The sequence below is a fragment of the Pyxidicoccus trucidator genome, from assembly GCF_010894435.1.
Classification (GTDB): Bacteria; Myxococcota; Myxococcia; order Myxococcales; family Myxococcaceae; genus Myxococcus; species Myxococcus trucidator.
This window is the reverse complement of record NZ_JAAIXZ010000027.1, coordinates 1-57,671: the sequence shown is the minus strand read 5'-3', so window position 1 is coordinate 57,671 and position 57,671 is coordinate 1. Positions and strand designations below refer to the sequence as shown.

General features: G+C 69.6%; 17 protein-coding genes (1 of these 17 running past the window's edge). 11 read left to right on the top strand and 6 right to left on the bottom strand.

The window, feature by feature from the left end; genetic code table 11:
• From G4D85_RS44270 to G4D85_RS44250, 5 genes are all read left to right on the top strand, one after another.
• Positions 1-10,674: the 3' portion of a tetratricopeptide repeat protein gene (locus G4D85_RS44270; protein WP_164020379.1), read on the top strand. The gene continues 1,605 nt to the left of window position 1, outside the view; the window shows 10,674 of its 12,279 coding nt (coding positions 1,606-12,279); the start codon falls outside the window, past its left edge; it ends in the stop codon at positions 10,672-10,674.
• A 134-nt stretch (positions 10,675-10,808) separates the two neighbouring features.
• A complete protein-coding gene (gene gltJ, locus G4D85_RS44265; RefSeq protein ID WP_164020377.1) occupies positions 10,809-12,893 on the top strand; it encodes an adventurous gliding motility protein GltJ in 2,085 nt (694 codons plus the stop codon).
• A gap of 245 nt (positions 12,894-13,138) precedes the next feature.
• Entirely contained in the window at positions 13,139-14,041 is a 903-nt protein-coding gene (locus tag G4D85_RS44260; protein ID WP_240359871.1) for a hypothetical protein, read from the top strand.
• Between the two features lie 198 nt (positions 14,042-14,239).
• Positions 14,240-14,722 carry a toxin-antitoxin system YwqK family antitoxin gene (locus G4D85_RS44255; protein ID WP_164020375.1) on the top strand — a complete coding sequence of 161 codons (483 nt, stop codon included), beginning with the start codon at positions 14,240-14,242 and terminating at the stop codon, positions 14,720-14,722.
• A 110-nt stretch (positions 14,723-14,832) separates the two neighbouring features.
• The gene (locus G4D85_RS44250; RefSeq protein WP_205525979.1) at positions 14,833-15,933 is read left to right on the top strand and encodes a TIGR04552 family protein; all 1,101 of its coding nucleotides are present in this window, start codon (positions 14,833-14,835) and stop codon (positions 15,931-15,933) included.
• A 52-nt stretch (positions 15,934-15,985) separates the two neighbouring features.
• Here G4D85_RS44250 and G4D85_RS44245 read toward each other — a convergent pair whose 3' ends face one another.
• Both G4D85_RS44245 and ffh read right to left on the bottom strand, forming a co-directional pair.
• Positions 15,986-17,383 (bottom strand): Ig-like domain-containing domain, encoded by a 1,398-nt coding sequence (locus G4D85_RS44245; protein ID WP_275900395.1) that lies wholly within the window; start codon positions 17,381-17,383, stop codon positions 15,986-15,988.
• A 279-nt stretch (positions 17,384-17,662) separates the two neighbouring features.
• Positions 17,663-19,309, bottom strand: a complete 1,647-nt coding sequence (gene ffh, locus G4D85_RS44240; protein WP_164020371.1) for a signal recognition particle protein — start codon at positions 19,307-19,309, stop codon at positions 17,663-17,665.
• Between the two features lie 969 nt (positions 19,310-20,278).
• Between ffh and G4D85_RS44235 the strand changes: the two genes are divergently transcribed.
• The 6 genes from G4D85_RS44235 to G4D85_RS44210 all read left to right on the top strand — a co-directional run bounded on the left by G4D85_RS44235 (position 20,279) and on the right by G4D85_RS44210 (position 27,722).
• Complete coding sequence (locus G4D85_RS44235; protein WP_164020370.1) at positions 20,279-21,241, top strand: hypothetical protein; 963 nt, start codon at positions 20,279-20,281, stop codon at positions 21,239-21,241.
• 84 nt (positions 21,242-21,325) lie between these two features.
• Positions 21,326-22,885: a hypothetical protein gene (locus G4D85_RS44230; RefSeq protein ID WP_164020367.1), complete on the top strand. Its 1,560-nt coding sequence runs from the start codon at positions 21,326-21,328 to the stop codon at positions 22,883-22,885.
• 41 nt (positions 22,886-22,926) lie between these two features.
• Entirely contained in the window at positions 22,927-25,335 is a 2,409-nt protein-coding gene (locus tag G4D85_RS44225) for a hypothetical protein (RefSeq protein WP_164020365.1), read from the top strand.
• A gap of 60 nt (positions 25,336-25,395) precedes the next feature.
• The gene (locus G4D85_RS44220) at positions 25,396-26,361 is read left to right on the top strand and encodes a WD40 repeat domain-containing protein (protein ID WP_205525978.1); all 966 of its coding nucleotides are present in this window, start codon (positions 25,396-25,398) and stop codon (positions 26,359-26,361) included.
• A gap of 270 nt (positions 26,362-26,631) precedes the next feature.
• The gene (locus tag G4D85_RS44215; RefSeq protein ID WP_164020361.1) at positions 26,632-27,372 is read left to right on the top strand and encodes a hypothetical protein; all 741 of its coding nucleotides are present in this window, start codon (positions 26,632-26,634) and stop codon (positions 27,370-27,372) included.
• Between the two features lie 17 nt (positions 27,373-27,389).
• Complete coding sequence (locus G4D85_RS44210; RefSeq protein ID WP_164020359.1) at positions 27,390-27,722, top strand: hypothetical protein; 333 nt, start codon at positions 27,390-27,392, stop codon at positions 27,720-27,722.
• Positions 27,723-28,070: 348 nt separating this feature from the next.
• Here G4D85_RS44210 and G4D85_RS44205 read toward each other — a convergent pair whose 3' ends face one another.
• The 4 genes from G4D85_RS44205 to G4D85_RS44190 all read right to left on the bottom strand — a co-directional run.
• A complete protein-coding gene (locus tag G4D85_RS44205; RefSeq protein ID WP_164020357.1) occupies positions 28,071-29,066 on the bottom strand; it encodes an MBL fold metallo-hydrolase in 996 nt (331 codons plus the stop codon).
• Between the two features lie 77 nt (positions 29,067-29,143).
• Complete coding sequence (locus tag G4D85_RS44200; protein ID WP_164020355.1) at positions 29,144-49,255, bottom strand: non-ribosomal peptide synthase/polyketide synthase; 20,112 nt, start codon at positions 49,253-49,255, stop codon at positions 29,144-29,146.
• A 34-nt stretch (positions 49,256-49,289) separates the two neighbouring features.
• Positions 49,290-50,663 carry a cytochrome P450 gene (locus G4D85_RS44195; RefSeq protein WP_205525977.1) on the bottom strand — a complete coding sequence of 458 codons (1,374 nt, stop codon included), beginning with the start codon at positions 50,661-50,663 and terminating at the stop codon, positions 49,290-49,292.
• 13 nt (positions 50,664-50,676) lie between these two features.
• A partial coding sequence (locus G4D85_RS44190; protein ID WP_164020351.1) for a non-ribosomal peptide synthetase occupies positions 50,677-57,671 on the bottom strand: 6,995 nt, incomplete at its 5' end.

Sequence of the window (57,671 nt, the reverse complement as noted above, 5' to 3'; positions counted from 1 at the left end):
CTGGCCCTGGCGCTGCAACGCGCGGCGCAGGCGGCCCCGCTGCCCGAGGTGGCGGCGCAGCTGTGGCGCCAGCTGGCGCAGCTCCTCCAGGGGCCACTGGCGGACCCGTCGCGCGCGGAGGCCGCGTGGCGCGAGGTGCTGGCGCGTGCGCCCGGTGACGCGGCGGCGGCGGAGGCGGTGAAGTCGCTGCAGTCGGCGGCGGCGCTCGCGGACGACCCGCAGGCCCGCCTGGAAGCGGACGTGTCCCGCCGCGAGGCGGCCGGCGCGGCGCCCGAGGAGCTGGAGCCGCTGGTGCGCCAGCTGGTGCAGCTGGCGCCGGAGGACCCGTCGGCGGTGCAGCGGCTGCAGGCGCTGTGCGTGGCGCTGTCGAAGTTCGACGAGGCGGCGGCGCTGGCAGGCCGGCTGGCGGGGCTGGCGGAGACGCAGCTCGAGCGCAACGAGTGGATGGCCCGGCAGGGCAAGCTGTACGCGGAGCGGCTGGGCCGGCAGGAGGACGCGTCGGACCTGTTCCTCGGCCTGCTGGCGGAGAACGTCTCCACCGGCGTGGTGGTGGGCGGGCTGGAGCGGCTGGCGGCGGCGGGCGTGCGCACGCTGGAAATCGCCGAGGCGCTGGCGGCCCACTACGGCCGCACCGGTGACCACCAGCGGCAGGTGGCGGCGCTCCAGCAGCAGCTGGAGTCCACGACGGAGGCGGCTGAGCGCAAGCGTCTGTTCGCGCTGCTGGCCAGCATCCATGAGAAGCAGCTCGCCGACAGCCGCGCCGCCTTCGACGTCCGGATGCGCGCCCTGCGCGAGGACCCGAAGGACGAGAGCGGCCGCGCGGAGGCGCTGCGGCTGGCGCGCGACCTGTCGGCTCATGCGGAGCTCGGCCGCGTGCTGCGCACGCTGGCCTCCGAGTCGGAGGACCTGGCGCTGGCGGTGCCGCTGCTCACCGAGGCCGCGACGCTGACGGAGGAGGGCGGGCTGGCGGCGGAGGCGATTGCCGCGCTGGAGGCGGCGGTGGGCCGCGCGCCCGAGTCGAACGCGGTACTTCAGCGGCTGGTGAAGCTGTACGGCCGCGCGGGTCGGGCGGCGGACGCCGAGGGGCTGCTGCGCAAGCGCATCCAGGGCGCGCGCGGGCCGGAGCGCCTGCAGCTGCTGCTCCAACTGGTGGACCTCAACACGGAGCTGGGGCGTCCCGCGCAGGCCGCCGAGGCGCTGCAGGGCGCGCTGTCGCACGGCGCCGAGGAAGGGCGGCACCTGCCGCGCCTGGCGGAGCTGTACGAGAAGGCCGGCCGCACGCGCGAGCTGGGCGACACGCTGGCGCGGATGATTGCCCTGGCCGAGTCGGCCGGTGAGGCGGACAAGGTGTCGCGCCTGAAGCTGCGCCGTGCGCAGCTGCTCCAGGGCTCGCAGGACGGCAGCGCGGAGGCGGTGCAGAGCTACGCGGACATCCTCACCCAGCGCCCCACGGACCCGGACGCGCTGGCCGCGCTGGAGGCCATGCTCGCCTCCGGCCCCGCGCGTGAGGCCGCGGCGCGGGTGCTGGTGCCCGCCTTCGAGCGCACCAAGGACCACCGCAAGCTGGTGGCCACGCTGGACGTGCTGGCCGAGGTGGCGAAGGACGACTCCGCGCGCGTGCAGGCGCTGCGGCACGCGGCGCAGGTGCATCTGGCGCACCTGCGTCAGCCGGAGCTGGCCTTCGCGTCCCTGGCGCGCGCCCTGCGGCTGGCCCCGGGTGACGCGGGCCTGCGCTCCACGGCCCGGCAGGCGGCGGAGGACGCGGACTCGCTGGACAGCTACGCCGAGATTCTGGCCGAGCTGGCGGAGGAGGGCGACGTGGGCCCGGCGCGGCTGGCGCTGCTGCGCGAGCTGGCCGAGGTGCAGGAGAAGAAGCTGGACGACAAGGCCGGTGCGGTGAAGGCCCTCCGCGCGCTGCTGGCTCTGGAGCCCGGCAACCTGGACAGCCTCCGCGCCCTTCAGCGCCTGCACCGCGCGGGCGAGGAGTGGGCCGCGCTGGCCGAGGTGCTGGAGAAGCTGGCCGCCGTGACGGTGGAGCCCACCGAGCAGCTGGTGTTCCTGCGCGAGGCCGCGCTGCTGCACGAGACGCGGCTCACCGACAAGGAAAGCGCCGCCGCGGCGTGGCGCGCGATTGCCGAGCGGGACACGGCGAACCGCGAGGCCGCGGCCACGCTGGACCGCCTCTACACCGAGGGCGGGAAGAACGAGGACCTCGCCTGGGTGCTGGCGCTGCGCCGCAACCAGGAGGGGCAGAGCCCGCAGGGCCGCGAGGTGTCGTTCCGCTTGGCGGAGCTGCAGCGCACGGTGCTGGACGACCCGAACGCCGCGCTGGGCCTCTACAAGCGCATCCTCGCCGAGGACCCGGGACACCCGGGCGCGCGGGCCGCGCTGGAGGCGTGGGTGAAGGCGGCCGTGCCCGCGAGCGGCGCGGCGCTGGAAGTGCTGGACCCGGTGCTGGCGCAGGTGGGCGACCATGCCCGCCGCGTGGCGCTGCGCGAGGCGCGGATGGAGTCCGCCCTCACCGTGGAGAAGATCCTCCTCGCGGGAGAGGTGCGCCGCATCTACGAGCGCGACATGCACCAGCCGTCGCTGGCCTTCATGTCGGCGGTGAAGTCCTTCGCGCAGGGGTTGGATCGGGACGGCGTGCGGCCGGACCTGGAGCGGCTCGGGCGCGAGACGGGCTCGCACGAGGTGCTGGCGGAGATCTACGAGACGGCGGCGGTGGAGCTGACGTCCGGTGACCCGGCCGCGCTGGACCTGCTCCGGCGGGCGGCCGAGGTGCGCGAGTCGCTGGACCAGCCCGAGGAGGCCACGCGCCTCTGGAAGAACCTGCTGGCCGACGCGCCGCAGGACCGGCAGGCGCTGGAGGCCCTCTCGCGACTGTACGAGAAGGGCCAGAACGCCAAGAGCCTCTCCGAGGTGTATGCGCGCCAGGCGCAGCTGTCCGCGGACCCCGAGGAGCGCGTGGGCCTGATGCTCAAGGCCGGCGAGGCGTACGCCAACTCGGGTGAGGACGCGAAGGCGATTGAGACCTACCGCTCGGCGCTGGCGCTGCGGAAGCTGCCCGAGGGGCTGCTCGCGCTGGAGAAGCTGTACGCGAAGACGCGGCGCTTCGCGGAGCAGGCGGACGTGCTGGACCAGCTCGCGGACGGGGCGGCGGACGACAACGCGCGCCGGGGCTGGCTGCTGAAGCGCGCGCAGCTCCTGGAGAAGGAAGTGGGCCCCGCCGAGTCGCTGCCGGTGTACCGTCGGCTGCTGGAGTTGGCGCCCGGTGACGGCCAGGTGGTGGCCGGCCTGGAGCGACTGATGGCGCACGACGGCCCGCGCGTGGAAGCGGCGCGCCTGCTCGAGGCCGTCTACCGCGGCATCAACGACTCGCGGAAGCTGGTGGAGGTGCTGGAGGTGCTGCTGCCCGGCGTGGCTCCGGAGCGCCGGCTGGAGCACGTCCAGGAGATTGCCACCCTGCGAGAGGCGCTGGGGCAGACGTCGCTCGCCTTCGTCGCGCGCCTGCGGGCCTTCAACGAGTTCCCCCAGGAAGCCGCGGTCCGGGACGAGCTGGAGCGGCTGGCGGCGGACTCGGGCTCCTTCGAGGAGGTGGCCGGGGCGTACGAGGACCAGTTGGAGCGCGACACGCAGGAGCCGCTGGCCGGCGACCTGTGGCGGCGGCTGGCGGCCATCTACGACAACCGCCTCAAGCGCTACGACCTCGCGGTCCGTGCGCTGGAGGAGGTGAGCCGGAGGGATCCGAAGAACAAGGGTGTGCTGGAGTCCATCGCCCGCGTGCACCGCCGCACCGGCGCGCACCGTGAGCTGGCGCTCATCATGCGCCGGCAGGTGGCGGCGGAGCCCAACGCGGCCACGCAGGTGAATCTGCTCTTCGAGCTGGCCCACCTGGCGGAGGAGACGCTGGCGGACAAGTCGCTGGCGGCGCAGGCGTACCGGGAAGTCCTCGTCCTGCGGCCGGAGAACGGCAACGCGCTGAAGCTGCTGGGCCGGGTGCTCGCGGAGACGGAGCGCTGGCCGGAACTGGCGCAGCACATCGAGCGTGAAATCCAGCTCGCGGACGCGCGCGGCGCCCAGGAAGAGGCGTCCGACCTGCGGGTGCGGCTGGGCCGTCTCAAGGTGTCCCGCCTGGATGACCCGCGCGGCGCGCTGGAGCTGTACCAGGCGGTGCTGGCGCGCCGGGCCGGGCATGCCGGCGCGGTGGGCGCGCTGGAGGAGATGGCGCGCTCGGACAGCCCGTTGCGTGGCGCCGCGGCCAGCCAGCTGGAGCCCATCTTCGCCTCGGTGGGCAACCACCTGAAGCAGGTGGAGATGCTGGAGTCGCGCTCCTCGGCGGAGGCGGTACCCCAGGAGCGCGCCGCGCTCCTGCGTCGCATCGCCGAAATCTACGCCGGCCCGCTGGAGAACCCGGAGATGGGCTTCGTTTCGGCGACTCGCGCGCTGCGCGAGCTGCCGGACGACCTGCGCTCGCTGGAGCTGTGCGTCTCGCTGGTGGACAAGGCGGAGGCGCCCGAGGAGCTCGCCTCGGTGCTGGTTGAAGTGGCCATGAAGGCGGCGGACGCGTCCCGCGCCGAGCTGTACCGCGCGCTGGCCCGCCTCCAGACGGACCTGGGCGAGCAGGCCGAGGCGCTGACCGCCTGGAAGCGCGTGCTGGAGCTGCGGCCCTCGGACACCGAGGCGCTGGACGGCACGGTGCGCCTGGTGGCCTCACAGGGCAAGCCCACGGAGCTGCTGGAGGTGCTGCGCCGCCAGCTCGCCGTGGCGGAGGAGCCGTCGCGCCGCGCCGCGGTGCTCTTCCAGATTGGCACGCTGCAGGAGGAGCAGCTCAAGGACTCGCTGGGCGCGCTGGCCACCTTCCGGCGCCTGCTGGAGCTGAAGCCGGACGACGTGCCGACGCTGGAGCGCATGGAGGCGCTCTGCCAGAAGCAGGAGCGCTGGCCCGAGCTGGCGGACGCGCTGGCGAAGCGCATTGCCCTCCTCCCGCCCGAGTCCGGCCTGGAGCTGAAGTTCCGCCTGGCCTCGGTGCGCGAGACGCGGCTGATGGACAAGACGGGCGCGCTGGCGCTGTACGGCGAGGTGCTCGCGGTGCAGCCCAACCACCCGGGCGCCGTGGGCCGCATGGAGGCCATCGTCACCCGCGAGCCGCAGAACCTGCTCGCGGTGGAGACGCTGCTGCGCGCCTTCCGCGCCAGCGGGGACGTGCCGCGCCTGGCGCAGGTGATTGAGACCCGCGTGGGTGTGTCCACCGACGCCTCCGAGCGCAAGGCGCTCCTGGGCGAGCTGGCCACGCTGCGCGAGTCGCAGGGCGAGTCGGAGCTGGCCTTCCTGGCCCTCTTCCGCGCCTTCAAGGAGGACCCCAACGACGGCGAGGTGCGCCGCCGGCTGGAGAACGCCACCGACGCCTCCGACAGCTACGACGAGCTGGTGGCGGCGTACGAGGAAGCACTGCCGCGCGTGGCCGAGGCCGCGGACGCTGCGCAGGTGTGCCTCAAGCTGGGGCAGTTGCTGGAGACGAAGCTGCGGGACTCGGACCGCGCGGTCTCCTACTACGAGCGCGCGCGCACGCTGCACCCGGCGGTGCAGGACAAGGCGCTGGTGGCGCTGGACAGGCTGTACCTCCACCTGGAGGCGTGGCCGGAGCTGGCCGGCATCCTCGAGGCGCTGGTGACGGGGGCCACCGAGCCCGCGGACCGGCTGGGCTACCTCTTCCGCCTGGGGCAGCTCTACCAGGAGCGGCTGGACAGTCCGGACCGCGCGGCCGGGGCGTACGAGGCCATCCTCAAGCAGGAGCCGGCGCACCTGGCGTCCGCGAGGCTGCTGGAGGGCATCTACGAGAGCGCCGGCGCGTCCGAGAAGCTCTACGCCATCCTGAAGCTGCAGGCGGACAAGGTGGTGGGCGCCGAGCGCGACCGCGTGCTGGGGAAGATGGCGCAGGTGTCCTCCGAGGGCCTGTCGGACCTGGGCCGCTCCATCGACCTGTACCGCGAGCTGCTGGCGAAGAACTCGCGCAACGAGCAGGCCTTCTCCGCGCTGGAGTCGCTGTACGAGCGCGCCGACCGTCCGCAGGACCTTCGCGAGCTGCTGGAGGGCCGGCTGGCCGTGACGCTGGACCCGCGCGAGGTGGTGCGCCTCAACGAGCGGCTGGGCCGGGTGGTGTACCGCCTGCTGAAGCAGCCGGAAGACGCGGTGCCGTACTTCAAGGCCGCGCTGGACAGGGACCCTCGCCACCGCGGCGTGCTGGACACGCTGCGCGAGCTGTATGACGAGACGGGCCAGCGCGAGGAGCTGGTGGGCGTGCTGCGCCGGCTCGTGCCCCTGCAGGAGAACAGCGAGGGCGTGAAGGCGCTGCGCCTGCGGCTGGCCGAGGTGCTGGCCGGCATGGGCCGCCGCGAGGAGGCGCTGGACGCGGCACGCCGCGCGCTGGAGGTGGAGCCGCACCACGTGCCGGACCTGGAGCGCGTGTATGCGCTCTTCGAGTCCCTGCGCGCCTGGAACGACGCGGTGCGCGCGCTGGAGCTCAAGGTGCAGGTGCACCTGGCGGCCGAGGAGCGTGAGCGCGCGGTGGCCGCGTACTTCGCGGTGGCGGACCTGTGGGAAGGGCAGGGCGGCAAGCCCGAGCAGGCCGCGGGCGCGCTGGAGAAGGTGCTGGAGCTGGACCCGGCCAACCGCACCTCCTACGAGCGCGTGCGCGGGCTGTACAAGACGCACAACGACTGGCGCGCGTACGCCACGGTGATGGACCGCTACATGCCCAACCTCGTCACCGACGAGGAGAAGCTGGCCTCGCTGCGCGAGCTGGCGCGGGTGCAGGAGGAGCGGCTGGGCCAGAAGGACGTGGCCTTCCTCGCGCTGTGCCGCGCGCTGCAGCTGGACGCCTCGGACGACACGCTCCGCGAGGAGGTGGAGCGGCTGGCGGACGAGACGGGCAGCCACGAGGAGCTGGCCGCGGTCTACGAGGAGGTGGCGGACGAGCTGCCTCGTGGCGCGCTGGCCGAGCGCCTCTACGCCACGCTGGCGCGCGTGCACGACACGCGGCTGGACGACCCGCAGGCCGCGGAGGGCGCGTTTCGGAAGATTCTCGAGTTCGACCCGACCAACGCCACCGCGCTGGACGGGCTGGCCGCGGTGTTCCAGCGGCGCGGGCGCGACAAGGAGTACGTCGTCGCGCTGGAGCAGAAGCTGGAGGCCGCCGGCTCGATTGAGCAGCGCAAGGGCATCCTCAAGGAGATTGCCCGCGTCTGGGACGAGAAGCTGGAGGACCCGGCGGAGGCCGCGAGCGCCCTGCTGCGCGCGCTGGAGCTGGAGCCGGACGCGGAGACGCTGGGCGTGCTCACCACGCTGTACCGGCGGCAGCGCTCCTGGCCGGACGTGGCGTCCTCGCTGCTGCGTGCGCGAGACCTGGCCGACACGGCCGAGGAGCGGGCCCGCATCCAGGTGGAGGTGGCCGGCGTCTACGAGCGAGACCTCGGGGACGACGAGGCCGCGGTGTCCGCCTACCGGCAGGCGCTGGAGCTGGACCCCGTCAACCGCACCGCGCTGGAGGCCCTGGAGCAACTGCACACGAAGCTGGACCAGCCGGCGGACCTGCTCGCCGTCTACGAGAGGATGCTGGAGCTGAGCGAGGACTGGCGCGAGAAGGTCCGCGTCCTCTTCCGCAGCGCCACCATCTGGGAGGACAAGTACCAGAACCCGGCCAACGCGGACGTCTGCGTGGAGGGGGTGCTCTCCATCGACCCGCAGAACGTCCAGGCCATCAAGGCACTCATCCGCCTGCGCCGGACGCAGGGCCGCTGGGAGGACCTCATCTCCGCGTACGAGCGGCAGCTCTCGCTGGCCACCAGCGTGCAGGAGCAGGCCGAACTCTACGTGGACATCGGCAACGTCCAGTACCAGCAGCTCAAGGCGCTCGACAAGGCCGTGAACAGCTACCACGCGGCGCTCGCGGCTGACCCCGCGTGCCGTCCGGCGCTGCACGCGCTGGGCAACCTGTACGAGCGCAGCGGCAACTGGCCCTTCGCGCTGGAGATGCTGGCGAAGGAGGCGGAGCTCGCCGGCCAGACACCGAACGCGGTGGAGCTGTACTACCGCCTCGGGAAGATCAACGAGGACATGCTGATGGACTCCGGCAGCGCGCGGAGCGCCTACCAGCAAGCCCTCGCGATTGACGCGGGCCACCTGCCCAGCATCCGCGCCCTCAAGGGCATCCAGGAGCAGGAGAAGGACTGGAGCGGCTACGAGCAGACGCTGCGCCAGGAGGCGGAGCAGACGGAGGACCCGGCCGCCAAGGGCCGCGCGCTGCTGGACGTGGCGCGCTACCACGCGGAGACGCGCGAGGACCGCGACACCGCCACCGGCTACTGGCAGGAGGCCCTCAAGCACATTCCGGACAGCCTGGAGGCCGCGCGCCCGCTGGCGGACGTCTACATCGCCCGCGAGGACTGGGCCTCCGGCGAGCGGATGCTGGACATCGTCACGCGGAAGATGGCGGAGAAGGCGATGGCGGAGAAGGACGCCGTCACCGCCGCGGACCTCTGCCGCCAGCTCTACCGCCTGGGCTACGTGGCGGAGAAGCTGGGCCGTCGCGACAAGGCCCTGAGCTGCTACGAGAAGGCCTACGAGCTGGATGCCACGTACCTGCCCGCGCTGGAGGGCTACGGCAACCTCCTGGTGCAGACGCGCCGCTACGAGGGCGCGCTCAAGGTCTTCCAGACCATCCTCATCCACCACCGCGAGGAGCTGACGGACCTGGAGGTGGTGGAGGTCTACTGGCAGATTGGCGACATCCACGCCGCGCTCGGCCAGGCGGACCGCGCGCAGAACCACTTCGAGAAGGCGCTGGCCATCGACCCGGGCCACGAGCCGACGCTGCGCGCGCTGGTGGTGCTGATGGACAAGGCGGGCCAGTACGAGAAGTCCGCCGAGCTGCGTCAGCAACTGGTGAGCGAGCTGGAAGGGGAGGCGAAGGCGAAGGTGGCGCTGGACCTGGGCCGCATCGCTCGAGACCACCTGCACGACCCGTACATGGCCATCGACGCCTTCACCACGGCCCTCAAGGCGCAGCCCGACGCGCCCGAGGTGATGGACCAGCTCTACGTGCTGCTGCGCGAGACGCGTCAGGGCCAGAAGGCCGCGGACGTGCTGGCGCGGATGCTGGCGCTGCCCGCGCTGGGCATGGAGCCGCACAAGGCCAAGCGCGTCTGGTTCGCGCTGGGCGAGCTGCGCCGGGATGACCTGAAGGACGTGGAGGGTGCCACCCAGGCCTTCAACGCGGCCCTGGACCTGGACCCGCGCTTCGTGGAGGCCTTCAGCGCGCTGGAGGCGATGCTCGGCGCGGCGCGCCAGTGGAAGCCGCTGGAGGAGAACTACACGAAGATGCTGGGCCGGCTGCCCAAGACGCCGGAGACGCACGTGGCGCGCATGGCGCTGTGGCGCGCGCTCGGCGACCTGTACCTCCAGGTGCTCAAGCATCCGGAGGGCGCGGTGGCCGCCTACGGCGTGGCCGCCAAGGGCCTGCCCGACGACGCGACGGTGCAGGAGGCCTTCGCCGACATCGCCGGGCAGCTTCCGGGCCGCGAGGACGAGGCCATCGCGGCGCTGCGCCGCGCGCTGCCGAACACCACGGACCCGCGCAAGGTGTGCGGCCAGCTGGTGCGGCTGTGCGCGGTGCGCAAGGACTACGACGGGGCGTGGCTGGCCGCGCAGGCGGTGGCGGGCCTGCTGGGCGAGGCGGGTGAGGACGAGCAGGAAATCCTCACCAAGCTGGGGCCCTACGCGAAGAAGAAGGAAGCGCTCGAGCCGCGGCCGCTGAACGACCAGCTCTGGCACAACCACCTCTTCCACCCGAAGACGCGCGGCCCGCTGGCCGAGCTGATGGGGCTGCTCTTCGCGAAGACGGGCCACCTGTACGCGGTGCCCTACCAGCAGTACCAGCTGGTGCCGAAGAAGCACCGCATCGACGTGGCCAGCGCGCAGGAGTACCACGTGCACCACTACCGGTACGTGGCGCGCATGCTGGGCATGGACGCGGTGGAACTGTACTCGCCCTTCCTCGTGGCCACGCGCGAGCGCATGGCCAAGCGCTCCAACGAGCCGGCTCCCGAGCCGCTCATCAACACGGAGCTCCTGCAGACGCACCCGGCCTGCGTGCGCGTGGGTGGCAAGTACTTCGCGGAGCAGGGACAGAAGGAGGTGTACTACCTCCTGGGCCGCACCCTGGCGCTGGCCCGTCCGGAGCTGGCCTTCAGCCAGCGCGTGGCGGTGGAGCGGCTGGAGGCCATCCTCCAGGCGGCCCTCAGCCTCGTGGTGGGCAATGTGCGCATCGCCGAGGCGCAGCACCTGGTGGAGCCCGAGCGGCGCCTGCTGGAGAAGAGCCTCAACGAGCCGGACCGCGCGGCGCTGGCCAAGGCGGCCCGGGCCTGGCTGCCCACGGCCACCCCCCAGGCCGTCCGCCAGTACCTGGAGGGCGCTGAGCTGACGGCCGCTCGCGCGGGACTCTTCGCCGCGGGGGAGATGGAGCCGGTGCGCCGCATGGTGCAGGGTGAGACGGGGTCCGCCTTCCGCGTCCCCGTGCGCACCAAGCTCCGGGAGCTGCTCGTGTTCGCCACCTCCGAAGACCTGCACGAACTGCGCGTCGCTGTCGGCACCCACGTGGAGGTGCAGGTGCGCAAGTAGCGACAGAACCCGGGGAAGGGTTCACGCGTTGATTAGCAGCCGGGCGGGCGTGGTACCCATTCTTGACCCCTCCGGTGGGCACTTCTACGATTCATGCGGGATTTCTCCCGTCATTTCCGAGGCTTACGGAAAAGATGCGTTTCGTCTGCGACAGCTGCCGCGCGCAGTACATGATTAGCGACGACAAAGTTGGCCCCAAGGGGGTCAAGGTTCGTTGCAAGAAGTGCGGCCACACCATCACCGTGCGCCCCGCGGGCGCATCGGCCGCGAAGGACTCCGCGCCGGAGTCCGCGACTTCTTCACCTCCCACCCAGAATGGCGCCGGCAAGGAGGCGGAGTCGTCGGCCGCCACCATGCCCGCATCGCTCGGCACTCCGCCCGAGGGCGGCCTCTTCACGGACTGGGAAGAGGACGAGATTGGCGCCGTCTTCGACCAGGTGCTCAGCTCGGGCACGCACAAGATTCCGGCGGGCGAGGCGGCCGGCGAGGCCGCGGCCCGTGACGCCACCACGGAGAGCGTGCGCAAGCTGGCCGAGGCCGAGGCCGAGCCGGCGAAGGAGGACGCGAAGTCCAACGCCGCCGCGCACGAGTGGTACGTCGCCATCGACGAGAAGCAGGTGGGCCCGTTCACCGTCGAGAAGGTGAAGGACCTGTGGGACCGCGGCGAGGTGGGGCCGGACAGCCTGTGCTGGCGCTCGGGCTTCAGTGACTGGATTCCGCTGTCCGAGACTTCCGAACTGGCCTCCGTGCTGGCGCCGCGTCCGTCCAAGCCCGTCATCGTTGCGCCCGAGCCGGTGTCCGGCTCGTCGCCCACGGTGTCCTCGGGCCCGGTGCAGTCCGCCTTCAGCGCGGGCAAGGCGTCGCGTGCTGACGGCGTGCTGGCCGCTTCCTCCGAAGAGCCGGTGGGCTGGAAGCCGTCCGCGGCCAGTGTGCTGGCCTCGCTGGTGAAGGAGGAGAACGACGCGCTCGCCAAGCCGCCGCCGACGCCCGCGCCTCCGCTGGGCCGGGAGCCCGTCTCCCAGTCCCGGCTGCTCGACGTTCCCATGCCTCCGCCGGAGCCGGTGTCCTCGCCGTCCCTGCGCGGCGCGGACGCCATGGGCGCGCAGATGTCTCCCGGGGCCGGGCCCATGCCCTACGGGCAGCAGCAGGCGCCGTACGGGCAGCAGCCCATGCAGCAGCAGCACTACGCGCAGCCCGCGCCCTATGCGCAGCAGCCCATGGCCGCGCAGTATCCGCAGCAGGGCTATTCGCCCGCGTATCCGCCTCCTGGCGGCGCGCAGGGCGGGGGCAAGAACAAGATGGGCGCCCTGGTGGGCGCCCTGGTGGGCCTGCTCATCGTCGCCGGTGGCGCGGTGGTCTTCTTCATGAACAACGGCAACCGCACCGAGGTGCCCGCGGGCACTCCAGTGGCGGCGGCCCAGCCCACCCCCGCGACGGCGAACCCGAGCCTGCCGCCCATGCCTCCGCCTCCCGCGGGCGTGGCACAGGCGGCGCCGGCTGCCGCGACTCCGGCTCCGGCCACCCCCGCGCCGGCTCCTGTTGCGGGCGGTACGGTGGCGGTGGCTCCGGCCACGGGCACCGCGGCGCCCACGGGCACCGTGCCTGCGGCGGCCCCGGCGGTGGTGGCGGCGGCTCCGGCCGCGGCGACTCCGCCTCCCGCGGCGGCTCCAGTCGCTGCGACTCCGCCCGCGGAGACGGTGGTGGCGAAGGCGGAGCGCGTCGGGACGGCCCGCAAGCCTTCCACCTCGACGGCCTCCGCGCGTCGTGAGGAGCCCGAGGAGCGACAGCCCACGCGCGCGGAGCGTCCGTCCTCCTCGAGCGACGGTGACGACGACTTCGACGAGCTGTTCGGCACGAAGAAGTCGAAGCCGGAGCCGAAGCAGCCCGAGGCGCGGCCCACCGCGTACGTGCCGCCCGAGCCCGGCGGCTCCACGCCGGAGCGCCTGCAGACGTCCGACGTCATGGCGGTGGTGCTGGCCAACAAGCCGGCCATCATCAAGTGCGTGAACGAGCAGAAGAAGAAGGACCCGGCGCTGAGCGGGAAGCTGGTGATGCGCTGGTCCATCCAGACCAGCGGCAAGACGACGGCCGTCTCCTGCCGGACGGACGAGTTCCGCTCCACCTACATGGCGAGCTGCATCTCCGGGCTCATCAAGAGCTGGACGTTCCCCCGCCACAAGAAGCAGGGCGATCCCATCGACTTCCCTTTCACCTTCTGAGTTGCTGGGAAGCGGTAGGTGTGTGTGACGGGCGTGACGTGTGCGTCACGCCCGTTTCCGTTTGGACTGTCCGCTATCGGGAGTGCTGAATTTCCTCTGGGCGGGTGCGTCGAGAGCCTTGTCGACACTCGTTGACACGTCAGGACAGGCAGGACTAAAGCCTGCCCGCTTCCATTGGACGTCGGGGCCTGATGTCAGTGGCCGGAGGCCCCGAGCGACGTTCCCACTCAGAAGGAAGGCTCAACATGCAGCTTCGCAAGATGATGCTGGTGCTCACGGCGCTCGGCGCGATGAGCGGTTTCATGGTTGGTTGCGGTGACGAGGAGGGCGGTTCCGACACCTGCACCACCAACGACGATTGCGCTGGCACGGAGATCTGCCACCCCACCGCCAACGTCTGTGTGACGACGTGCGAGAGCGGCTCCGACTGTCCCGACACGGCGAAGACCTGCGCCGCGCTCGGTGGCACGGGCCCGGACGCCACCACCCGTATCTGCCAGTGCTCCACGGACGTCCTCTGCAATGGCGGCACGGACTCTGACAGCACCGACATGGTCTGCTCCGACCTGGACAACGTGTGCGTGACCAAGTGCGCCGACGACTCTGACTGCGGCACCGGCCGCGTCTGCGACACGGCTTCCGGCCAGTGCGAGGAGGACGACACCACGGGCGGCACCTGCACGGGCGAGGGGCGCTCCACCTGCACCTACGGCCAGATTTGCACGAACAGCGTCTGCTCGGCGCCTCCGGCCCCGACCTGCCAGAACTACACCGCGTTCCCCAATAAATCCGACCTGGGCACGACGGGCCCGATCATCTTCAAGACCGAGCTCGTGTCCGCGCAGACCGACGGCTTCTGTGCCGCCAGCGCGCCCAAGCGCCTTCGCATCCGCGTCTCCGCGTACTCCAACACGGCGTTCCCCCAGACTTCGGCGGAGCTCAGCCAGTTCTTCTATGTCCAAACGGATGGTGGCCGTTCGAACGCGCCCATCAGCAGCTCCGCGGGCAATTACACCGTGACGGGGACCAACCGTGACCGGGCGGACATCATCGTCAGCCTGTGCGTCGGGGCCAGCAGCACCACGAATTCGGCCGGCTTCTACTTCTCGGGTGGCAATTTCGTCTGCCAGCAGTCCAACTACCAGTAGACGGCTGAGCAGCTGAGGAGCCGAGCCTCGCCCTGTCAATAGGGGCGGGGCTCGGCTGTTGTGGAGGTACCGCGCGTGCCCAGTCCCAGCGCAGAGCAGGAGACGCTGGACTGCCTGGGCCGAACCGGTGAATTTCGCTAACGCCCCACCGTCTGAAGGGTGCGCGCGGGAAACCCGGCGTCTGTAAAAGGAGAGTCCATGCTGTCTACCAAACTGATTCGAATGCTGACCCTGGGTCTGGCCCTTGCTGCTCCCGCGGCGATGGCAGGCGACACCGCTTCGAAGCTGAACTGCCCGGCGGGCACGGCACAGGCCGGCACCAAGGACGAGGGCTTCACCTGCGTCAAGGCGAACGCCAAGGCGGGGACCCAGCTCGCGCACGGCGCGTACGTCGAGTACCACCCCAATGGGAAGCTTGCGACCCAGGGCCAGTTCTCGGACGGCCTCAAGGTGGGTGTCTGGACGTTCTACGATGAGTCGGGCAACAAGCGGAGCACGGCGGAGTTCAAGTCCGGTGGCTGGGATGGCCAGCGGGTGATGTACTTCCCGAGCGGCAAGCCCCGCCTCATCGAGGAGTACCAGAACGGCCGCAAGAACGGCCTCGTGAAGGAACTGGCCGAGGATGGCCGGGTCGTCAGCCAGGTTCGGTACGAGAACAACCGCGCGGTGGCAAACGAGTAGTCGTCCGGCTGCTCGGCAGTGACGAGGGCCCTTTCCTCCCATGGGAAAGGGCCTTCGTGCTTTCCGGAGGGCTTTCCCGACTGGGGCGGCTCGGCTAGGAAGCCTCTAACGTGAAGCCCCCCTCGCTCACCCCCGTCCTGCCCGACATCCCCATCCGCTCGGTGGAGGAGATGGGCCTGCGCGAGCTTGAGCGCATCCGCCTCATCCTCCGTGGTGGCTCGGTCATCGACTGGCGGCGGATGCACTTCCAGACGCGGGACGAGGTGGACCGCTTCCTGCGCCTCGTCCAACTCGACGTGTCCCGGCCCTACGACGACGCCTGGGCCCGTGGGGTGCTGGCGGAGGCGGTGGAGTACCTGCGCAAGACGTACAACTACCGCGTCGCGGACGCGGTGGCGCAGCCGGGGGAGATTCACGACCTGTTCCTCCTGGCCTCCGGCGCGAAGGGCTCCCCCCGTCACCGCCGCATCGCCTGCGTGGTGCTGAAGGTGATGCACGTCATCCAGCACATCGAAGGGCGTGATCTGCTCTTCCGCCTGGCGGTGTCCGAGGCGGAGCTGGCGGAGCTGGTGACGGAGAAGGTGCTGAGCGTCGCCGAGGAGATGCAGGCCAAGGGGCTGCCGGTGGTGGAGTTCGCGCACTCCATCAAGACGCGGGACTCGCTCGTCACCAAGCTGCTGGCCAAGAAGGAGACGGTGGCCGCGCAGGTGTACGACAGGACGCGCTTCCGGGTAGTGACGCGGAAGCGGGAAGACCTGTTGCCGGTGCTCTACTACCTCACGCAGCGGCTGTTTCCCTTCCACCTCGTGGTGCCGGGCCAGACAGAGAACACGCTCATCCCGTTCAAGTCCGTGCTGGCGGAGTACCCCCACTTCGAGGCGCACACGCCACAGCTCCATCTGGACCGCGACTACGAAGACCGGGAGGACCGCAACGGCAACACCTTCTCCGGGAACACGTACCGGGCGCTCAACTTCGTCGTGGACATCCCGGTGCGGATGGACGCGTACCTGCCCCTGCCGGAGGAGGACACGCGCCAGCGCAAGGGCCGCATTGTCATCTCGCTGGTAGAGTTCCAGATCGTCGACGAGGAGACGGCGCGCCTCAACGAACTGGGAGAGAATGCCCACGAGGCCTACAAGCGGCGCCAGAAGCAGCGGGTACTCAAGCGGCTCAGCCAGGGCCTCGTGGTGCCTAAGCGACAGGGTTGAGAAGTTCCCCGAAACTACAGGCGCAATCGTCGCTGTGCGACGGAGAAGAGGCTCAGGGGTATTCGTAGACAACCTGAAGTTCCGCCAAGGTGGGATGAACCTCGGCGTCAGAACGCAATACGTCAGCAATACTGTCATTGGTGACGGCCTGCTCGAAGCGTAAGCGGTATTGCGTTCTCTTGTTGCGGACGATCCGGTTTGACCAGTCCTGCGCCACCCAGGAGGTGACGTCAAGGCTTCCGGGGCTCGCAACCGAACTCGCAAGGACGCCGACACCTGGAGCCAAGGGCTCGGCATCGTAGTCCGCAATAATCTCTGGGGTCGGCCCATCGGAGGTGAGAGCGATTTCGTCGCCCACATCCACAGGCTCTAGCAGTAGGCGCCCATGTTTCTCAAAAGGGTTGCCAAGCTGGGTTGTCACCCACCACCTGAGCGTAGCCTGTGAGACCTGGGTGAGTTCTTCGGGAAGGCTGTCAAGTTTGAATCCAATAAATAGACGATAGATGTTGTCTGCCCCGTCGTCGCCCAGGCTCACCAAGTTATACAAGTGATTGTTACGAAGGTAGCCAGGAGCGCCCACTCCACCGCTGGTCTCCGGATTGAAGCGCAGCGTCGTGGTCCCCTGTCGAACAATTCGGAACACGCGTGTCAGGGCCTCAGTCAGCGCATTGCCGGCCGCATCCTTGGCACTGGTTGACACCTGCCAGGACACGTCGGCTCCGAAGGCGAAGCTCGCGGGCAACACGTAGGTCATCACCGTCCCTGCTTCGTTCCAGGAGAATCCGCCACCGTTGAAACCCGAAGGCGCGGTGATGGAGAACGCCGCCTGGACCGAGGCCTTGTTCATCGGCTCGGAGAACACGATTTCGAAGAGCGTGTTGCGCGCATTACCGGTCGAGGTCTGGCTCGGACTCGCGACAAGCACCGTCGGCGCTGTGGTGTCGGGGGCGGGGCCTGTCGTGGTGAACGAGAACGAGCGTGTCCCGGTCAGCGAATTGCCGGCAACATCCTCGCCATCCACGGACACCGCATAGGCGACATTCTCAGCCAACTCCGCCACGGGCTGGAGGGTCAGCACCGTGTCCTGCTGGCTCCACACGGGTGCCCCCAGTGTCACGGATGGCTGAAGGCCTACGTCGACGGAGTCGATGTCCATCGGCTCGGAGAACGTGAGGACGAGCTGCGCGTTTCGGGGCACTTCGGTGGCGCTACCCATGGGCGTGGTGTTCAACAGGGTCGGCCTGCGCGAATCCACCGGTCCTGCGTCGGTCCCACCGCTCCCAGCATCAGGCAGAGGTCCCGCGTCGGGAGTCCCGCCCGCATCAGGCGGAAGGTTGGAGCCCGAGTCCGAGGACTCTTCTGGTGGGTCCACCACGTCGGGGACATCGATGCAGGCGGAGGTCCAGCCAAGGACGAGCAGCGCGGAGAAAAGCAGTGGGAGTCTGGGCATAGCGGTGCGTATCGCAAGTGGCATTCCACACCCCATTTCCCAGGGCGTCGGGGCCTCAAGGCCCCCTGTCCACTCGCGACCGTCCGGCCCTTTCTCATGGACCGGAGCATCCAAGCCAGACCTCTAAGGCCCGTTACCCATCCATGGGCCTGGACGGGCATCCAGAACGTGAGACGGTCATCCCGGACCAGCCCCCCAACCTCGGAAATACGAACGCCCGCTACCCCTGGAGTCACACAGGGACAGCGGGCGTGGCCGCCTCGACGACAGTCAGGGGGACTACCGCTTCTTGCGGTTCTTCTTCTTGTTGTCCTTCTCCCGCTTGCGGCGCTCCTTGATGGCGTCGCGGTCCTCGGGCTTCCCGGCCGCGGAGGGCGGGGCGTAGCCCATGAGGCGGGCCTTGGCCATGGCGGCCTGGCCCATGGGCGGGGTGTAGCCGGGAGCGATCTGCGGCATCTGCATGGGCATGCCCATACCGGGCATGCCACCGGCCATCATCTTCTCCATCATCTTCGAGTCGCCGCCGAACATGCTGGAGAGGTCCATGTTCTTCATCTGCGACAGCTGACCGAGCTGCTTGAAGCCGGGGATGCGGCCCAGCAGGCCCGGGTTCTGGCCGATGGAGCCCATCACCTGCTGCATCATCCCGAACTTCTGGAGCAGCTCGCGGACCTCTTCCACCTTGCGACCGCTGCCCTTGGCGATGCGGCCGATGCGGCTGCTGTTGATGATGTCCGGCCGCAGGCGCTCCTTCGCCGTCATCGAGTCGTACATCGCCTCGATTTTGGTGAGCTCCTTCTCGTCCGGGTTGAGGTGCTCGGTGAGGTCGCCGAAGAGGGGGAACTTCTCCAGCAGGTCCTTGAGCGGGCCCATCTTCCGGACCATGCGGATCTGCTCGACGAAGTCCTTCATCGAGAACTGGCCGGACAGGAGCTTCTTCGCATCCTCCTCGGCCTTCTTCTCGTCGACGACCTTCTCGAAGTCCTTCATCAGGCCGACGATGTCGCCGAACCCGAGGATGCGGCCCGCGAGGCCGTCGGGGCGGAACTCCTCCAGCTTGTCCATCGACTCGCCCATGCCGAGGAACTTGATGGGCTTGCCGGTGACTTCCTTGATGGAGAGCGCCGCGCCGCCGCGGGCGTCACCGTCCAGCTTGGTGAGGATGAAGCCGTCCAGCGTCAGGCGCCGGTCGAACTCGGCGGCGGTGCGCACGGCGTCCTGGCCAATCATCGCGTCGCAGACCAGGAGGATGTTGTCGGGCTGGACGGTGGCCTTGATGGACTCCAGCTCGGTCATCAGCGCCTCGTCGATGGCGAGGCGGCCGGCGGTGTCGATGAGGACCACGTCGCACTTCTGCTCGCGGGCCGCGGCGTAGCCGCGCTTCGCCAGCTCGGGGGGCTGGAGGCCGGGCTCGTGGTAGACGGGGACCTTGAGGCGCTCGCCGAGGACCTTGAGCTGGTCCACGGCGGCGGGGCGGTAGATGTCCGCGGCGACGAGCAGCGGCTTGCGCCCCTGCTGGAGGAGCCGGTTGGCGAGCTTGCCGGTGGTGGTCGTCTTACCGGAGCCCTGGAGGCCCACCATCATGATGCCGGACAGCTGGCCCTTGGGCTTGAGCTGGAGGCTGGTGTCCACCGGCCCCATGAGGGCCTCCAGCTCGTCGTGGCAGATCTTGATGAAGTGGTCCATGGGGCTGACCTTGCGCTTCTGGCCAGCCTTGTCGGTGATGGTCGTCTGCACCAGCTCACCCACGGCCTTCTCGCGGACGCGGGCGACGAACTTCTTCACCACGTCGAAGGCCACGTCGGCCTCGAGGAGGGACACGCGGATGTCGCGGAGCGACTCGTCCACCAGCTCCGGGGTGAGCTCGCTCTTGCCGGCGAGGCGGTTCTTGGCGGCGCGGAAGCCCTTGGTGACGGTCTCGAGCATGGGGGGCGCTTTATAACAGGGGAAGGCAGGATGCGACGGTGGAGCGCATCCGGGCCGTCGAACAGTGAAGAGAAGGGCCCCAGAGGCCCCACCGCGACGCGCGGACTGGGCCGGAGGGCCTGAAATCTTCAACGCCTTTCGGGGTTTGGCGCATCCCTGGGACCCAGCCCCCGGGTACGAAAAGCCCGCCCCTGAAGCCGCTACAGGTGCGGGCCGGCCCCGAAGAGGGCGCCAGGCGCGTCCGCATGCCTCCCGAAGCAGAGGACGGCCGTCCCATGCTCGCGACCGCTACCGGCAGGGAGGTGGGCAGGCCCTGCGGGGAAGATTGCCCGGCGGCTAGGTTCACCTTGCGGTGCCCCTCACCCACGCTTGGCGAGCAGGTCGGCACGCTGCGGACGCATCCGCCCAGCCGTGTCAGTGCCCTGGAACTCGGCTTGCGGCGTCGCCCGGTGGCACGCGCAGTGCAGGTCCTTCCTGGCCGGCGACCTCCGCCGGAGGATCCGCATGAACTCCACCACGCCTGCAGTGCTTCTGTCTTGTTTATATTGGCCCTTCAATCTGTTTCACATTGAGAGGATATTCCCCGGACGGAGAGGCTCAGGGGAACTCAATGGTTGACAGTTGACGAACGGGTGAAGGAGATTGCCGCTCGAACATAGATTGTTTTGCCGCCAACCCTTGGAAGCCACCCACCTCGAATGCGCCTGAGAAGGCGTTTTGAGGGGTGAAGGTGTGCTGACTGGGCGCGCACTGGAACCCAGCAGCCAGATTCCTGCTCACCTCCCTCCTGACCCGTTCGTTTCCTGTCAGGGGCCCGAAGTCTTTCGCCGTCTTGCGCCTGATGTGACCCGTCCCGGGCCCTGTCTGGCATTGCCCATCCGCGTCCGAAAACCCTCCTCATCCAACGTTCCGGGCTGCGTGCCCGGCGCGATGGCTGGGGCCTACCCGAAGCATAGAAAGACAAACATCATGACCCGACCGACATTGCTCGGAGCGCTCCTCGTCTGTTCATTGGGGGGAGGCTCCGCCTTCGCCTCCAGCACCACCGTGGACCTCGTCTCGCCTGCCCGGTGCACCCTGGCTTCGGGGCGGCTCACTCGCTGTGCGATTCCCACCCAGACGCTTGTTGGTGACGTCTTCAACACCGCCGTCCCCATGCGCACCGTCTTCAACCGGGTGATGACTGGCAACTGCTCCACGCAGTACCCGCTCGAGGTGACGCTGACCCCGAAGGACGAGGCTGCCCAGAAGTATGTCTTCATCTCCACGCCGCAGCATGTGGTCCGGGGCCTGACCCGCCAGCACCTCAGCTCCATCGAGCTGAAGGACTCTTCCACGTGGACGCAGTACGCCGCGTTCAATGAGACCTGCCGCATCTCCCTGGACATCCAGTGGAACCAGGTGGACGTGGACACCACCGCGCAGGCCAATGCCATCCTCCAGCAGCTCCAGGACGATGCGAACGCCAAGAAGGCCGCGCGAGACAACCTCGCCTACCTCGTCGAGTACAGCGCCGCCTTCGACTTCATGCAGGAGCTGTCCAACCTCTTCTTCACCGCGCTCACCACCGAGTCCATGAATGACCTGCGCGCGCAGGCGAAGGACGCGGCGCCCATCATCTTCAAGACGACCATGGGCTGTGATGACACGCTGACCGACGCGGAGCGGGAGACGCTCGCCAACTTCTACTTCGCCCTGGGAACGCTCGGCGATGCGGGCGACTACACGAACCCGGACGGTACGCCCAAGACGCTGCGGGACTTCCTCGGCGCCGAGGCCAAGCCCATCATCGACAAGCTGGCGGCGCGCTCCGACGCGGGCGCCCAGGCCCAGTATCAGGCCGACTACCAGGTGGCGGCCCAGCAGTACGCCGCAGCCGAGGCGAAGCTGAACCTGGGCCGGACGCAGCTGGCCCCGTGGCTCACGCCCTGACGGCGGCCTCCGCGCAACCTCCCGCATTCACCACGCATCCCGAGCCGGGCCGGCGCATGTCGGCCCGCGAGGCTTCCCATTCCCATGATGTCCAGACGCAATCCCATCCGAAGGTCCGGCCTTGCCGCCGCCACGGCGCTGCTGCTGGGCGCCTGCAGCCCGGCGCCATCCCCGTCCGGCGAGCCGACGGCCAGCGCCGAAGACGTGCCCGCCACCCCCGCCACCACCACGCAGCGGCAGCCGCTCGGCGCGGTGCGCCTCTGTGGCAAGCGCCACGAGAACCCCGACAACTCCATCGTCTGTCAGACGACCACGGACGTCGCCAGCCTCTACAACAAGATCCTGGTGGAGCAGATCAAGAACAAGTGCGTCATCGCCACCCCTACCTCCTGGCAAAGCTGCATGGGGTGGCCCCCCGTGCTGTGGGCCGAAGCCATCTCCATCGGCAATCAGGCGGAGTACCGGGCCCAGACCGAGCGCATCATGACGTTCTACCGGACGGCCAGTTCCACGGACGTCACCATGCGCTCCTACGAGCTGAGCATCCAGAAGATGAAGGACGTCTCCTGGGGCACGTGGCTCGACAACTCCGATGACCTGGAGGCGCTGCGCAAGAGCAACAAGCAGGTCCTGGACACCGGCCTGTCCGACATCCTGAAGTTCAAGGCGGCCGAGGAGAACCGGGGCGCCGAGGCCGCAGCGGCCGACTCGCGGGAGATGCTCGCCAAGGTCCAGCAGACCCTGGACGCGCACAAGGCGCGGGTGGATGCGCTCCAGCCCGCCTATGCCGCCCTGGTGCAGCAGTTCGCGGCCTACCGGACGAACGAGCCGGTCATCCTGGCGCAGCTTCAGGGACTGGTGCAGCGGGCCTCCACGGCCACCCTGGTGACGCTGCCCGACGTGCAGCTGGAATTGGTACAGCTCAGCCGCGCGGAGAGCGCCACCCCCCAGCAGATGCGGCTCGACGCCGTCCGGATGTCCCGGCAGCTCGCCTATGAGGACTCCGTCCTGGAAGAGGAGCTGCGCCCCTACGTCGCCTTCATGCAGGCGAACACCCTCGAGCGTCCCCAGCTCGTCACCGCGTCCATCCGTGTCCTGGAGAGCGTGGTTTCCTACACGGACTCGCGTTACCAGCGCGTGAGCGACATCGTCCAGAAGACCCTCACCGGCATGACGCGCCGCCGGGAGGCGCTGGTGGCCCAGGCCGCGGACGACGCCACCCGTCAGACGATGACGGATGCGGCCACGCTGGACGCCTCGCAGAAGTTCCTGGCCGAGATGAACGCCCGCGTCACCCAGGTCGGCAAGCTGCCCCCGCGCAGCACGAAGCTCCGCCTGTACTACATGGCCGGCAAGCTGCTGGAGCACGAAGGCCTCCTCCAGCTCCAGCCCGTCTGCGCACGCATCACCTCCACGCCCTGGATGGGCACGGGCTGCAATGCGCTGACGCTGCAGTACTCCAAGTCACGCACCTACGTCACCAGCACCATTCCCAACACCCTCCGGCTCAACGTCTCCACGATGCGTAACGCCGGAGTCGATGGCGCGATGCTCACCGAGGTCGAGCAGCACCTCGCCGCCAACAACCTGCGCGCGGCCGCGGCGGCCCATGACGTGGCGGTTCGCTCGTCAGAGGCCCTCTGAGCCTTCCCCATCCGTTCCAAAGTCTCTGGAGAACCCATTTCATGAAACGCATCTGGACCTTGTGCGCGGCCCTCGTGGTGGCCGCGCTTGGTGTCACGCCATGGCAGGCCTCGGCGCAAAGCCTGGCGCGCCAGTACCGCATCGACTGGCATGTCGTGTCGTACGTCAGTCAGCAAAGCTGTGCCGCCGCATCTATCGTCAAGGAGGGGGACGCCTTCTTCCAGGTCAATGGCTTCCCCATTCCGACCTATACCGTCCCGGGTGCCTTCGTCCGGCGGCCGAACAAGGACGAGTACAACCGCTTCCGGGCGGACTTCGGTGGCAGCCTGCTGCGCTGGGGCTCCAACGACTTCTTCTTCAACGTCTACACCCAGGGAGGCTACGACTACTGCACGCTCGCCGAGAACGTCGTCAACCTGAACTCGGACGGCCTGCAGGAGCGGCGCCTCTTCTATATCGTCCGTGATGGCAAGCCCTTCACCGGCGTGGCCAACGTCGCGCTGCAGCTGAGCGAGATCAACCCCACGCTGGCCTCCAGCCTGGCCTCGCTCGAGGCGGCGCTGACCCGGGAGCTGGACCGGCTGGGCAACCTCAGCGACTCCCTCGACTCGGCGCGGGCGCAGGCCGCCCAGCTCACGGCCCTCCAGGAAGAGCTCAAGCAGTTGATGAGCCGCTCGCTGGACTCCATCACCGAGGCCGAGCTGAGGGCGCTCCTGGAGAAGTACAACACCGTCCCTTCGTCCGTCCGCGAGCGGCTGGTCCAGTTCCTCAAGGACCTGAAGACGAGCATCAGCGAGCTGCGCGCGGAGATTGACCGCATTGTCGCGGAGTTCCGCGGCCAGATGGACCTGCTGGACCGCTACACCCTGCCCACGGAGCCCACCGGCGGCGTGGACCTGGACGACCCGGACACCTACTCGCCGGACCTGCGCGATGACCAGGTGGGCGAGGTGGAGGCGCCGGACGTCAGCTCCGGAGACCCGTTCGACCCGAGCAACGACCCGTACCGGGCCTTCGCGGACCAGATCATCGCGGAGCTGCACCGGACGGTCAGCAGTGGCGTGGTGGTGGACCGTCAAGGCTTCCTGGCCGTGGTGCGCCTGTGGCGCTTCAACCAGGACGTCTTCGAGCGCGGGCTGAAGTCTCGCGTGGGAGTGTCCACGGAGGAGTGGGGCGCCTTCCTCACCGCACAGCAGTCCGTGCTGGCGGAGATCCAGGTATACATGGGGGAGGGCGACTGGTTCCGCGACACCCCCGTGCGAGAGACCACCAAGGCCCTCGTGGCGATGCTGGAGCAGCGCGGCGACACATCCGCCCAGGCCTACGCGCTCAAGAACAATCTCAACCTCTGGCAGGGCACGGCGAACGCGCAGCAGAACCTGGTGCTCGACAGCCTGGAAGCGCTCCACGGCGGCTACCGGGCAATGGACGAGGGCGTCGCGGCCGAGGACCCGACCATTCCCACCACCCTCAACCGCCTGCTGGATGGTGCCGCCACGGCCGCGAAGATTGCGGCCACCGTCGCCATCTCGCTCAGCCCGGCGGGAGACTTCGTGGACCTGTGCGAGGTCGTCACCGGCAAGGAGCTCTGCAATCCCTGGGGCGCCGACCTCTCGGTGAGCGACCGCATGGCCTCGGGCCTGGGGCTGATCATCGGCAGCGGGCAGTTCTGGCGGGTCGTCGGGCACACGGTGGGCATCGGCCTGGGCGCGGTCGCCATGGCCAAGATTGGCGGCTTCATCGACACCTGCTCCGACATCACCAAGGAGCAGCGGCAGGCCCTGGTCGCACGGCTGACCGAGGGAATCCTCGAGCACATGGATGGCCTCACCGGCCAGCAGCTCCTCACGTTGCTGGACAAGACGATGAAGGACGAGGCCGTGAAGAAGCTCGCGCCCCACATCAAGGGGCGTGGGCTCCAGACGGCCTCCGAGCGGACGATGCTCAAGGTGGACGCCAAGTGGGTGGAGCTGGCGAAGACCAAGGGGCTCGCCGCCCAGGGACTGCCTTCCGTCTACAAGCGGAGCCGGGCGGAGGTTCAGGAGATGCTGCGGTCCAACGGGTTTGGCTCTCCCGTTCGTGACATGGACGACAAGATCGTCGGGTGGACCAACTTCCCCGTCATCGATCGCGGGCAGGAGATATGGATGCATCCGGACCACTCTCTCGTCCGCATCGACATGGAAGGCACGCCCAAGAATACGTACCCGCAGGTCAAGAAGGAGATCGTCGAGACCCAGGGGACGTATGGCAACAGCGACACGGTGGTGAAGATCGCGGACGACGGCGTGCTGTCGTCGCTTGGCCCGAATCAGGTCAAGGACCAGATGGCGCAGTGGTTCAGCAAGCAGACGGGCATCCACATCACCAAGGTCCGGGAGATGCCAGAAGAGCTTGAGGCCCTGCTCAAGCCCTGGAGCTACGCCGTGCATATTGAGATTATCCCGTAGTTTCCGCAGTGCCTCTTGATGGACCCGGGCCGACCTTGAGCCGGCCCGGGCCTTGCGACCATGCCTCCTCGAATCGTGACACCCGAGAACGCCAAGAAGCTGACCCGGCTGCGACAGCTCGGAGAGCGGACCCTCCTTCCGACCTATCGGGGGCAGTTGCTGGGCTTCGACGCCCGGTCACGCCTTCTCGTCTCCATGGAGCAGGGCGGCGCGCAGCGACTCCGCTGGTGGGACCTCCAGGACGAATCCCCGCTTCCCCGGGTCGTCCAGCCCCTGCCGGGCGGGCTCGCGGCAGTGGTCCTCCCGGATGCACAAAGCGTCATGTCGGTCACCCTCGGGGGGCAACTCCATGCCTGGTCGGTGGCCGATGGCAGCGCGCTGCGCTCGACCCCTCTCGGACTGACGGTCCAGGGCATCGACCTGTCGCGCCAGGGAGACCTCCTGCTGGTGGCTGGGAGCAGTGGAGACATCCGCCTTTGGGACGTCGCCCACTGGCGGCCCCTCCGGGACCTGGAACCTGCTTCCACGCTGCTCTACGGCTGCGCCCTCTCGCCCGATGCGACGCTGGCGGCCGCGGGTGCGGCGGATGAACGGGGCGAGGACGGCACCCAGGGCTCGATTCGCCTCTGGGATGTGGGAACCGGGGCCGCGCGCGGGGTCATCTCCGTGCCGGCCTCCCATGTCTGGGCCGTGGCCTTTGCTCCGTCGGGACACCTGCTCGCCGCGGGCACGTCGGCGGGAGACGTCTTCCTCGTCGACGTGGCGAGCCTGAGGGTGGTGGGAACCCTCAAGGGCCCACCCGCAGGAGCCTGGCGCCTGAGCTTCAATCCCGAGGGCTCTCTGCTAGCGGTCGGCGCTGATACGGGCGCCTTCGTCGTGCTGAGGACCGACGGGGGAGGGCGCCTCTACGCCCATTCGGACGAGGACGATTCGCAGGCAAGCGCCGCGGTCTTCTCCCCGGACGGGCGGTTCATCGCCTGGGGCGAGGGCTCGGCGCAGGTGGGTTTGTGGGGCGTTGAAGCGTAGCGCCACACCGTCGTCACGCACTCACAAGCGAAGCCGGGGCAGGCGCCCCGTCGCTGGTACCCCAGGCCTCTCTGGCGTATGGGTATGTCCGTACGCTGGCACCTTGCCGCGTGAGTGTGGCTTCACAAAACGTCATTGGATTGTCACGCCATCGTGAGCCGTTCTGCACGGCTCTCCCGGAAGGGCTGTCCCAGGGGTAGCCCTCGGACCTCGGTGTCCCTTCCGCGGCGCAAGCTCAGCTGTATTGAATTCATGATAAGGAGTAGGACCGTGAGACAGGGTATGTCGTTGCTGTGTGCATTGTCGTTGCTGGGTTGTGGTGAGGGGCTGCCCCAGGCGGAGGCCCAGGCCGCCGCGGGTGCGGTGGAGCAATCCATCGGATGCGCGGACTGTGAAAGGAGCCCGGACACGGCGGATGCGCCTGGGACGCATGGCTATGAAATCATCCTGCCAGTGGGCGACCAGGCCCTGCTGCCAGCGGCCTGGCTGTGGGAGGAGCGCGCGGAGGTGGGCAGCTTCGTGCGCCTTCGCTCTGGTGCCTCGGAAGGGACGATGGATTGGGGCGGTGGCAGCGCGCTGTACCACGTGGGCTCGCCGAGCCGTCCTCCCCTCATCCGGACGCAGGTCTCCCCCGGGACGGGCTATGCGGTGCTCGGCCACATCTCCGGGTACTTCTCCAACATCCAGGCGGGCATGGTGCGTGGCTCGGTGGAGCTCGCACCGGAGCAGGACAGCCAGCCTGTGGTTGTCTCAACTGACTTTGTCGAGCTGGCGCTGCAGACCCACAACGGCACGCTCTGGCAGGACGTCGCCACCCGGCGGGTGTACTCCTCGGGGTGGGGGCTCGTGTTCGCCGAGCTGCAGGCGACAATTGAGCCGAACCAGCCTGTGCGCTTCGAGATTCGTGGCTGGCGTGACCCTACCTGGCACCGGCTTGTCTACTTCACCAAGGCGCGGATGTTTGGCGCGCAGTGCTACGTGGACTTCAGTAACCCCACGGGCTGCCTGTGATTGGGAAGCGAACTGTCATGTCGAAGAGCCTTGTTTCGCCGCTGTGCGCACTGCTGTTGCTGGGCTGTGGTGAGGGATTGCCGTCGGCGGACGGGGCGGCGGAGACCGTCTCCGTCGCGGCGCAGGCCGCGGTGTGCGCGGACTGTGACACCACCTCCGAGTCGGCGGACGTGCCGGGCACCCATGGGTATGAAATCGAGCTGCCCATCTGGAACCCCGCGTTCGTGCCTTCCAACTGGGAGGCTTATTCGCTCCCGGACGTTGGCTGGTTCATCCGGTCGAAGAGTGGGTCGAGCCCCACCACGATGAACTGGGGGGGCGGTAACGCGCTGTACAACATCCAGGAGTGAGCCTGCCCCGATTCCGTGGACACCCAAGATGTGATGGAAGAACAGTGGAGAGAAGGGTCCAGGGGGCCCTCCGCCAGGGGCGGCACGGCCCCGAGGGCCCGAAATCATCAACACCTCCCGGGGTTTGGCGCATCCTCGGAAGGGGCGGCGCCGGGGGAGGCCCGAGCGGATTCCCGCGGGGTGGGGGAGGGGCGCCGGGCGTCGGCTAGGCAGGTCGCCCTCCGGGCTCACCGCACCCGCGCGGGCTTTCTCGCAGGCCGCCTCGTCCAGCCCCCCGCCTCGTTCACGAGGTCGTAGCAGGAGTCCTGCGGGCGACAGTCGCTCGGGTCCGAGGAACGAAACGCGAGTTCAGGCCCCCAGCAGCAGGTCGGTGGGACCCACGAGTCGCTCCGCGCTGATGCCGCGGGCCCGGGCCTCGGTGAGCAGCCGCTCCGACTCCTTCATGCGCGGGGCCTCGGGCGGGCTGGGCGGGCCGATGATGTGCTCCAGCCAGGGCTCCAGCCCCATGGCGTAGTTGTAGAGCCGCGAGGCGCCCACCAGCTCGAGGATTCGCAGGCCCTCGTTCGTGTTGCTGCCACGGCAGCGCCGGTTCTTCTCCAGCTTGCGGTCGCGCTTCTTGGGGAAGGGAGCCTCAAGCGTCCAGGTGTGCGGAGCGCCCTCGAACTCGGTGTTCATGAAGACCGTCTGGATGGGGCCGACGGCCTGACGCATGTTCCGGTAGACGGCGTCATCCACGCACATGGAGTCGGCGGCGAAGAGGAGCTGCTGCTTGCCGGGGCGCACCATGTACGAGGACTTGGCGTGGCCGATGTCACCGTGCTCGCCGAGGAAGGGCACGGCGATGAGCTCCCCATCGGGCAGGGGGATGGACTCGTAGGTGTCCAGCTCCAGCACGTTCTGGAAGCCCATCGAGTGGGCCAGCAGCTTGGGGGAGTAGTCACCCACCAGGAATCCATTGCAGCGCGGCACCACCAGGTGGCCGATGCGGTGGCGCAGCCGCCGCAGCGTGTCGATGGCGAGGTGGTCCGGGTGGCTGTGCGTGATGAGGGCGTAGTCGATGCGCGGCGGTAGCTCGTGGAAGGTGAGCCGCGACATGCCTCCCTCGCTCGGGCGCGCGCTGATGACCGGATCCACGAGAATGGTGATGCCCTTCCACTCCACCAGGGCGCAGGCATGGCCCAGGTAGCGCACGCGCGGCCCCGGGCCCTCCCACGGCGTGTAGCGCGAGGGCTCCTCGGTGAGCAGCGGCAGCAACTGCTCGTCACCGGTGACGGCCGGGCCCAGCACGTCGCGCAGGTAGCCGAGCGGCCGGGGTGACAGGTCCGTGGGGAGAGGGATGCTCATGAGAGCAGATTCCTGCGCAGCCCGCCAAGGTCGTTCGGAGAGGGCGTGGGAGGCAACCCGCGCCCCCTCCTGGACGCTCAGGTGGGGTCAATGAGCGCCGCGAGCTGCACGAAGAACCCGAGGGCCAGGGCCTGGATGGTGTCCTCGCGGTGGATGGCCCCGCTGTACACCCAGGTCATCTGCATCGCTGGGCCGGCTCCGTCGCACTCCACCATCAAGTCGTAGGAGACGGTGTACTCCCGGCCCTCGAGGTTGGGGAAGGCGAGGGACTCGACGCCGTTGGGCATGGCGGCCTGCTGTTGTTGCTGCGGGCTCAACGTGGCTCCGCGGTTGTTGAAGAAGACCTGCGGCGCCCCGAGCGAGGCCAGCCGCTGGCGCACGTTCTCGTCCGGGCCGTAGCGCAGCAACCCGTAGTCCAGCGCATGCGCCAGGGTGTCGCGCACGGTGCGCTTGAGCGAGGCGAAGGAGGCCCCGGCCTCCTCCGAGGCCCTCACCTCCAGGAGCATCGGGAACTTGATCGTGGTGGCTCCGACCGTGCGCGACAGGTCCACGCCCGGGACCACCCCCGCCCGGCCGTTGTTCTCCACGTCCAGACGCAGCGCACCGTCACCTGTCCACTGGGCCCAGGCTCGCGTCAGGCCGAAGAGCAGCAGGTCATTGAGGGACACGTCCTTGTGCCCCTGGACGTAGTCGGCCAGGCCACTCGCGAGCTCCGGAGGAAAGGCCATGGAGAGGCGCCGCGAGTTGCGATCCGTGTGCCTGCCGCCCTCGAGGTCCACGGGCAGCCGCGCGCCCGGCCGCAGCCGGTGCTCGTCGAGCCAGAAGGCGCGGGCCTCTCTCATCATGCTCTCGGAGCGGCCATGGGCCGCCACGGTCAGCATGTATTGACGGTAGGAGCTGCTCACCACGGTCAGCTCTGGCGACTGCCCGGTGGCGAGTCGCAGGTAGGTGGACTGCAGGTCGTCCATCAACACGGGCAGCGAGTACCCGTCGTAGAGGGTGTGGTGGATGCTGAGGATGAGCTTGTCGGGCCCGGAGCCGCCGAAGCGGCACAGGGCCAGCGCCAGCGCCGGCCCGTGGGAGATGCTCAAGCGGTCCTGGAGCTGGCGTCCCGTTGCCAGCAGGGCCTCGCGCTGGGCCTCGGGCGTGCGCCCGGTGAGGTCGTGCTCCTCGACGTGGGGCTCGCCCGCCGAGGCCAGCATCCACGACGTCCAGCCCTCGGGCGTGCGTCGCAGCCGCATGCGGATGACGTCATGCTGCTCGGCCAGGAACGCCAGGCTGGCCCGGAGCAGCTCCGCGCGAGTCTCCCCGGGCACGCCCCAGACCATGGTGCTCGCCCAGGGCTCGGTCTCCAGGTCGAACGTCTCCACGAGCCACTGATGGTGCGGCAGCAGCGGAAGGTTCTCATCGACGCCGGGAGCGCCAGCCTCCGGGGTCGGCGCCGGGGCGGCGGTGCCCACCACGGGGGCCAGCTCCGCCACCGTCTGGTGCTGGAACATCTGATGGACCTGGAACGCCAGGCCCGCCGCGCCGGACTGGGCCGCCAGCCGCACGCACATCAGCGAGTCGCCGCCCAGCTCGAAGAAGTTGTCGTGGATGCCCACCTGCGGCAGGCCCAGCACCTGCGCCCATAGCTGGGTGAGCAGCTCCTCGGTGGGGTTGCGCGGCGGGGTGTAGGGCTTCTTCCCGCGCCGCTCCTCGAGCGTGGGTGCCGGCAGGGCCGCGCGGTCCACCTTGCCACTGGAGGTGAGGGGGAGCGCCGGGAGGACCACGAAGGTCGAGGGCACCATGTACTCAGGCAGCTTCTCTCCGGCGAAGGAGCGCAGGGCGCCCGTGTCGGCCAGGTCTTCCTCCCCGGGCACCACGTAGGCCACCAGCCTGTCGTCGCGGAGGACGACGACGGCCTCGCGGACGGAGGGGTGGGAGGAGAGGACGGACTCGATTTCGCCCAGCTCGATGCGGAAGCCGCGCAGCTTCACCTGGAAGTCGATGCGGCCGAGGTACTCGAGGTGGCCGTCCGCGAGCCAGCGCACCTTGTCGCCGGTGCGGTAGAGGCGCTCACCTGGCGCTGAGGAGAAGGGGTTGGGGATGAAGCGCTCGGCGGTGAGCTCCGGACGGCCGAGGTAGCCGCGAGCCAGGCCTGCGCCGCCGACGAACAGCTCTCCCGGCACGCCCACCGGCACTGGTCGCAACCCGGCGTCCAGGACGTAGGCGCGCACGTTGTCGAAGGGCTGGCCGATGGTGATGCGCCCCGCCTCCACCTCGGAGTCGAGGGTGGCGCAGATGGTGGTTTCGGTGGGGCCGTAGGCGTTGATGAAGCGGCGCCCCGGCTTCCAGCGGGACACGAGCTCGGGGGTGCACGCCTCGCCAGCGGAGGTGAGGGACTCCAGGGCTTCGAGGCCCTGAGGCTCGAGCTGAGCGAGCACGGAGGGGGTGAGGGTGGCGGCGGTGATGGAGCGCTGGCGGAGCAGTTGGTGCAGCGGAGCGCCGGGCATCAGCTCGTCACGAGAGGCCAGGTGAAGCTCGGCACCGGCCATGAGGGTGGGGAGCGTCTCCCAGACGGAGGCGTCGAAGCCGATGGAGGCGAACTGGAGGACGCGACTGCCTGGGCGCAGGCGCATGGCGTCGATGGTGCGCCGTGCGGTGTTGCACAGGCCGCGGTGGCGCAAGAGGGTACCCTTGGGCCTGCCGGTGGAGCCGGAGGTGTAGATGACGTAGGCGAGGTTGTCGGGAAGCACGCGCACGTCGGGTGCGTGAGTGGGCTGGCGTGCGATGAGGGAGTCCCACTCGGAGTCGAGCAGGACGAGCAGCTCATTCTGGACGGGGAGCTCGTCGGCGAGGTGCTCCTGGGTGAGGAGGATGGGAGGCCGCGCGTCGCGCAGCATGAAGGCGAGGCGCTCGGTGGGGTAGGAGGAGTCGAGGGGGAGCCAGGCACCGCCGGCCTTGAGGACGGCGAGGATGGAGACGACGAGCTCCGGGGAGCGCTCGACGCACAGGCCGACGAGGACCTCGGGGCCGACGCCCAGGGAACGCAGGTGGTGAGCGAGCTGGTTGGAGCGCTCATCGAGCTGGCGGTACGTGAGGGTCCGCTCGCCCATCTGGACAGCGGGAGCATCCGGGGTGCGCCGTGCCTGGGCCTCGATGAGGGCATGGGCGCTGGTGTCCTGGAGCTCCGCGTGGGTGGCATTCCAGTCCACGAGAACCCGCTGCCGCTCGGCGTTGGTGAGCAGGGGCAGGGCGGACAGGCGGGTGTCGGGGTTGGCGACGGCGGCCTCCAGCAGCACCTGCAAGTGCTCGAGCATCCGGTCCATGGTGCCGACGTCGTACAGGTCGGTGCTGTAGTTGCAGATGCAGGCCAGGCCCTCAGCACCGTCCTGGACGGAGAGCGTGAGGTCGAACTTCGAGGAGCCGGTGTCGTTCTCGGCGCCGCGGAAGGTGAGCCCCTGCACGCGCAGCTCGGCGGCGGGAGCATTCTGGAGGACGAGCTTCACCTGGAAGATGGGGGCGTGGGCGAGGTTGCGCTCTGGGTTGAGCACGCGGACCAGCTCCTCGAAGGGGACGTCCTGGTGGGCGTAGGCGCCGAGTGCGGCCTGGCGCGTACGGCTCAACAGCTCGCGGAAGGAGGGGTCCCCGGAGAGGTCCCCGCGCATGACGAGCTGGTTGACGAAGAAGCCGATGAGGCCCTCGGTGTCGGCGTGGGTGCGTCCGGCGATGTCGGTACCCACGACGATGTCCGTCTGCCCGGAGTAGCGAGAGAGCAGGGACTGGAAGCCGGCGAGCAGCGCCATGAAGGAGGTGACGCCCTCGCGCTGGCAGAGCGCCTCAAGCGCTTGCGACAGCGCCTTGGGCATCACTCGGGCGAAGTTGGCGCCACGATAGGACTGCATGGCAGGACGGGGCCTGTCGGTGGGCAACTCCAGCACCTGGGGGGCACTGGCGAGCTGCTGACGCCAGTAGGAGAGCTGAGCTTCGAGCGCCTCGCCCTGGAGCCACTGGCGCTGCCAGGCCGCGAAGTCGGCGTACTGCACGGGCAGCTCGGACAGGGGCGAGGGCTGGCCTTGCGAGAAGGCCTCGTAGAGCGCCGCCACCTCACGTGCCAGCACGCCCATGGACCAACCATCGGAGCTGATGTGGTGCATGTTGAGCAGCAGCACGTGCTCGGTGTGGGCCAGCTTCAGCAGCAAGGCACGCAGCATGGGGCCGCGAGAGAGCGAGAAGGGCTTGCGGCACTCGGCCTCGATGAGTCGGCGGGCCTCGGCCTCGCGCTCGACGGAGGGCAGGGCGCTCAGGTCCACGCGCTCCAGGGGCAGGGGCGCGGGAGGAGCGATGGACTGGAAGGGTTGGCCGGCCTCGGCGGGAAAGGAAGTGCGCAGCACCTCGTGACGGCGGATGAGCTCGGTGAGGCTGCGCTCCAGAGCGGCCGTGTCCAGCACGCCTTCCAGGCGCAGCGGCGCGGGCATGTTGTACAGCGCGCTGCCGGGCACCAGCTGGTCGAGGAACCACAGCCGCTGCTGGGCGAAGGACAGCGGCAGCGCGCTGGTCCTCTCGACGGGCCGCAGAGGCGGCAGGGCGAGCGTTCGAGCCGCGCGAGTAGAGGACTCCACGGCCCTGGCGAGCGCCTCGAGGGTAGGCGCCTCGAAGAGGGTGCGCAGGGGCAGCTCCACGCCGAAGGCAGCGCGGATGCGGGAGACGACTTGCGTGGCCAGCAGCGAGTGGCCGCCCAGGGTGAAGAAGTTGTCGTGGAGGCCCACGCGCTCCACGCGCAGCACCTCGCCCCAGAGGGCGGCGAGCCGCTGCTCCGTCTCGTCGCGAGGAGCGATGTACTCGGAGGCGGAAGCGAGCGCCCCGTCGGGAACGGGCAGTGCCTTCCTGTCCACCTTCCCATTGGCGGTGAGGGGCAGGGCCTCCAGGGAGACGAAGGCCGAGGGCAGCATGAACTCGGGCAGCCGCTCCTGGAGGAAGGTCCTCAGCTCCGCGGTCTTGAGCTCGGGGGATGCGCTCCCTTCTGAACCAGGCACCACGTAGGCCACCAGTCGCTTGTCGCCGGGCACGTCCTCGCGCACGAGGGCCATGGCCTCGCGCACGGTGGAGTGCGCCAGCAAGGCGGCTTCCACCTCGGCGAGCTCGATGCGGTAGCCACGCACCTTCACCTGGTTGTCGAGACGGCCGAGGAACTCCAGCACGCCGTCGGAGCGCCAGCGCGCGAGGTCGCCGGTGCGGTAGAGGCGGGCGCCGGGCTCGGAAGCGAAGGGGTTGGGGAGGAAGCGCTCGGCGGTGAGCTCCGGGCGGGAGAGGTAGCCGCGAGCGAGGCCCTCGCCACCGATGAACAGCTCACCGGGGACACCTGGGGGAACGGGCTGGAAGGAGGCGTCCAGCAGGTACACCTGGGTGTTGGCGATGGGCGTGCCGATGGGCACGGTGGATCCGGCCTGCTCGGGCCGCGTCATGCGGAAGCTAGAGGTGAAGAGCGTGCTCTCGGTGGGGCCGTAGCAGGCGGTGACGGGTAGGCCGAGCGACTCCAGTACGCGACGGACGTGGGGCGCGGAGACGACGTCGCCACCGGTGAGGAGCTGGCGCAGGCCGCGCAGGCAGTCGGGCTTGTGCTCCACCACCTGCGAGAAGAGGCCCGCGGTGAGGTGCAGGGTGGTGACGCGGTGGCGCGTCAGCACCTGGGAGAGCAGCTCCAGATCGCTCGGGGACTGGGGCGGGAAGACGACCAGGCGTCCGCCGAAGAGCAGCGGGCCCCACAGCTCCAGGGTGGAGGCGTCGAAGGAGACGGGAGCGATGAGGAGGAAGGTCTCCTCAGGGCCGAGGTGCGCGTAGTCGATACCGTGGAAGAGGCGCTGGACGGAGCGATGCTCGATGGCAACGCCCTTGGGGCGCCCGGTGGTTCCCGAGGTGAAGTCGACGTAGGCCAGGTTGCGAGAGGTGACGCCGGAGGCCGGAGCGGAAGTGGGCAGCCCTTGGAGGCTCAGCTCCTCGATGAAGAGAGAAGTGAGGTCCTCGGAGACGGGGAGCTGCGCGCGCAGGGCGCGAGAGGTGAGCAGGAGGCGAGGAGGCGCATCCTCGAGCATGAAGGCCAGGCGCTGGGCGGGATAGGACGCGTCCAGCGGGAGGTAGGCGCCACCAGCCTTGAGGATGGCCAGCAGGGAGACGATGAGCTCCAGCGAGCGCTCCAGGCACAGGGCGACGAGGGTGTCGGGACCGACGCCGTGGGAGCGCAGCAGGTGGGCGAGCGCGTTGGCGCGCGCGTCCAGCTCGCGGTAGGTGAGCCGCGCATCGCCGAACTCGACGGCGATGGCGTCGGGGCGCAGTGCCACCTGCTGCTCGAAGAGCTGGTGGATGCAGGTGTCAGCCGGGAACTCGGCGGCCGTGTCGTTCCACTCCACGAGCACCTGCTGGCGCTCGACGCCGGAGAGCAGGGAGAGGTCACCCAGGTGTGAAGCGGAGGTCAGCGAGAGCAGGGCATTGCGCCAGTGTTCGAGCAGCCGCTGAATGGAAGCGGGCTCGAAGCGGGGCGAGTCGTAGACGGCCCTCAGGCGCAGGGACGGTCCAGGGAGGACGGCGAGGGTGAGCGGGTAGTTCGTGTGCTCGTAGCCCTGGACATCCTTCACCTGGAGCGAGGAGGTCGAACCCGACATGGAGGCGTCGAGGGGGTAGTTCTCGAAGACGAGCAGGGAGTCGAAGAGCGAGAGGCCCCGAGGCACCTGGCTGAAGGACTGGACCTGGACGAGCGGGGAGTGGTCGTACTGGCGCAGCTCGAGCTGCTGGGCCTGGAGCGACTGGAGCCAGGGCAGCAGGGGCGCGGACTGCGACGGCAGGCGGACGCGGGTGGGCAGGGTGTTGATGAAGAGGCCTACCAGTGTGTCGGAGCCGGGCAGCTCCGGGGGCCTGCCCGCGACGGTGTTGCCGAAGACGACATCCTGCTCGCCCGAGTAGTGGGCGAGGACGAGGCCCCACGAGGCGAGGGCCAGCGTGTTGAGGGTGAGCTGGTGCTGGCGGGCGAAGGACTGCACGGAGGCCGTGGCCTCGGCGGAGAGGGCCACCCCGAGGGTGGGATGCGTGGGCTGCTGGCCCTCGGGCACGGGGGCATGGGTATCGGCCGGGAGCGGCGTGGGAGAAGAGAAGCCCTCCAGGTAGGTGCGCCAGAAGGACTCGCTGGCGGAGGCCTCGCGGCGCGACAGCCAGGCGATGTAGTCGCGGAAGGGCGCCCTGGGCGCGGGCTGCGGCGTGAGGCCCGCGCGGAATGTCTCGTAGAGGGAGAAGACCTCGCTGATGAGCAGGCCGAGGCTCCAGCCATCCACGAGCAGGTGGTGGTGGCTCCAGAGGAAGCTCACGGAGTCGTCCGCCAGGCGGATGGCCGTCAGTCGCACCAGGGGCGCCCGGCGTAGCTCGATGCCGCGCTGCTTGTCCTCGAGGAGGAACTGCTCGAAGCGGCTGTGCTGCTCAGCCTCGGGCAGGGAGCTCCAGTCGAGCTGCTCGAAGGGGAGCTCGATCTGGGAGTGGACCACCTGGACCGGCGTGTCGAGGCCCTCCCAGTGGAAGGAGGAGCGCAGGATGGTGTGGCGCTGGAGGCAGGCCTTCCAGGCGCGCAGGAAGGCCGGCAGGTCGAGCGTGGAGGTGATGGTCCAGGCGATCTGCTCGAAGTAGGTGGAGGACTCGGGAGTGAGCAGGGCGTGGAAGAGGATGCCCTGCTGGGTGGGGGAGAGCGGGTAGATGTCCTCGACGTCGGAGCCGGCCTGGCGCAGCACGGTGTCGAGCGACTGCTGCGAGAGGGCCGCGAGAGCGAAGTCGCCCGGAGAGAAGCGGCGGGCGTCCTCGGAGGTGCGCAAGGAGATGAGCGCGCGCAGGTGATGGAGGAAGCGCCCGGCCAGCAACTCGATGGTGGCCGCGTGGTGCAGGTGGGTGCTGTAGCCGAAGGCGAACTGCAGGCGGCCCTGCAAGACGGAGCCGTTGATTTCCAGCAGGTGCAGGCGCGTGCCCGAGGGAGAGATCGCGGGGCCAGAGGACTCCGCGGCCATGGAGAAGAGGCGGCTGGAGGCGGCCGCGGCATCGAGCTGCCCGAAGTAGTTGAAGGCAATCTGGGGCGCGGGTTGGGCCTGGAGCCGCCGCGCCACCTCGGTCGGGCCGAGCCACTTCAGCAGGCCGAAGCCGAGGCCACGGTGGGACAGGCGGCTCAGCGAGTCGCGCACGGAGCGCAGGCACTCACCGGTGGACCCCCCCGAGGGCACGGGGAGCAGGACAGGCGTCAAGGAGGTGAACCAGCCGACGGTGCGTGAGACATCCACATCGTCGAAGAGCTCCTCGCGGCCGTGGCCCTCCAGGTGGACGAGCACCCCTGACTGGCCGGTCCATTCGGAGACGGCCTGGGCCAGCGCGGTGAGCAGCACATCGTTGATCTGGGCGCGCCAGGCGGAAGGCACCTCCTGGAGCAGCAGCTTCGTCTCCTCGGCGTCGAGGAAGACGGAGACGGAGTGCTCGGAGGACTGCGTGTTGGCGCCGGAGGCGTCGGTGGGCAGCGGGGCCACCTGAGCGCGGGCCTCGTCCAACCAGAACGGCGCCTCGGCCAGCAGGGCCTCGGAGTGGGCATGGGCCTGCAGGCGGCGGGACCAGGATTGGAACGACGTCGTCTTCGCCGGCAGTGAGGCGTGCGGGCTCTGCTGGAGCTGCTGGTAGGCGGCCTCGAGGTCCTCCATCAGCACGCGCCAGGACACGGCGTCGACGACGAGGTGGTGGACGGCGAGGAGCAGGCGCTGCTGGCCGTTGCCGAGCTGGAAGAGGGCGGCGCGCAGCAGGGGCGGCTGTGAGAGGACGAAGCTGGCCTGCAGGCGCGAGGCCTCGGCTTCGAGCGCCTTCGGCTGCTCGGAGGCGGGCGTGGCGGAGAGGTCCACCTGGAGCAGGGGGAAGGCCGCCTCATCGGGGCTGGCGTTCTCCTGCACCCAGGCGCCTTCGTCCTGTCGGAAGCGCAGGCGGAGGGCATCGTGGTGGGCCACCACCTGGGCGAGGGCCCTTTCCAGGCGGGAGGGCTCCAGCGGTCCACGCGAGGCCAGGAGCATGGCCTGGTTGAAGTGGTGGGCGTGCTTTGCATCGTGCGCCAGCAGGTGGTGCTGGATGGGCGTGAGGGGGACGGGGCCCATGACGGGGCCCTGGTCCACCAGCGGCTCGGAGGCGGACTTCGCCACCAGGGCGAGCTGCGCCACCGTCTGGTGCTGGAAGAGCTGGCGGGTGGCGAGCACGAGGCCGGCCCGCCGCGCACGCGCGACGATCTGGATGCTGATGATGGAGTCGCCACCCAGCTCGAAGAAGTTGTCGTGGATGCCCACCTGCTTCAGGCCGAGGACGAGGGCCCAGATGTCGCACAGGCGCTGCTCCACGTCGTTGCGAGGCGCGACGTAGGTGGGCTTCAGCTCGGAGCGGGAGAGGTCCGGATTCGGCAGGGCCTTCCTGTCGAGCTTGCCACTGGAGTTGAGGGGCAGGGCCTCCAGGGTGACGAAGGCCGAGGGCACCATGTACTCGGGCAGCTTCTGCTTGAGGAACTCGCGCAGGGCGCCGGAGTCGGGAGCCTGCTCATCCGCGGGCGGCACGACGTAGGCCACCAGGCGCTTGTGGCCCGGAGTGTCCTCGCGCAGCGTCACCACGGCCTCGCGCACCGAGGCGTGGGCGGCGAGCACGGACTCGACTTCCCCCAGCTCGATGCGGAAGCCGCGCAGCTTCACCTGGGAATCGATGCGGCCCAGGTACTCGAGGGTGCCATCGGCCAGCCAGCGCACCGAGTCGCCGGTGCGGTAGAGGCGCTCGCCGGGCTCGGAAGCGAAGGGGTTGGGGATGAAGCGCTCGGCGGTGAGCTCCGGGCGGCCGAGGTAGCCGCGCGCCAGGCCGGCGCCGCCGATGAAGAGCTCGCCGGGAACGCCGACGGGCACCGGCAGCAGGTGCGAGTCGAGGACGTACGCCCGCACGTTGTGGAAGGGGCGGCCGATGGAGACACGCAGGGCGTCCACGTCGGTGTTGACGGTGGCGCAGACGGTGGCTTCGGTGGGGCCGTAGGCGTTGACGAAGCGGCGGCCCGGCTGGAAGCGGGCCACGAGTTCCGGGGTGCATGCCTCACCGGCGGTGATGAGCGTCCGAACGCCGCGCAGACCCTCGGGCTCCAGCTGGGCGAGCACGGAGGGGGTGAGCTTGAGGGTGGTGATGGACTGGCGGGAGATGAGCTCGAGGAGGGGCTCGCCGGGCATGAGCTCGTCGCGGGAGGCGAGCACGAGGCAGGCGCCGGAGAGCAGTGCCGGGAAGATTTCGGAGACGGAGGCGTCGAAGGCGGAGGAGAAGAACTGGAGCAGGCGGCAGTCGGGCCGCAGGTCCATGAAGGCAATCGTCTCGCGAGCGGTGTTGCACAGGCCGCGGTGGCGAAGCAGGGTGCCCTTGGGCAAGCCAGTGGAGCCGGAGGTGTAGATGACGTAGGCGAGGTTGTCTGGCAGCACGCGCACGTCAGGGGCGTGCGTGGGCTGGCGTGCAATGAGCGAGTCCCACTCGGAGTCGAGCAGGACGAGCAGCTCATTCTGGACGGGGAGCTCGTCGGCCAGGTGCTCCTGGGTGAGGACGATGGGGGGCCGCGCATCGCGCAGCATGAAGGCCAGACGCTCGGTGGGGTAGGAGGAGTCGAGAGGTAGCCAGGCACCGCCGGCCTTGAGGACGGCGAGGATGGAGAGGACGAGCTCCGGGGAGCGCTCGACGCACAGGCCGACGAGGACCTCGGGGCCGACGCCCAGGGAGCGCAGGTGGTGAGAGAGCTGGTTGGCGCGCTCGTCAAGCTGACGGTAGGTGAGTGAGGTCTCCCCCATTCGCACGGCGGGAGCATCCGGGGTGCGCCGCACCTGAGCCTCGAAGGCGTGGTGGGCGCAGGTGTCCTGGAGCTCCGCGTGGGTGGCGTTCCAGTCCACGAGGACCCGTTGGCGCTCGGCCTCGGAGAGCAGGGGCAGGGCGGACAGACGGGTGTCGGGATTGGCGACGGCGGCCTCCAGCAGCACCTGCAGGTGCTCCAGGAGCCGGGCCATGGTGTCGGCCTCGTACAGGTCAGTGCTGTAATCGCAGATGCAGGCCAGGCCCTCGGGCGTCTCGTTGATGGAGAGCGTGAGGTCGAACTTCGCGGCACCCGTGCCACTCTCCGCGGCCCGGAACGTGAGCCCCGGCACGCGCAGCTCGACGGTCGGAGTGTTCTGCAGGACCAGCTTCACCTGGAAGAGAGGCGCATGGGCGAGGCTGCGCTCGGGGTTGAGCATGCGCACCAGCTCCTCGAAGGGAACGTCCTGGTGGGCATAGGCGCCGAGCGCGACCTGACGAGCGCGGCCCAGCAGCTCGCGGAAGGAGGGGTCCCCCGAGAGGTCCCCGCGCATGACGAGCTGGTTGATGAAGAAGCCGATGAGGCCCTCGGTATCGGCATGGGTACGACCGGCAATGTCGGTACCCACGACGACGTCCGTCTGCCCGGAGTAGCGAGAGAGCAGGGACTGGAAGGCGGCCAGCAGGGCCATGAAGGAGGTGACGCCCTCGCGCTGGCAGAGCGCCTGGAGCGCCTGGGAGAGCGTCTTGGGCAGGAGTCGCCAGAGGGTGGCGCCCTGGTAGGACTGGGTGGCGGGACGGGGCCTGTCGGTGGGCAGCTCCAGCACCTGGGGCGCGCCCGAGAGCTGCTGGCGCCAGTAGGAGAACTGCGCTTCGAGGGCTTCTCCCTGGAGCCACTGGCGCTGCCAGGCCGCGAAGTCGGCGTATTGCACGCGCAGCTCGGGCAGGGGCGAAGGGTGGCCTTGCGAGAAGGCCTCGTAGAGCGCCACCACCTCGCGCGCCAGCACGCCCAGGGACCAACCATCGGAGATGATGTGGTGCAGGTTGAGCAGCAGCACGTGCTGCTGTTCCTCGAGCTTCAGCAGCAAGGCGCGCAGCATGGGGCCGTGCGCGAGCGAGAAGGGCTTGCGGCACTCCGCCTCGATGAGTCGACGGGTCTCGGCCTCGCGCTCGGCGGCGGGCAGGGAGCTCAGGTCCACGCGCTCCAGGGGCAGGGGCGCGGGAGGCGCGATGACCTGGAGGGGCTGGTCGCCTTCGGAGGGGAAGGAGGTGCGCAGCACCTCGTGACGGCGGACGAGTTCGGTGAGGCTGCGCTCCAGCGCGGCCGTGTCCAGCGTGCCCTCCAGGCGCAGCGGCGCGGGCATGTTGTACAGCGCGCTGTCGGGCACGAGCTGGTCGAGGAACCACAGGCGCTGCTGTGCGAAGGACAGCGGCAGCCCGCTTGTCCTTTCGACGGGCTGAAGGGAAGGCAGCTTCGGCCCGAGCTCTTGACGCGCGAGGGCGTCGATGGAGGCGGCGAGGGCTTCGAGGGTGGGAGCCGCGAAGAGGGTGCTGATGGGCAGGTCCACGCCGAAGGTGGCGCGGATGCGGGAGATGACCTGGGTGGCCAGCAGGGAGTGGCCGCCCAGCTCGAAGAAGTTGTCGCGGGCTCCGACGCGAGGCGCCTTCAGCAGCAGACTCCACTGGGAGGCCAGGAGCTGCTCGGTGGGCGTGCGCGGGGCGACGAACTCGACGCTGGCGGTGAGCGCTCCGTCCGGAGCAGGCAGGGCCTTCCTATCGAGCTTGCCGCTGGAGTTGAGAGGCAGGGCCTCCATGGAGACGAAGGCCGAGGGCACCATGTACTCGGGCAGACGCTGCTTGAGGACATCGCGCAGGGCGCTGGAGTCGGGAGTCTGCTCACCCGAGGGAGGAACGACGTAGGCCACCAGGCGCTTGTCGCCCGGGGAGTCCTCGCGCACGACGACGACGGCCTGGCGCACCTGAGGGTGCAGCTCGAGGGCGGCTTCGATTTCTCCCAGCTCGATGCGAAGGCCGCGCACCTTCACCTGGAAGTCGAGGCGGCCCAGGTACTCGATGTTGCCGTCTGCGAGCCAGCGAGCCTTGTCGCCGGTGCGGTAGAGGCGGGCGCCGGGCTCGGAGGCGAAGGGGTCTGGGATGAAGCGCTCTGCGGTGAGCTCGGGGCGTGCGAGGTAGCCACGGCCCACCTGGATGCCGCCGATGAAGAGTTCGCCGGGCACGCCCGTGGGGACGGGCCGCAGGTGCGAGTCGAGGAGGCGGATGAGGGTGTTGGAGATGGGGCGGCCGATGGGGATGGAACGGAGGCCGAGCTGGGGCAGGCAGTGGAAGGCAGTGACGTCGACGGCGGCCTCGGTGGGGCCGTAGAGGTTGTGCAGCTGGGCGGAGGGAAGCCGCTGCAGGCAGCGCTGAGTGAGCTCAGGGGAGAGGGCTTCACCACTGCACACCACGCGACGCAGGCTGGAGCAATTCTCCAGGTCCGGCTGCTCCAGGAAGTGCTGGAGCATGGAGGGGACGAAGTGGGTGGTGGTGACGCGCTGCTCGGAGATGCGGCGAACGAGGTAGTCGGGCTCCTGGTGGCCGCCGGGGCGGGCGACGACGAGGCGGGCTCCTACCATGAGAGGCCAGAAGAACTCCCAGACGGAGACGTCGAAGCTGTAGGGCGTCTTCTGCAGGACGACGTCGTCAGCGCCGAGGCCATGGGCCTGCTGCATCCAGAGCAGGCGGTTGCAGACGGCGCGGTGGGAATTCATGGCGCCCTTGGGGCGGCCGGTGGAGCCCGAGGTGAAGATGACGTAGGCGAGGGAGTCGGGCAGCACGCGGACGTCGGGCGCGTGAGTGGGTAGGCCGCGCAGCGCTTCGTCACCCAGGGCGAGGGGCACCACGGCGGCCCCCGGTGCCTCCGGGAGGCGAGCCAGCAGGGTGGGTTGGGCGAGGAGGACGGCGGGACGAGAGTCCTCGAGCATCCATTCCAGGCGCTCGCGAGGGTAGGAGGGGTCGAGGGGGACGTAGGCGCCGCCGGCCTTGAGGATGGCGAAGAGGCCGACGACCAATTCGAGGGAGCGTTCCGCGCAGAGGCCGACGCGGACCTCGGGACCGACGCCGAGGGAGCGCAGGTGGTGGGCGAGTTGGTTGGCGCGTGCGTCCAGCTCACGGTAGGAGAGCCAGGAGCCCTCGAAGCCAAGGGCGGGCGCGTCCGGCGTGCGCCGCACCTGGGCCTCGAAGAGGTGGTGGATGCAGGTGTCGGCCGGGAACTCGGCGGCCGTGTCATTCCACTCCACGAGCACCTGCTGGCGCTCGGCGTTGGAGAGTAGCGAGACGTCGCCCAGGCGGGAGGCGGAGGTCAGGGAGACCAGGGCGTTGCGCCAGTGCTCGAGCAGCCGCTGAATGGACGCGGACTCGAAGCGGGGCGAGTCATGGGCGGCTCGCAGGCCCAGGGACTGTCCGGGGAGGACGGAGAGGGTGAGCGGGTAGTTGGTGCGCTCGAAGCCCTGGACATCCTTCACCTGGAGCGACGAGGACGAGTCCAGCAGCGAGGCATCGACGGGGTAGTTCTCGAAGACGAGCAGGGAGCTGAAGAGCGGGGTGCCGGCAGGAAGGGCGCTGAAGGACTGGACCTGGACGAGCGGCGAGTGCTCGTACTGGCGCAGTTCGAGCTGCTGGGCCTGGAGCGACTGGAGCCAGGGCCGAAGGGGCGCGCTGGCCGAGGGCAGGCGGATGCGGGTGGGCAGGGTGTTGATGAAGACGCCCACCAGGGTTTCGGAGCCGGACAACTCGGGAGGCCTGCCCGCGACGGTGTTGCCGAAGACGACGTCCTGCTCACCCGAGTAGTGGGAGAGGACGAAGGACCAGGCCGCGAGGGCCAGGGTGTTCAGGGTGAGCTGGTGCTGGCGGGCGAAGGACTGCAGGGAGGCCGTGGCCTCGGTGGAGAGCCCCAACTCGAGGGTGGAGTGCTCGGGCTGCTGGCCGCGAGGCGGTGCGGCATGGGTGTCGGCGGGCAGGGGCGTGGGCGCGGAGAACCCTTTCAGGAAGGTACGCCAGAAGGCCTCGTCGGCGGAGGCGTCGCGGCGCTGCAGCCAGGCGATGTAGTCGCGGAAGGGTGGCCTGCCGGTGGGCTGGGGCGCGGAATCGGAGCGGAAGGCGTCGTAGAGGGAGAAGACCTCCTTCATGAGCACGCCGAGGCTCCAGCCATCCACGAGCAGGTGGTGGTGGCTCCAGCAGAAGCGCACGGAGTTCTCGGCGAGGCGCACGGCCGTCAAGCGCATGAGCGGAGCGCGGCGCAGCTCGAAGCCGCGCTGGCGTTGCTCGCGCAGGAGCTGCTCGAAGCGGCTGTGCTGCTCAGCCTCGGGCAGGGAACTCCAGTCGAGTTGCTCGAAGGGGAGTTCGATCTGGGAATGGACCACCTGGAGTGGCGTGGTGAGGCCCTCCCAGTGGAAGGAGGATCGCAGGATGGTGTGGCGCTGGAGGCAGGCCTGCCAGGCCCGCATGAAGGCCGGCAGGTCGAGCGAGGAAGTGACAGTCCAGGAAAGCTGCTCGAAGTAGGTGGAAGAGGAGGGCGAGAGCAGAGCGTGGAAGAGCATGCCCTGCTGAGTCGGAGAGAGCGGGTAGACGTCCTCGACGTCGGAGCCTGCCTGCCGCAGCACGGTGTCGAGCGACTGCTGAGAGAGGGCCGCGAGGGGGAAGTCGCCCGGGGAGAAGCGGCGAGCATCCTCGGAGGTGCGCAGAGCGATGAGCGCGCGTAGATGGTGGAGGAAGCGCCCGGCCAGCGACTCGATGGTGGCCGAGTGGTGGAGGTGGGTGCTGTAGCCGAAGGAGAGTTGGAGCTGCCCACCGAGCACGGAGCCGTTGACCTCCAGCACGTGCGGACGCGAGCTCAAGGGCGCGGTGGAAGGACCCGCGGACTCGTTGCTCAGGGAGAAGAGGCGGTTGGAGGAAGCCGAGGCGTCGAGCTGCCCGAGGTAGTTGAAGGCGACCTGCGGCGAGGGGAGCGCCTGGAGCCGCTGGGCGATTTCGGCCGGCCCGAGCCACTTCAGCAGGCCAAAGCCGATGCCACGGTGGGGCAGGAGGCGCAGCGAGTCGCGCACGGAGCGCAGGCACTCACCGGCCGAGCCGTTCGAAGGCACGGGCAGCAGCACGGGGGTGAAGGACGTGAACCAGCCGACGGTGCGCGAGACATCCACATCGTCGAAGAGCTCCTCGCGACCGTGGCCTTCCAGGTTGACGAGCACCCCGGATTGGCCCGTCCACTCGGAGAGGGCGCGGGCCAGGGCGGTGAGCAGCACATCGTTGATTTGAGCGCGCCAGGCGGAGGGCACTTCCTGAAGCAGGAGCTTCGTCTCCTCGGCATCGAGGGAGACGGAGACGGAGCGTGCGGAGGACTGCGTGTTGGGGCCGGAGGCGTCGGTGGGCAGCGGAGCCACCTGCGCGCGGGCCTCGTCCAACCAGAGAGGCGCCTCGGCCTGCAGGCCCTCGGAGTGGGCATGAGCCTGCAGGCGACGGGCCCAGGACTGGAACGAGGTGCTCTTGGCCGGCAGCGTCACCGCGAGGCCGTGCTGGAGCTGCTGGTAGGCGGACTCGAGGTCCTCCAGCAGCACGCGCCAGGAGACGCCGTCGACGACGAGGTGATGGATGGTGAGGAGCAGGCGCTGCTGCCCGTCACCGAGCTGGAAGAGGGCGGCGCGCAGCAGGGGCGGCTGCGAGAGGACGAAGCTGGCCTGCAGGTGCGAGGCCTCGGCTTCGAGCGCCTTCGGCTGCTCGGAGGTGGGCGTGGAAGAGAGGTCCACCTGGAGCAGGAGGCAGGGCGCCTCGTCGGGACTGGCGTTCTCCTGCAGCCACTCTCCCTCGTGCTGGCGCAAGCGCAGGCGGAGGGCATCGTGATGGGCCACCACGTGAGCGAGGGCCTTCTCCAAGCGAGCGGGCTCCAGCGGCTCGCGAGAGGCCAGGAGCACGGCTTGGTTGAAGTGGTGGGCGTGCGCCGGGTCTTGCGTCAGCAGCTGGTGCTGGACGGGCGTGAGCGGCACCGGGCCGGTGATGGGCCCCTGCTCGTTGAGCACCTCGGAGGCGGACTTCACCACGAGGGCGAGCTGCGCCACCGTCTGGTGCTGGAAGAGCTGGCGGGTGGCGAGCACGAGGCCAGCCCGCCGTGCACGCGCGACGACCTGGAGGCTGATGATGGAGTCGCCACCCAGCTCGAAGAAGTTGTCGTGGATGCCCACCTGCTTCCGGCCGAGCACCTGCGCCCAGATGTCGCACAGGCGCTGCTCCACGTCGTTGCGAGGCGCGACATAGGCGGAGCGCGACTCGGAGCGGGAGAGGTCCGGAGCGGGCAGGGCCTTCCTGTCGAGCTTGCCACTGGAGTTGAGGGGCAGGGCCTCCAGGGCGACAAAGGCCGAGGGGACCATGTACTCGGGCAGACGCTGCTTGAGGGCGTCGCGCAGGGCACTGGAGTCGGGAGCCTGCTCACCCGAAGGAGGCACGACGTAGGCCACCAGGCGCTTGTCTCCGGAGGGGGAGTCCTCACGCACGACGACGACGGCCTGGCGCACCTGGGGGTGCAGCTCGAGGGCGGCTTCGATTTCACCCAGCTCGATGCGCAGACCGCGCACCTTCACCTGGAAGTCGAGGCGGCCCAGGTACTCGATGTTGCCGTCCGCGAGCCAGCGAGCCTTGTCGCCGGTGCGGTAGAGGCGGGCGCCGGGCTCGGAGGCGAAGGGGTCTGGGATGAAGCGCTCTGCGGTGAGCTCGGGGCGTGAGAGGTAGCCGCGGCCCACCTGGACGCCGCCGATGAAGAGCTCGCCGGGCACGCCCGTGGGGACGGGCCGCAGGTTCGCATCGAGGAGGCGGATGAGGGTGTTGGAGATGGGGCGGCCGATGGGGATGGAACGGAGGCCGTGCTGAGGCAGGCAGTGGAAGGCGGTGACGTCGACGGCGGCCTCGGTGGGGCCGTAGAGGTTGTGCAGCTGGGCGGAGGGCAGGCGCTGCAGGCAGCGCTGAGTGAGCTCAGGGGAGAGGGCCTCACCACTGCACACCACGCGACGCAGGCTGGAGCAATTCTCCAGGTCCGGCTGCTCCAGGAAGTGCTGGAGCATGGAGGGGACGAAGTGGGTGGTGGTGATGCGCTGCTCGGAGATGAGCCGGACGAGGTAGTCGGGCTCCTGGTGGCCGCCGGGGCGGGCGACGACGAGGCGAGCGCCGACCATGAGAGGCCAGAAGAACTCCCAGACGGAGACGTCGAAGCTGTAGGGCGTCTTCTGGAGGACGACGTCGTCTGCGCCGAGGCCGTAGGCGTGCTGCATCCAGAGCAGGCGGTTGCAGACGGCGCGGTGGGCGTTCATGGCGCCCTTGGGGCGACCGGTGGAGCCCGAGGTGAAGATGACGTAGGCGAGGGAGTCGGGGTGCACGCGCACGTCGGGGGCGTGCGTGGGCAGGCCGCGCAGCGCTTCGTCTCCGAGGGAGAGGGGCACCACGGAGGCGCCCGGGGCTTCCGGGAGGCGAGCCAGCAGGGCGGGCTGGGCGAGGAGGACGGCGGGACGAGAGTCCTCGAGCATCCACTCCAGGCGCTCGCGAGGGTAGGAGGGGTCGAGGGGGACGTAGGCGCCGCCGGCCTTGAGGATGGCGAAGAGGCCGACGACCAGCTCAAGGGAGCGCTCCGCGCAGAGGCCGACGCGGACCTCGGGACCGACGCCGAGGGAGCGCAGGTGGTGGGCCAGTTGGTTGGAGCGCGTGTCCAGCTCACGGTAGGAGAGCCAGGAGCCCTCGAAGCCAAGGGCGGGCGCGTCTGGCGTGCGCCGCACCTGGGCCTCGAAGAGGTGGTGGATGCAGGTGTCCGCGGCCAGGGGCGCGTGGGTGTCGTTCCACTCCACGAGCACCCGGTGCTTCTCGGCCTCGGAGAGCAGCGACAGCTCGGCGATGCGGGACTCCGGTGTGGCCGCCACGCTCTCCAGCAGCACGCGCAGGTGCTCGGCCAGGCGAGAGATGGTGGAGGCGTCGAACAGGTCCGTGTTGTACGTGAAGCCGCCTTGCAGCCCGTCCGGCGTCTCTCCGAGGGCCAGCTCCAGCTCGAACTTGGAGACCTTCGTGTCCACGTCGAAGGGGCTCAGCGAAAGGCCCGCCGCACTCAGCTCGGACTCAGGCGTGTTCTGGAAGGCGAACAGCACCTGGAAGATGGGGGCGCGCCCCAGGTTGCGCTCGGGCCGGAGCTCCTCCACCAGCTTCTCGAAGGGCAGGTGCTGGTGGGCGAAGGAGCGGACGGAGCTCTCCTTCACGCGCTGAAGCAGCTCACGGAAGGTGGGGTTGCCCTCCATCCGCGTGCGCAGCGCCAGCGTGTTGGCGAAGAAGCCGATGAGGCCCTCGAGCTGGGCCTGGTCGCGGCCGGCCATGGGGGCGCCGATGCAGAAGGACTCCTGGCCCGAGTAGTGGTGCAGCACCACCTGGAAGGCGGCCAGCAGGAGCATGAAGGGGGTGACACCCTCTCGCTGGCACAGGGGCTTGAGGGAGTCGCTCAGCTCCCGCGAGAGCTGCACGGGCAGCGCCGCTCCGTGGAAGGTCTGCTCCGGGGGCCTCGGTCTGTCGGTGGGCAGCTCCAGCGCGGGCGAGGCTCCGGCGAGCTGCTCCTTCCAGAAGGACAGGTGGCGTCCCAGCTCCTTGCCCTGGAGCCACTCGCGCTGCCACACCGCGTAGTCGGCGTACTGCACGGACAGCTCGGGCAGCGGCGAGGGCTGGCCTGCGGAGAACACCGCGTAGAGCAGACCGACTTCGCGCACCAGCACGCCCATGGACCAGCCATCGGAGACGATGTGGTGCATGGTCAGCAGCAGCACGTGCTCCTGCTCGTCGAGCTTCAGCAGCGTGGCGCGCAGCAGCGGACCCCGCTCCAGGTCGAAGGGGCGCTGGGCCTCTGCGTTGGCCAGGCGCCTGGCCTCCTCTTCGCGCCGCGCCACGGGCAGCACCGTCAGGTCCACCACCGCCAGCCTCAACCCCGCCGTGCGGGCGATGACCTGGACCGATGTGTCCGCCTCGAGCTGGAACGTCGTGCGCAGGGGCTCGTGGCGGTGGATCAGCTCGTTGAAGACGCGCTCGAGCACCGAGGCGTCGAGCGTCCCCCGCAGCCGTACGGCCACGGGCACGTTGTAGCGAGCAGTCCCCGGCTCGAGCTGTTCGAGGAACCACAGCCGCTGCTGGGCGAAGGACAGGGGCAGGGCCGCGCCTTCCCGCGGCTGCGGCTCGAGCGGGGGGATGGCGGGAGTCTGGGGCGAGCGGGCCCCCTTGGCTTGGAGCTGCTTGAGCAGCAGTTCGCGCTTTTCGGGGGAGAGGCTGGCCAGACGATTGAGGATGTCGCTCATGGATGGGGGCTTCGAAGAGTGAAGAGTCGGGTGCTCAGGCGACCTGGGGGGCGGCGTGCAGCGTGGCCAGCACACCGTGACGCGGGCGGCGGGTGGTGGCGGCCCATGCGACGACCGGGTGTTCTGGCACCAGGCGCCACTGGCAGCGCTGAAGCAGTGTGGCGAGAGCGACGGTCAGGAGCGTCACGGTGTAGCCGTTGGCGACGCACTGCCGCTGGCCAGCACCGAAGGGGAGGTAGGCGTAACGGTGCCGGACCTCCTTCTGCTCGGGGAGGAATCGCTCGGGGAGGAACCGCTCGGGCTCGGTCCAGAACGAGGGATGCCGGTGCAGGAGGTAGGGGGAGATCAGCATCTTCGTGCCCGGAGCCACGGTGTAGCCGTCGATCTCATCCTCGTTCAGCGCCCGGCGCATGAAGGTCCACGCGGGAGGGTGGATGCGGAGCGCCTCTTCCACCACCGCGCGTGTGTAGGGGAGGGACTGGAGGCTCTCGGCCGTGAGCGGCTGTCCTCCCAGCACGGTGGCCAGCTCCCCCCGCGCGCGCTGCTCCACCTCGGGGTTGCGTGCCACCTCGTACAGAATCCACGTGAGCGCCACGGACGTGGACTCGTACCCGCCGATGAAGAGGTTCACCAGCTCGTCACGCAGCTCGGTGTCCGTCATGGCCGCGCCCTGCGTGTCCCGAGCGTCCATCAACATCGTCATCATGTCGTCCCTGCCGGCGGGGGACTGACGGCGCTCGGCGATCAGGCGATACATGTCGGTGTTGACCTGCTCGATGGCATTGAAGAAGCGCTTCATCTGCGCGCGATGCTGGCCGAGCAGGCCCTTCACCACGTCCAGCAGTGTGCGGGGAGGGCCGTGGAGCAGGTGCCCGAGGGTGTCCATGCCCTCGCGCAGCGAGGCCCGGTTCGCGCGCGCGTCCTCCGAGAAGATGGAGTTGCCGAGCATGGTGATGACCAACCGGCGCATCTGCTCCAGCAGCTCCAGCCGCGCACCCGTGGCGGCCTGGGGCGCCCAGCGCTCGGCGTGCTGCTGGGCGTCCCGCACCATCCCTTCCACCATCCGGGCCAGCCGCGGGCGGTGGAAGGACGGCTGCACCATGCGTCGCTGGCGGCGCCAGAAGTCCCCGTTGCTGACGAACAGGCCACGGCCCAGCAGCGGATCCGGATTCTCGCCCACCATGGACGGGTAGTTGCTGGCCTTGTCCGCCAACACGTACTGCGCATGGTCCGGGTGCGACAGCAGCCAGGTCGGGCCATGGTTCATGGGCAGGCAGACGATGTCGCCGTACTTCTGCCGCTCCTGGGCGAGCTGTTCCAGTGCGTCCTTCACCTGCACGATGCCGAACCGGGGCAGCCAGTTGCGCTTGGGCCCGGGAGGAAGGGCGGATTTCCTTGGCGTGGTCATGGTGATGGGGTCCTCACTCCTTGGGGTCCGCTTCATCCGAGGAGAAGGATTCGGAGGCGAGCAGCTTCTGCACCTGCTCGTCGTCCAGCTCATCCAACTGCGCCATCATCGACTCAAGGTCCTCCAGATTCACCTGCGCTGTGAGCCGCAGGATGTTGAGGGCGAACTCGGCCACGGTGGGCGCTTCGAAGAAGTCCTGCAGGGACAACTCCACGTTGAAGGCGGAGCGGATGCGGGTGACAGCCTGGGTGGCCAGCAGTGAGTGGCCGCCGAGGTCGAAGAAGTTGTCGTGGATGCCCACGCGCTCGACGCGGAGCACCTCGCTCCAGAGGGCGGCGAGTCGCTGCTCCGTCTCGTTGCGGGGAGCGATGAACTCGACGCCAGCCGCGAGCGCTCCGTCGGGAGCGGGCAGGGCCTTCCTGTCCACCTTGTCGCTGGTCGTCAGTGGCAGTGCCGTGAGGGAGACGAAGGCGGAGGGCACCATGTACTCGGGCAGCCGCTGCTGGAGGAAGGAGCGCAGCGAGGCGGCGTCGAGGGAGTGTTCCGGCTGTGGGACGGCGTAGGCCACCAGCCTGTCCTCGCGGAGGACGACGACGGCTTCGCGCACGGAGGGGTGGGAGGAGAGGACGGCTTCGATTTCGCCCAGCTCGATGCGGAAGCCGCGCAGCTTCACCTGGAAGTCGATGCGGCCGAGGTATTCGAGGTGGCCGTCAGAGAGCCAGCGCACCTTGTCGCCGGTGCGGTAGAGGCGCTCGCCGGGCTCGGAAGCGAAGGGGTTGGGGATGAAGCGCTCGGCGGTGAGCTCGGGACGTCCGAGGTAGCCGCGAGCCAGGCCAGCGCCGCCGACGAACAGCTCTCCCGGCACGCCCACCGGAGCCGGCCGCAACCCGGCATCCAGGACGTAGGCGCGCACGTTGTCGAAGGGCTGGCCGATGGTGATGCGTCCCGCCTCCACCTCGGAGTCGAGGGTGGCGCAGATGGTGGTTTCGGTGGGGCCGTAGGCGTTGATGAAGCGGCGCCCCGGCTTCCAGCGAGCCACGAGCTCGGAGGTGCACGCCTCGCCAGCGGAGGTGAGGGACTCCAGGGCTTCGAGGCCCTGGGGCTCGAGTTGGGCGAGCACGGAGGGGGTGAGGGTGGCGGCGGTGATGGCGCGCTGGCGGAGCAGCTGGTGCAGGGGAGCGCCGGGCATCAGCTCGTCACGGGAGGCCAGGTGCAGCGCGGCGCCAGCCATGAGGGTGGGGAGCGTCTCCCAGACGGAGGCGTCGAAGCCGATGGAGGCGAACTGAAGGACGCGACTGCCTGGGCGCAGGCGCATGGCGTCGATGGTGCGCCGTGCGGTGTTGCACAGGCCGCGGTGGCGCAAGAGGGTGCCCTTGGGCCTGCCGGTGGAGCCGGAGGTGTAGATGACGTAGGCGAGGTTGTCTGGCAGCACGCGCACGTCGGGTGCGTGCGTGGGCTGGCGGGCAATGAGGGAGTCCCACTCGGAGTCGAGCAGGACGAGCAGCTCACTCTGGACGGGCAGCTCGTCGGCGAGGTGCTCCTGGGTGAGGAGGATGGGAGGCCGCGCATCGCGCAGCATGAAGGCGAGGCGCTCGGTGGGGTAGGAGGAGTCGAGGGGGAGCCAGGCACCACCGGCCTTGAGGACGGCGAGGATGGAGACGACGAGCTCCGGGGAGCGCTCGACGCACAGGCCGACGAGGACCTCGGGGCCTACGCCCAGGGAGCGCAGGTGGTGAGCGAGCTGGTTGGCGCGCTCATCGAGCTGGCGGTACGTGAGGGTCCGCTCGCCCATCTGGACAGCGGGAGCATCCGGGGTGCGCCGTGCCTGAGCCTCGATGAGGGCATGGGCGCTCGTGTCCTGGAGCTCCGCGTCCGTGGCATTCCAGTCCACGAGGACCCGCTGCCGCTCGGCCTCGGTGAGCAGGGGCAGCGAGGACAGGCGCGTGTCGGGGTTGGCGACGGCTGCCTCCAGCAGCACCTGCAAGTGCTCGATCATCCGAGCCATGGTGTCGGTGTCGTACAGGTCGGTGCTGTAGTCGCAGATGCAGGCCAGGCCCTCGGGCGTCTCGTTGATGGCGAGCGTGAGGTCGAACTTCGCCGCGCCTGTGTTGCCCTCCACGCCTCGGAAGGCGAGGCCGGGCAGCTTCAGCTCGGTGATCGGAGTGTTCTGCAGGACGAGCTTCACCTGGAAGAGGGGTGCATGGGCGAGGCTGCGCCCCGGGTTGAGCACGCGGACCAGCTCCTCGAAGGGGACATCCTGGTGGGCGTAGGCACCGAGCGCGACCTGACGAGCGCGTCCCAGCAGCTCGCGGAAGGAGGGGTCCCCGGAGAGGTCCCCGCGCATGACGAGCTGGTTGACGAAGAAGCCGATGAGGCCCTCGGTATCGGCATGGGTGCGGCCGGCGATGTCCGTGCCGACGACGATGTCCGTCTGCCCGGAGTAGCGAGAGAGCAGGGACTGGAAGCCTGCGAGCAGCGCCATGAAGGAGGTGACGCCCTCGCGCTGACAGAGCGCCGCGAGCGCTTGCGACAGCGCCTTGGGCATGAGTCGCCAGAGGGAGGCTCCACGGTAGGACTGGGTGGCGGGACGAGGCCTGTCGGTGGGCAGCTCCAGCACCTGGGGTGCGCCCGCGAGCTGCTGGCGCCAGTAGGAGAACTGCGCTTCGAGCGCCTCGCCCTGGAGCCACTGGCGCTGCCAGGCCGCGAAGTCGGCGTACTGGACGGGCAGCTCGGGCAGGGGCGAGGGCTGGCCTTGAGAGAAGGCCTCGTAGAGCGCCGCCACCTCGCGCACCAGCACGCCCAAGGACCAACCATCCGAGCTGATGTGGTGCACGTTGAGCAGCAGCACATGCTCGGTGTCGGCCAGCTTCAGCAGCAAGGCACGCAGCATGGGGCCGCGGGCAAGCGAGAAGGGCTTGCGGCACTCGGCCTCGATGAGTCGGCGGGCCTCGGCCTCGCGCTCGGCGGCGGGCAGGACGCTCAGGTCGGCGCGCTCCAGGGGGAGGGGCGCGGGAGGCGCGATGACCTGGAGCGGCTGGCCAGCCTCGGAGGGGAAGGAGGTGCGCAGCACCTCGTGACGGCGGACGAGCTCGGTGAGGCTGCGCTCCAGGGCAGCCGTGTCCAGCGTGCCTTCCAGGCGCAGCGGAGCGGGCACGTTGTACAGCGCGCTGTCGGGCACGAGCTGGTCGAGGAACCACAGGCGCTGCTGTGCGAAGGACAGCGGCAGCGCGCCTGTCCTTTCGACGGGCCGCAGAGGCGGCTGGGCGAGCGTTCGCGCCGCTTGGGTGGAGGTCTCCACGGTCCTGGCGAGTGCCTCGAGGGTGGGCGCCTCGAAGAGGGTGGACAGGGGCAACTCCACTCCGAGGGAGGCGCGGATGCGAGAGACAACCTGGGTGACCAGCAGCGAGTGGCCGCCGAGCTCGAAGAAGTTGTCGTGGATGCCCACGCGCTCGACGCGGAGCACCTCACTCCAGAGGGCGGCGAGTCGCTGCTCCGTCTCGTTGCGGGGAGCGACGAACTCGACGCCAGCCGCGAGCGCTCCGTCGGGAGCGGGCAGGGCCTTCCTGTCCACCTTGTCGCTGGTCGTCAGCGGCAGTGCGGCGAGGGAGACGAAGGCGGAGGGCACCATGTACTCGGGCAGCCGCTGCTGGAGGAAGGAGCGCAGCGAGGTGGCGTCGAGGGAGTGTTCCGGCTGTGGGACGGCGTAGGCCACCAGCCTGTCCTCGCGGAGAACGACGACGGCTTCGCGCACGGAGGGGTGGGAGGAGAGGACGGCTTCGATTTCGCCCAGCTCGATGCGGAAGCCGCGCAACTTCACCTGGAAGTCGATGCGGCCGAGGTATTCGAGGTGGCCGTCCGCGAGCCAGCGCACCTTGTCGCCAGTGCGGTAGAGGCGCTCGCCGGGCGCTGAGGAGAAGGGGTTGGGGATGAAGCGCTCGGCGGTGAGCTCGGGACGTCCGAGGTAGCCGCGAGCCAGGCCTGCGCCGCCGACGAACAGCTCTCCCGGCACGCCCACCGGCGCCGGGCGCAGATGCGCGTCCAGGACGTAGGCGCGCACGTTGTCGAAGGGCTGGCCGATGGTGACGCGCCCCGCCTCCACCTCGGAGTCGAGGGTGGCGCAGATGGTGGTTTCGGTGGGGCCGTAGGCGTTGATGAAGCGGCGCCCCGGCTTCCAGCGCGCGACGAGCTCGGAGGTGCACGCCTCGCCGGCGGAGGTGAGCGTCTCCAGGGCTTCGAGGCCCTGAGGCTCGAGCTGGGCGAGCACGGAGGGGGTGAGGGTGGCGGCGGTGATGGAGCGCTGGCGGAGCAGCTGGTGCAGCGGAGCGCCGGGCATCAGCTCGTCACGGGAGGCCAGGTGCAGCGCGGCGCCGGCCATGAGGGTGGGAAGCGTCTCCCAGACGGAGGCGTCGAAGCCGATGGAGGCGAACTGGAGGACGCGACTGCCTGGGCGCAGGCGCATGGCGTCGATGGTGCGCCGTGCGGTGTTGCACAGGCCGCGGTGGCGCAAGAGGGTGCCCTTGGGCCTGCCGGTGGAGCCGGAGGTGTAGATGACGTAGGCGAGGTTGTCGGGAAGCACGCGCACGTCAGGGGCGTGAGTGGGCTGGCGTGCGATGAGCGAGTCCCACTCGGAGTCGAGCAGGACGAGCAGCTCATTCTGGACGGGGAGCTCGTCGGCGAGGTGCTCCTGGGTGATGAGGATGGGAGGCCGCGCGTCGCGCAGCATGAAGGCGAGGCGCTCGGTGGGGTAGGAGGAGTCGAGGGGGAGCCAGGCACCGCCGGCCTTGAGGACGGCGAGGATGGAGACGACGAGCTCCGGAGAGCGCTCGACGCACAGGCCGACGAGGACCTCGGGGCCGACGCCCAGGGAACGCAGGTGGTGAGCGAGCTGGTTGGCGCGCTCGTCGAGCTGGCGGTACGTGAGGGTCCGCTCGCCCATCTGGACAGCGGGATCCTCCGGGGTGCGCCGCGCCTGAGCCTCGATGAGGGCATGGGCGCTGGTGTCTTGGAGCTCCGCGTGGGTGGCATTCCAGTCCACGAGGACCCGCTGGCGCTCGGCCTCGGAGAGCAGGGGCAGGGCGGACAGGCGCGTATCGGGGTTGGCGACGGCCGCCTCCAGCAGCACCTGCAGGTGCTCCAGGAGTCGGGCCATGGTGTCGGCCTCGTACAGGTCAGTGCTGTAGTTGCAGAGGCAGGCCAGGCCCTCGGGGGTCTCGTTGATGGCGAGCGTGAGGTCGAACTTCGAGGAGCCGGTGTCGTTCTCTGCGCCGCGGAAGGTGAGCCCCTGCACGCGCAGCTCTGTGGCGGGCGCGTTCTGCAGGACGAGCTTCACCTGGAAGATGGGGGCGTGGGCGAGGTTGCGCTCTGGGTTGAGCACGCGGACCAGCTCCTCGAAGGGGACGTCCTGGTGGGCGTAGGCACCGAGCGCGGCCTGGCGAGTGCGTCCCAACAGCTCGCGGAAGGATGGGTCTCCCGAGAGGTTGCCGCGAAGGACGAGCTGGTTGACGAAGAAGCCGATGAGGCCCTCGGTGTCGGCATGGGTGCGGCCGGCGATGTCGGTACCCACGACGATGTCCGTCTGCCCGGAGTAGCGAGAGAGCAGGGACTGGAAGCCTGCGAGCAGGGCCATGAAGGAGGTGACGCCCTCGCGCTGGCAGAACGCGGCGAGCGCTTGCGACAGCGCCTTGGGCATGAGCCGGGCGAGGTTGGCGCCACGGTAGGACTGGGTGGCGGGACGGGGCCTGTCGGTGGGCAGCTCCAGCACCTGGGGGGCACTGGCGAGCTGCTGACGCCAGTAGGAGAACTGCGCTTCGAGGGCTTCTCCCTGGAGCCACTGGCGCTGCCAGGCCGCGAAGTCGGCGTACTGGACGGGCAACTCGGGCAGGGGCGAAGGGTGGCCTTGCGAGAAGGCCTCGTAGAGCGCCGCCACCTCACGCGCCAGCACTCCCATGGACCAACCATCGGAGCTGATGTGGTGCAGGTTGAGCAGCAGCACGTGCTGCTGCTCGTCGAGCTTCAGCAGCAAGGCACGCAGCATGGGGCCGTGCGCGAGCGAGAAGGGCTTGCGGCACTCAGCCTCGATGAGCCGGTGGGCCTCGGCCTCACGGGCGGCGGCGGGTAGGGCGCTCAGGTCGGTGCGCTCCAGGGACAGGGGCGCGGGAGGCGCGATGACCTGGAGGGGCTGGCCAGCCTCGGAGGGGAAGGAGGTGCGCAGCACCTCGTGACGGCGGATGAGCTCGGTGAGGCTGCGCTCCAGCGCGGCCGTGTCCAGCGTGCCCTCCAGGCGCAGCGGCGCGGGCATGTTGTACAGGGCGCTGCCGGGCACGAGCTGGTCGAGGAACCACAGGCGCTGCTGGGCGAAGGACAGCGGCAGCGCGCCTGTCCTTTCGACGGGCTGGAGGGAAGGCAGCTTCGGCCCGAGCCCCTCACGCGCGAGGGCGTCGATGGAGGCGGCGAGGGCTTCGAGGGTGGGCGACTCGAAGAGAGCGCTGATGGGCAGGTCCACACCGAAGGTGGTGCGGATGCGCGAGATGACCTGGGTGGCCAGCAGGGAGTGGCCGCCCAGCTCGAAGAAGTTGTCGCGGGCTCCGATGCGAGCCGCCCCCAGCAGCAGACTCCACTGGGAGGCCAGGAGCTGCTCGGTGGGCGTGCGCGGAGCGACGTAGGAGCCGCTCTCCTCCAAGCCCTGGAGACCGGGAGGCGGCAGGGCCTTCCTGTCGAGCTTGCCACTGGAGTTGAGGGGCAATGCCTCCATGGAGACGAAGGCCGAGGGCACCATGTACTCGGGCAGCCGCTGCTGGAGGAAGTCGCGCAGGGCGGCGGCGGTGAGCGGCTGCTCCGAGGCAGGTGACACGACGTATGCGACCAGGCGCTTGTCGCCCGGAGAGTCCTCGCGTGCCACGACGACGGCCTGGCGCACGAGGGGGTGCAGCTCGAGGGTGGTTTCGATTTCCCCCAGCTCGATGCGGAAGCCGCGCACCTTCACCTGGAAGTCGAGGCGGCCGAGGAACT

Bases quoted from the DNA above. Each gene is read 5' to 3' on its own strand.
- G4D85_RS44235 (WP_164020370.1), top strand. From the start codon at position 20,279: ATGACCCGACCGACATTGCTCGGAGCGCTCCTCGTCTGTTCATTGGGG.
- G4D85_RS44205 (WP_164020357.1), bottom strand. From the start codon at position 29,066: ATGAGCATCCCTCTCCCCACGGACCTGTCACCCCGGCCGCTCGGCTAC.
- G4D85_RS44220 (WP_205525978.1), top strand. From the start codon at position 25,396: ATGCCTCCTCGAATCGTGACACCCGAGAACGCCAAGAAGCTGACCCGG.
- G4D85_RS44230 (WP_164020367.1), top strand. From the start codon at position 21,326: ATGATGTCCAGACGCAATCCCATCCGAAGGTCCGGCCTTGCCGCCGCC.
- G4D85_RS44200 (WP_164020355.1), bottom strand. From the start codon at position 49,255: ATGAGCGACATCCTCAATCGTCTGGCCAGCCTCTCCCCCGAAAAGCGC.
- G4D85_RS44225 (WP_164020365.1), top strand. From the start codon at position 22,927: ATGAAACGCATCTGGACCTTGTGCGCGGCCCTCGTGGTGGCCGCGCTT.
- G4D85_RS44195 (WP_205525977.1), bottom strand. From the start codon at position 50,663: ATGACCACGCCAAGGAAATCCGCCCTTCCTCCCGGGCCCAAGCGCAAC.
- G4D85_RS44210 (WP_164020359.1), top strand. From the start codon at position 27,390: ATGTCGAAGAGCCTTGTTTCGCCGCTGTGCGCACTGCTGTTGCTGGGC.
- G4D85_RS44245 (WP_275900395.1), bottom strand. From the start codon at position 17,383: ATGCCCAGACTCCCACTGCTTTTCTCCGCGCTGCTCGTCCTTGGCTGG.
- G4D85_RS44260 (WP_240359871.1), top strand. From the start codon at position 13,139: ATGCAGCTTCGCAAGATGATGCTGGTGCTCACGGCGCTCGGCGCGATG.
- G4D85_RS44255 (WP_164020375.1), top strand. From the start codon at position 14,240: ATGCTGTCTACCAAACTGATTCGAATGCTGACCCTGGGTCTGGCCCTT.
- ffh (WP_164020371.1), bottom strand. From the start codon at position 19,309: ATGCTCGAGACCGTCACCAAGGGCTTCCGCGCCGCCAAGAACCGCCTC.
- gltJ (WP_164020377.1), top strand. From the start codon at position 10,809: ATGCGTTTCGTCTGCGACAGCTGCCGCGCGCAGTACATGATTAGCGAC.